The following is a 57,671-nucleotide window of genomic DNA, read 5'->3' as shown; positions in this document are numbered from 1 at the left end:
AACCTCGACGAGGCCCGTCAGCTCCTCTCCGACGCCGGCGTCTCGGGCTTCAAGACGACCCTCTCCTACAAGCAGTCCTCGGCCGTCGAGGCCCGGGCCGCGGTCTACATCCAGTCGGCCCTCAAGGAGCTCGGCATCGACGTGCAGGTCAAGCCGCTGCCGGACGCTGAGTTCACGCAGCGCACCATCGCGCGGGACCTGGAGATGTACCTGAACAACTTCCTCGCCTGGGGTGCCGACCCGTTCTACCAGATGGCGTCCCTGGCCGGCAGCAACGCCGGAACCAACTTCACCAACTACTCCAACGCGGAGCTCGACGGCCTCCTGCAGGAGGGCTTCCGCAGCGTGAAGCAGGAGGACCGCGACGCGATCTCGGCCGAGGCCCAGGCGCTGCTGATCGACGAGATGCCGACCATCCCGCTGTGGAACGCGAAGTGGACCTACGTGGTCCGCGACGGCGTCAGCGGCCTCACGAAGGACAACACCGAGCAGCTGCGGCTGCAGTACCTGTCCAAGAAGTGATCTTGGGGCCGGGGTGGCCACCCCCGACCACCCCGGCCTCAAACCTGCTGTCCCACACCACTAGGAGGTGAACCCGCCATGCTGCGCTATGTCCTTCGCCGTCTGCTGATCTCCGCGGTCACCGTCGTCGGCCTGGTCGTGGTCACCTTCCTCGTCGTCCGGGTGCTGCCCGGAGACGCAGCCGCCGCCCGTCTCGGCCCCGAGGCCAGCCAGGCCGACATCGAGGCGCTCCGCGCCCAGCTCGGCCTCGACGACTCGCTGCCGAAGCAGTTCGTCGACTACTCGGCGGGACTCCTCCACGGCGACATGGGACCGGCCGTCTCCACCGGGCGACCGGTGAGCGACGAGCTCCTCGACCGGCTCCCCGCCACGATCGAGCTCGCGATCGCGGGCCTGGCGATCGCCCTGCTCCTCGGCTTTCCCCTGGGTCTGCTCGCCGCGGCGCGCCCCGGCCGCCTCAGCGATGCGCTGGCCCGGCTCTTCGCGGTCCTGGGATCATCGATGGCGCCGATCTGGCTCGGCCTGCTGCTGATCTTCGGGCTCTACTCCACCTGGCAGCTCTTCCCCGGACCGGTCGGCCGACTGCCGATCGGCACGCCCCCGCCACCGGAGGTCACCGGTCTCTACGTCGTTGACAGCCTCCTGGCCGGCAACCTCACCCTGGCCAGCCAATCGATCCAGTTCCTGGCCCTCCCGGCCCTCACCCTGGGACTGGGCGCCTCGGCCGCCGTCCTCAAGATGGTGCGCTCCGCGGTGCTGCAGACCGCGGACTCCGGCTTCGTCCGCACCGCCCGCGCGTACGGCGTGCCGGCCCGTGAGGTGCTGCTGCGCGACCAGCTGCGCAACGCGATGCTGCAGGTGCTCACCGCGATCGGGCTGGTCTTCGGCTTCCTGCTCGGCGGCAACATCATCGTGGAGCGGCTCTTCAACTGGCCTGGGATGGGCCGAGTCGCCTACGACGCGCTCGGCAGCAACGACCTCGGCCTGCTGCAGGGCTACGCACTGATCATCGGCACCCTCTACATCCTGCTGAACCTCGTGGTCGATCTGGTCTACGGGCTCATCGACCCACGCGTCCGACTGGGAGGGAGCAACTGATGAGCAGCGCCACGTTCCCCGCCCGCCTCGGCGGACTCCGGCACCGCCCGTTCCTCCTCGTCGGCCTGGTGATCATCGCCGCACTGGTCCTGGTCGGCGCGATCGGACCGTTCGTGCTGGCAGATCCCGCCGCGCGGGTCGCCGACCCCTTCCTCGCCCCCTCCGCGAGCCACTGGTTCGGCACCGACAGCTACGGCCGCGACATCTTCGCCAGGTGCGTCAACGCGATCTGGCTGGACCTGGCCATCGGCGTCAGCGTCGCGGTGCTGGCGATGGTGATCGGCTCCGCCATCGGCGTGATAGCCGGCTACCTCGGCGGCTTCGTCGACGACGTGATCATGCGTGCCGTGGACATCTTGATGGCCTTCCCCGGCTTCGTGCTGGCCATGATCATCCTGGTCTCGATGGGCGAGTCGCTGCCGAAGCTGGCCATCGCGCTCGCCATCGCCCAGGTGGCGCCGTTCGTGCGGCTGGTGCGCTCCAAGGTGCTCAGCGAGCGGGAGCTCGAGTACGTCGCCGCCGCCCGGGTCTCCGGCGCCCGGTGGCCCCGCGTCGCCTTCCGGCACCTGCTCCCGAACTCGATCCGGCCCGCCGCGGTCCAGCTGACGCTCGTCTGCGGCTACTCGATCCTGAACGTCTCCGGCCTCGCCTATCTCGGGGTGGGCATCCACCCACCAACCGCGGAGTGGGGCGTGATGGTTGCCGAGGGTGCCGCGAACATGCTCACCGGGCAGTGGTGGACGGCCTTCTTCCCCGGCCTGCTCATCGCGATCACCGTGATGGCCCTGCACTTCATCGGCGACGACCTGGGAGGTGACCGGCAGTGACCCGACTCGCAGTGGAGAACCTCCGCGTCGAGGTGCCCGGACGCGCAACGATCCTCGACGACGTCACCTTCGACATCGCACCCGGCGAGATCGTCGGGCTGGTCGGCGAGTCCGGCTCCGGCAAGTCGATGACGTCGCTCGCCGTGATGGGCATCCTGCCGCGCGGCGTCGAGCAGACCGGTGGCCGGATCCTCGTCGACGGTGTCGACGTGACCGCGGTGCCGCGTCGCTCGGTGGCCCACCGCTTCGCGATGATCTTCCAGAACCCCCGCGACTCCCTCAACCCGCTGATGCGCATCGGCGAGCAGGTCGCCCGCATGGTCGCCCTCCATCAGGGCCTCGACCGGAAGGCTGCGCGCCGTGCGGCGGTCGACCTCCTCGAGCAGGTCCGGATCGTCTCCCCCGCCCAGGCGGCCCGCAAGTACCCGCACCAGCTCTCCGGCGGCATGTGCCAGCGGGTGATGATCGCGATGGCGCTCGCCTGTCGCCCGCGGCTCCTGCTCGCCGACGAGCCCACCACCGCGCTCGACGTGACCGTGCAGGCCCAGATCCTCGACCTGGTGGTCGCGCTCACCGAGGAGATCGAGTGCGGCGTCCTGCTGGTCACCCACGATCTCGGCGTGGTGGCCGAGACCTGCGATCGGGTCAACGTGCTCAACCTCGGCCGACTCGTGGAATCCGGCGAGACCCACGAGGTGCTCGGCAATCCGCAGCACGAGTACACGCGCTACCTGCTCGACTCCGCACGCGAGCTGGAGGTCGGCCCGTGACGATGCTCGAGATCCGTGACCTGCACAAGGAGTACCGAAGCGGCGGGACGACCCTGCACGCGCTGGACGGCGTCTCCACCTCGCTGGACGCCGGACGCACCCTGGCCGTCGTCGGCGAGTCCGGCTCCGGCAAGTCCACCCTCGGCTCGATCGTGGCCGGGTTGGAGACGGCGACCTCCGGGTCCGTCGTGATCGACGGGACCCCCATCGACCGGCGGGCCTTCCGGGGGCCCCTGCGCCGCCGGGTGCAGACCGTCTTCCAGAGCCCGCTGCAGTCGCTCAACGCCAAGTTCCGCGTCGAGACCACCCTGGCCGAGCCACTGCGCCTGCTTCTCGGCATGAGTCGCACCGACGCCTCACGGCGGGTCGACGAGCTGTTGGACGCCGTCCACCTGCCACGCGAGCTGCGCTACCGCCGGCCCGGGGAGCTCTCGGGAGGCCAGCAGCAGCGGGTCGCCATCGCCCGGGCGCTGGCGCCCGAACCCGACCTGGTGGTGCTGGACGAGCCGACGAGCGGACTCGACCAGTCGATCCGCGGCCGCATCGTCAACCTGCTCCGCGAGCTGCAGGCAGAGCGTGGCCTCAGCTACGTCTTCATCACCCACGACATCGACGTCGCCCAGGCCATCGCCCACGACGTGATCGTGATGCAGCACGGCCGGATCGTCGAGGAGGGTGACCGGAGCGTGCTGCGAGCACCCAGCGATCCCTACACCCGGCGCCTTCTCGACGCCGTACCGACGCTGGACCCGGCGCGCCGCCGACGGAACCTGCGCCTCGAATCCCTGCCCCCGGTGATCGTCCCCGACACCCCTGTGGACGACACCCAGAACCCCCACCCCCTTGATGAGGAGACAGCACCGTGATGCGTTTCGGACTCGGCGTTCCCACCGGAACCGAAGGACTGATGTACCCCGTCCCCTACGCGAGCCCCGAGCAGGCCGTGCAACTGGCCGTGGAGGCCGAGCGCCTCGGATTCGACGGGGTCTGGGGCAACGACCACGTGACCACGCAGCACTACGTGCGTGAGGAGTTCCCGGAGCCGCCGCGCTACTACGACCCCTACCTCTACCTGGCGTACGTCGCAGCGGAGACCACGACGCTGCACCTGTGCACCGCGATCACCGTGCTCTCCTTCCGCAACCCGGCGGTACTGGCGAAGCAGGCGGCGACGCTGGACCAGCTCTCCGGAGGCCGCTTCAAGATGGGCGTCGGCATCGGCGCCTACCGCGAAGAGGCGGAGGCGATCTGGCCCGACACCAAGCTGCACCGCGGCCGTCAGGCCGACGAGTACCTCGAGGCGCTCCAGGTGATCTTCCGCGACCGCAGCGCCACCTATGAGGGCGAGTTCGTGAAGTTCCGCGACGTCGAGAGCTTCCCGCGGCCCCGCCAGGAGGTGCTGCCGATCCTCTCGGGCGGCAACTCGGAGGGGTCCCGGATCCGGGCCGCCAAGTTCTGCCAGGGCTGGATCCCCGCCGTGCTGACGCCGGCCGAGATCACCGAGGGCCTGAACGTGATCCGCAACATCGCCGAGGCGAACGGCCGCGAACTGCCCGCCGACTTCGACGTGGCGCCGCAGCTCTCGGTCTCGGCGGGCAAGGACACCAAGGACGCGGTCAACCGCTTCGAGCAGTCCCAGCTCTACGCCCACATGCGCTCGCTCTCCAAGAGCACGCTGAAGGACCAGGACACCTCCGACTTCGTGCGCCGCAACCTGATCGGCAACGCCGAGCAGATGCTGGAGCAGGTGCATGCCTACGCCGAGGCCGGGGTCACCACTCTCTCCGCGCTGCTCTTCGCGTGCAACACCGTCGAGGAGACCCTCGACAACATGGCGTGGTTCTCGGAGAACGTCATTCAGCCGTACCGTCGCGAGGCGGGCGGGGCCGGGGACGACCGATGAGCGCTCGCGCCATCGACCCCGCCCTGGTCCGGGCCCGGCGGGAGAGGCTCCGGGCGGCCCTGCCCGGAGCCGGAGCCGACGTGGTGCTCGCGCTGAGCGCCGCCAACGTCGACTACGCGACCGGCTACCGGAGCGTCGCGGCCATCGTGCACGGCACCTCTCCTCTCGCCGCCGTGCTCTCCGAGGACCGGCTGACGGTCGCCGGCCCGGTCTCTGACAGCGCCCCTGGCTTCGACGCCGGTCTGGAGGAGGAGGACTACTTCGCCTACGGCCGCTTCTACTTCGAGTCGGCCGAGGGCGGCGCCCGGGCCACACAGCTCGTCGAGCAGCATGCCGACTACGCCGCCGCCATCGCCGCGGCTCTGCACGCGATCGGAACTCCCCGACGGGTGGGACTCGACGAGCGCGCTTGCCCCGAGCCGTTGCGGCGGCGCCTGGAGGAGCTGCTGCCCCAGGTGGAGCTCGTCGACGCCAGCGCCTGGTTCGCCGAGGTCCGCGCGGTGAAGCTACCCGGCGAGGTCGACCTGCTGGAGCGTTCCGCCCGGGTCGTCGAGAAGGCGATCCTTGCCGGGATCGACGCCGCAGCCGTCGGGGTCACCGAGGCCGAGATCGCCCGCGTGGTCTCCGGGAGCCTGGTGGCCGAGGACTTCGAGCCTCGGTTCGTCGTCGTCACCTCCGGCCCGCGCTCGGCGCTGGCCGACGCCTCGGCGACGCACCGCGCCCTCGAGGCCGGCGACCTCCTGCGCTTCGACGTCGGCGGAACGCGAGAGGGCTACTGGGCCGACCTCGGCCGCACCGCCGTCCTCGGCGAGCCGACCGCACGGCAGCAGCGCTTCTACGACGCCATCCTCGCTGCCGAGGAGGACCAGTTCGCCCACGCCCGCCCCGGGATGTTGGCCTCGGATCTCTTCGACCTGGCGGTCCGCTCGGTCGAGGAGCACGGCGGCCCCGCGCCGTACCGGCGACAGCACTGCGGGCACGGCATCGGCCTGGAGGTCTACGAGGCCCCGATCATCGCGCCGGGGCACGACCGCGAGCTCGAGCCGGGGATGACCTTCTGCTTCGAGACTCCGTACTACGAGCTCGGTTGGGGCGGGATGATGGTCGAGGACGCCCTGGTGATCACCGACGACGGCATCCGGCTGCTGAGCGACCAGCGTCGCGAGCTCCAGGTGGTGTCGCTGTGAGCGCCTACCTCGGTCACCTCGTGCATCCGGTGACCGGTGAGACCATCAGCGAGGAGGCGGCGTACCTGCCCGCGGAGATCGACGGCGGCCACGTCTATGCCGTGCCGGCCTACGACCTCGGCAAGGCTCGCGGCCTGGAGACTACCGACGACCCCGGTCTCTTCCGCTACCGTCCGCTGCTGCCGGTCGGCGACGGACCCGTGGTCAGCCTCGGCGAGGGCGACACTCCTCTGGTCGCGTGCCAGAACCTCGGCAGCGACCTCGGTCTCGGCCACCTCTACGTCAAGGACGAGTCACGCAACCCGACCTGGTCCTACAAGGACCGGCTGGCCGCCGTCGCGGTCACCAAGGCGGTCCAGCAGGGTCGCGACACGGTCGTGGTCTCCAGCACCGGCAACCACGGTGCCGCGGTGGCGGCGTACGCCGCTCGCGCGGGGCTGCGGTGTGTGGTCCTCACGCTCGCCTCGGTGCCGCTGGCCATGAAGACGATGATGCAGGCGTACGGCGCCCAGACCGTCGCGGTGGAGAAGCCCACCGATCGCTGGGTCATCATGCGGCAGGCGGTCGAGGAGCGGGGCTGGGTGCCGATGTCCGGGTTCGTCGGTCCGCCGTCGGGCTCCAACCCGTTCGGCTGCGAGGGCTACAAGACGATCGCCTACGAGCTGCACGCCCAGCTCGGCGACGTGCCCGACGTGGTCGTCACGCCGGTCGCCTACGGTGATGCGCTCGCGGGTCTGGCCCGCGGCTTCGCCGACCTGATGACGCTGGGCCTCAGCAGCACGATGCCTCGCCTGGTAGCGACCGAGCCGTTCGGGCCCTACGGGCGCGCACTGCGCGAGGGCTATCGGGCCGAGGCGACCGTGCCCACCTCGAGCTCGGTCTCGTTCTCGATCGCCACGCCGATGGCGACCTGGCAGGGCTGGGATGCCCTGGTCCGGACCGGGGGCGCCGCCGTCACCCTCGACGACGCGCAGACCCTCGCGGCCCAGCGTCGACTCGCAGCGTGCGACGGGCTCTTCGTGGAGGCATCGTCGGCGACGACCGTCGCCGCGCTGCCCGAGCTGCTCGAGCGCGGCGTCGTCGCCGCGTCGGACCGGGTGGTGCTGCTGGCCACCTCCACCGGGCTCAAGGACATCCCCACGGCCGCCGCGGCGCTGCCTGAGGTGCCCGTGATCGAGCCGACCCTCGCGGCCCTCGACGCCGCCATCGCCGAGCAGGAGGGCCGATGAGGCTGGGAGTCGCGCCGTCGGGTCGGCGCAGCGCCGCCGACGCCGTCGACCTGGCCCGGCTCGCCGAGCGGGCAGGTCTGCACGACGTGTGGGTGAGTGAGGACTACCTCGAGCGGGGTGCGTTCGCCGTAGCCGGCGCGATCGCCGCGGTCACCGAGCGGGTCCGCGTCGGGCTCGGTGTGGTGAATCCGTGGACCCGGCACGTCGCTCTGATGGCGATGGAGGCACACGCGCTGGCAGAGGTCTCCGGCGGTCGCAGTGTGCTCGGGCTCGGTGCCTCCAATCCACGGTGGATGCAGGAGCAGCTGGGCATTCCGTTCGCACGACCGATCGGCGTCCTGGCCGACTACACCGCGGCTCTTCGGGTCCTGCTGGCCGGCGAGCGGCTGGAGGGCGAGGTGCTCGGCCAGCAGCTGGACTGTGCGCTGGACGCCGCGCCGGCCCAGCAGGTGCCGATCGTCTGGGGCGTCAAGGGGCCGCGTGCGCTGGCCCAGGGCGCGGCGCTGGCGGACGGCCTGATGCTCTCGGTCCTCTCCTCGCCCGGCTACGTCCGCTGGGTCCGGGAGATCTACCGTCCCAGTGAGGTCACCGCCTACGCCTCCTTCGCCGTCGACGACACGACGGCCGGAGCCCGGGAGCGGCTGCGCGCCCACACGGCGCGCTACCTCGGCATGCACGGCGCGTCCGCGATCACCGAGCACGCCGGCATCGACCAAGAGCTCGCCGCCGAGCTGCAGCGCCGGCTCCGCGCCGGCGAACCGGCTGCCGACCTGGTCGACGACGCCTGCGTCGGTGCGGTGACCGTCTCCGGCACGGTCGCGGACGCCGCGGTGGGCCTGCTCGCTCTGCGGGACGCCGGAGTCGACTCGCTGGTCGTCATCGACGACGGCACTGCCGCACCCGAGGAGCTGGTCTCCGCCCTGGTCCGTGCCGCACGGGAGGCCGGTCTCGTCGACTCCTGACCACGGCTCCTCAGCTATGGGGCCGGTCAGGAGACGGTGCCCTCGGTGCCCTCCCATGCCTCCACGGCCAGCACCAGCTTCGCGAGGTCCCGCGGGCGTCGCGTGGTCAGCCCGGTGAGCTCCTCGATCCGCCGCAGCCGGTAGACGACCGTGTTCTTGTGCACGTGCAGCGTCTCCGCGGTCGCACGCACCGACAGCTCCTGCTCCAGATGGGTCCGGAGAGTGACCAGCAGGTCGCCGCTGCCCTGCAGCGGCTGCAGGTAGCGGTGCACCAGGTGGCGGCCCATCGGCGGATCGCGGTGCACCAGCACCTCCAACAGGCAGTCGCGGAAGAGCAGCACCCGTGCCTCCTGGTCGCTCGCCGCTCGCGACTCCAGGACGGTGATCGCCTGCTTGCACGCCGTGCCGAGGCCGGACATGCCGACGCAGGTGTTGCTGATCGCCGCGACCACATCGGTCACGGCGTCATAGCGGAACGAGTCGCCGATGCGCGTGGAGAGCATCTGCAGATCGCCTTCGAGCCACGGCATCGCGAAGAGGGTCACCCAGGAGGCGCTCTCGGACTCGACGGTCCCGGAGAGCACGGGAACGGCGAAGAGCTGCCGGAGCCGAGAGACGAAGCGGTGCCGGTGCATCTCCATGGCGGCGCGATCGGCCTCGTTCTGTGAGCCGAGCGCCACGATCACGAACGTGCCCTGCTCGTGGTCGTCGATGCCCATGGTGACGGCGAGGCGCTGCAGCTCGGCGATCTCGACGGACGCACCGGTGGCCAGCCGACGGAAGAGGCCGGGCTCGCTGAGCCGCAGGTCCTCCTCTACCTGGCGCTGGATCTCCATGTGCGCCTCGAGCATCGCGTGCTCCAAGGCGTCGAGCGAGCGGATCATCGCGGCGCGACCGCTGCCGATGTTGGCACGCTGCACCTGCATGCGGGAGCACCAGTCGACGTACTCGTCGTTGAGGGCACGCTCCGCGGTGCGGAAGGACTGGATCACCGCAGAAGCCGAGACCCCCTGGATCGCCCGTCGCTCGCCGGTCGCGGCTGCCCGCGCCAACTCCTCCGACGTCGGCTCGCGGTCCTCGAGCAGGCAGATGATGACGTTGTGGACGTTCTCCCGGATCCGTTCGCGCAACTCGCTCTGCTGAAGCACCAGCTCGGCGTAGGCAGGCACGGAGGACCACACCTCGGTGACGATCCTGGTCATCAGGTCGTCGAACTCCTTGAGCATCGCCCGGGCGACGCGCTTGACGTCCTCGGTGATCCTCTCGGCCATGCCCCGAATCTATGCGGTCACTCCGAGCGATCGGCCGCTGGGTTGCCTCCCCAGGGCGCCTCCTGGCGGCCCACCGTCGGGAAGTGCAGACGTACGCCGTCGTCCGCGGCCAGCCGGGTCAGCACCTCCATCGTCACACCGAGGTCGTCGCCTGCGTAGGGCAGGGCCCGGAGCGGCAGCTCGAGGGGACGGAAGAAGTCGTCCCAGTGTGTGAGGACGACCCGCTGTGCTCCGACCTCCCGGACCGTGTGAGTCCAGTAGTCGGCGATGTAACCCGGCGAGCACTTCCCCAGCTGGCCGACGCCGAGGTAGGCGACCTCGGCAGACCATCCCTCCAGCGAGCCCGGCACGAAGCCCGCGCTTCCCTGCACCAGCGACGTGCGGCCAGAGTCGTGGGTGAGCAGGACCGACCAGGCCTCACCACACCGATACGCGGCGGTGCGGACCGGCGGCACGACCGGACCGTCGATGGCCCCGGGAAAGCGGTCGGGCGGACAGTGCGTGGAGGCGGCGAAGCGCAACGTGTAGTGCCCCAGCCGCACGGTGTCGCCCGAGGCGACAACCCGGATCCGGTCGTGGCCCAGGCCACCCCCGACACCGACCTGACGGGCCGACGTACCTCCCACCAGGAGCGCCGAGGTCCTCCGCGCGACCACGGCGCTGTCCATGGCGTGGTCGTAGTGCGAGTGCACCGGCACCACGGCCTCCAGGTGGCGCCCGTCGCTGCCGAACCCGATCCGGTGCAACGCGGCGTCGATCCGGGCCTCGTCGGGCGCGAGGCGGCCCAGCCCGACCCGGAGCAGGCCAGGCCGGGAGAAGAAGCCGTCGAAGAGCAGCGCGGACTCGCCGTCGTCGAAGAGCAGCGTCGAGACACCGAGGAAGGTCACCGCCGGTGCCATCGCGGTCGGTGCGGTCGCCACCGGCACGTCGAACAGCTCCGCCCAGCGGCTCAGGTCGGGTCGTCCCAGGGGTAGGCGCACGAGACGACCATAGCCGCGCCCGGGCATCGGAGGTCGGGGCCCGGGCGCGGCCGTCGTCATGCTGGTCAGGCCGCGGCCGGGACCTGCTCCTCACGCCACGCCTTGCCGCCGCGAGGCGCCGTGTAGGCGTCGAGGTCGAGGATCCCCTCGCGCTTGGCGACGATCGTCGGCACCAGTGCCTGGCCCGCCACGTTCACCGCCGTCCGACCCATGTCGAGGATCGGGTCGATCGCCAACAGCAGGCCGACGCCCTCCAGCGGCAGACCGAGTGTGGAGAGGGTGAGGGTGAGCATCACGGTCGCGCCGGTGACGCCGGCAGTCGCCGCCGAGCCGATGACCGAGACGAACGCGATCAGCAGGTAGTCGGTGATCGAGAGGTCGAGCCCGAAGAACTGTGCCACGAAGATCGCAGAGATCGCCGGATAGATCGAGGCGCAGCCGTCCATCTTGGTGGTCGCGCCCAGCGGCACCGCGAAGCTCGCGTAGGCCCGGGGCACCCCCAGGTTGCGCTCGGTGACCGCCTCGGTCACCGGCATGGTGCCGATCGAGGAGCGCGAGACGAACGCGAGGGAGATCGCCGGCCAGGCTCCGGAGAAGAACTGCTTGACGGAGAGGTCGTTGGCACGCAGCAGCACCGGGTAGACGACCAACAGCACCAGCGCCAGCCCGGCATAGATCGCCACCGAGAACGTGGCGAGCGAGCCGAGTGCGTCCCATCCGTAGGACGCGACGGCGTTGCCGAGCAGGCCGACCGTGGCGATCGGCGCCAGCAGGATGATCCACCACAGGACCTTCTGCACCACGGCGAGCGCCGAGCGGACGAAGCCCAGGAACGGCTCCGCTGCGTCACCCACCTTGAGCGTGGCGATTCCGACCGCGATCGCCATGACCAGGATCTGCAGGACGTTGAAGGAGAGCCCGATCGAGCCGTCGGGCTTGGCGCCCGCTTCGAGGCCGAGCATGTTGGCCGGCACGAGCCCGGTGAGGAAGTCCAGCCAGGAGCCCTGCGTGCCCGGGGCGGTCGCCGCCTCCTCGGTCACGCTGGTGTGGTTTCCGGGCTGCAGCACCAGGCCGAGGACGATGCCGATCGAGACCGCGACCAAGGCAGTGATCGCGAACCACATCAGCGTCTTCCACGCCAGTCGGGCGGCGCCGGTGACCTCACGCAGGTTCGCGATGGAGGCGACGATCGCCAAGAACACCAGGGGCGGCACGACGGTGCGCAGCAGGGTGACGAAGGTGCTGCCGACCTTGGTGAGGGTCTCGGTCAGCCAGTTCGGGTCGACCACGCCGTCGTGGACGCCATCGGGGCCCATCTGACGGGCCACCAGGCCAAGGACGACGCCGAGCGCCAGGCCGATCAGGACCTGGACGCCGAAGGAGGGAAGCCAGGCGCGGCGCTTCGTGGGCGCGGCGCTCTCAGCGGGGGATGTCACGGGGAGGTTGCCTCTCGGAGATTCGAATCGGTGGAGCCGAGGCGCGCGGCAGAGGGCGCCGTACGGCGGAGCAGGGTTCGACCGTCACCCGGCGCCGGGGTCGACACGGCGCGGGCAGGGTGAGGTCAGCGACAGCGGGTGCTCTGCATACGTTGGAGGTCGACGACGAGACGCCGCGTCAGCAGCTCACCCTCGGTCGTCGGGACACCTCGCATGCTGGGGGAACCCGCGAGGCTTCCCGGGCATTCCGGGCCGCGGGGGTGACTCGGCTCTCACCCGCTGTGCCCTACTCCGGCGCGAAGGAGACCAGCGACGGCTCGGCCGAGACGACGACACCCATCACCTGGTCGAGCGAGGAGAGCCAGGTGACGCCGCGACCGTGACGCACCGCCGGCCTACCCAGCTCGCGGTCGAGCTTGCCGACCAGTCGGCGGTTGCGGTCGAGGACGAGGACCATGTCACCGCGCCCGGCCCGGCGGTCGGGGTCGATGAGCAGCAAGGTGCCTGCAGCCCAGCCGCTCCCGGCCAGGACGTCGTCGGCGAGCCGGTGCCGGATCAGGTGCCGGGGCGCCGAGCGTCTCGTCGAGGAGGGCGCCGGAGCCGGCGCCACGGCAGGCTCAGCATCGAAGAGGGCCGGCTGCTCCTCGTCACGCAGATGCGAACGCATGTTCGAATCGTAGCGGCAGCGGCGTCACTCCTCTACGGCTGCGCCCGCCGCATCCCGGATCGGCGTGATCCACGACTGGTGGGTGCGAGCGTTCTTCGTGATCGCCAGCAGCTCGTCCATGTGCGGCTCCAGACCGGTCACCTTGTCGAGCGGGACGCCGATGATCAGCTGGAAGCCCAAGCCCTTCCACGCCTGCACGGCACGGCCGGCGAACTCCGAGTCGGCCTTCACGAATCCCTCGTCGAGGAAGACCGGTGCGAAGCGCGGTCGCGACCGCAGCTCGTCGCCGAGCCGGAAACGCAGGGCGGAGCCGACGATGAAGGCGACCAGCTCCTGGCTCTCGCCGCCGGACTTCTCCCCCAGCGTCCGGTAGGTCGCCCGCAGCTCGCCGGTGAGGTGGTCGAACCGCTCGGCGCTGATCTCCACGTGGCGGCGTACGTCGAGCAGCCGATCGCGGTCGGAGCCCGACACCTGCCCGTCGGGGCCGGCGGTGGGCTTGCGGAGCTGGCGCATGAAGCGACTCAGCTCGGTGAACCGGCGTTCGAGGTCTGCCTCCGCGGCGTCGCCGGGCTGCCCACCCGAGAGCGTCCGGAGGTCCCGCAGGAATGCCTGCACGTGCGCGGGGCTGAGCCGTCGGAGCCGGATCCTGAGCCGGTCGCCTGCCGAGCCGAACTCGAGGCGCCGCAGGATCGCGTTGATGGGCTCGAGCCTGTCCTCGATCTCCTCGACCGAGGAGGCCATCGCGCCCAGCAGCGGCACCAGGTCCTGCCCGCTCCACTCCGTGAGCCGGCGGCGCCACTCCGCACGCCGCCCGGCCAGGCCCGTGCTCTGGATCTCCTCGAGCACCCGGGCGTAGTCGGGGTAGGAGTCGGCTCCGGACCCCAGGTTGGGAGACTCCCAGCGCACTTTGTAGAGCCGGAAGATCCCCGCCAGCTCCTCCTCGGTACGCCGCACCTCGGCCTCGGCGTCGCCCACCGCGTCGCGCAGTCGCTCGGCAAGTCGCTGCGAGTTCACCTGGAAGCGGTCGAGGTCGTCGGGATCGTCGGGAGCCGAGGCGGCAGCGAACTCGACGGAGAGCGCCTCCTCCTGCTCGCGCGTGAGGCTGGTCCGGCCGGCCCGCTCCATCGCCTCGATCCGGTCCTTGACGAGGTCTTCGGAGTCGACGAGCTCGGCATGCTCCGCATCGAGCCGCTGCTGCTCCTGCTTGAGCCCGTAGCGTCGCTGCTTCGCCTCCTCGAGCCGCCCCCCGAGGTCGTCGATCTGGCCTTGCCACACCTGGAGCTTGTCGTCGGCGCCGAGGATCTCCTCGCGGCGGGCCTCGAGCTCGGCGATCCGTGCGTCACTGCCGGCGACGTCCAGGTCGTCGAAGCGAGCCGCGACGATCGCCTCGTGCGCGGTGCGCTGGTGCTCCAGCACCCGCACCCGGTGGTCGAGCTCGCCGATCTCTGCGTCGATCGCCTGCAAGGCACTCTCGATCTCGGCGAGCTCCCGATCGAGATCGCCGAGGGCGTCGGCGTTCGAGAAGCCGATGATGTTGCGGCTCTCGCCACGACCGTGCGCGCCGCGACGGCCGCTCCGGGTCTGCCCGGCCAGCGTGACCCGCAACCCCTCCCCCGCCAGTTCGGCTGCCTCCTCGACGCACAGGGCGTTGCGGACCGGCTCGGCAACGTGCGCCTGGACCCATCCGGAGAACGGTGACTCCTGGAAGACCAGCTTGCCCGCGACCCGCTCCGGCGCGGCGGCCGGCAGATCGGGAAGATCGAGCTCGACCCCCTCGAAGGTCAGCCGGCCCCGCATCCGGAGCCCGTCAATGGCCGCCGAGAACTCCTCCAGCCGGTGGACGGGCACCAGCAGGAGCCGGGCCGAGCCGCCGAGCACGGTCTCGACCGCGGTACGCCAGCGGGTGTGCTCGGGTGCGACGTCGACCAGCTCGGCAACGAACGGCAGCTCCTCGACCGGCAGGCCGGACGCGGCGGCGACCTGCTCGCGCAGCTCGTGCATCCGCGAGGGCACCCGGCCGGGTCGCGCCTCCAGCGAGACCCGCTCCTGCTTGAGCTCGGCCTGGCGCTGCTGCAGCGGATAGCGCCGGTCACGCGCGCCGTCGCGCGCCGCCCGCAACTGCTCCCGCTCCGCCTGCCAGTCGGCCAGCCAGACGCGTGCCCGCTCCTGCAGCGCCGAGAAGGTGTCGGCTGCGCGCAGAGCGGCCTTCGTCTCGTGGCCGGTGGTGGTGCCGAGGTCGAGCAGCGGCAGCATGCGCTCGGTCAGCGTCTCTCGCCGGCCGAGCCGGTCTTCGCGGACCACCCGCTCCTGCTCGAGCGAGAGCGCCAGCGACTGCAGGGTCGAGCCGCCGGCCGCCCGGTGTCCCTCCTTGGCGAGCTCCAGGTCTCCGGCCAGCGCGCCCTCCGCGGTCAGCGTGGCTGCCAGCTCCTCGCTGACGCGCTTGCGCCGCGCCCGGTTGCTGCTGACCCCTGCCTCGATCAGCCGCAGATGGGTGCGCAGCAGCCAGAGCCGCAGCGGAGTGTCGCCGCCATCAGTGACGCCGTACGAGTCGAGGGCGGTGCGCCGTCGCGCGGCAGCCACCCGACGGGCGTGCAGCTCGGTGATCGGGGCAAGCAGCTCGAGCTTGGCCTCCTCGGTGCGCATCGCGCTATGAGCGGCGTCGAGGTCGTCGAAGTGGTCGATGGCCCGATCTGCGGCGGCGTAGGTGGCCGGGCGCTCCAGCACCATCTCCTTGTAGAGCTCGTCGACCGAGCGCACCTGATTGCCCGCCTGGATCCGGGCAAGCAGGCGCAACGCCTTCGCGCCGTCTCCCCCGGCCCCGATCCCGAGTCGGGCGTGCAGCACCGCGGCGAACTCGGCATAGGTGCGGTGCACCCGGATGCCCGGGTAGAGCTTCTTGAGGGTGAGCGCATGGAACCGCTCCGCGACCGCAACCTCCAGCTGGTCGAGCGCCAGCGGACCGTCGTGGGTCACCAGCTGCATCTGGACGTCGCCCGAGCGGGTCGCTCGACGGGGCACGTAGTAGGTGCGCAGCACGGTGAAGCGCCCGCCCTGGTCGTTGACGAAGGTCATCGCCACGGCGCCCCAGGTGTCGACACCCTTGCCGCGGAGCAGCTTCTCCTCCGGGCGTCCGGTCCGCGGGTTGTCGACCACGTCGACGGCGCCCCGCAGATAGGAGAGCAGGTTGCGTTGGCCTACGCCCCGGGCGCGACCGACGACGGCGTCGTTGGAGGCGCCGTTGAACTTGGTGTCGGAGGGCATCATCAGTGCCGTGTAGGCGTCGAGGATGGTGCTCTTGCCCACCCCGGAGGCGCCGGAGATCATCGTGGTGTCACCGCGCAGTGGGACGGCAGTGAGACCGCTGAAGCCTCCCCAGTTGACCAGTTGGAGCAGTGCCGCCCGCCACTGCATGGTGTCGTCGGCCGGCGTCACCACGCTGCCGCGGTCGAAGAGGCCGTCGTTGAACTCGCTCTCGTCGAGTTGCTCGATCTCGTCGATGCTCACGCGTCGTCCTCCTCGAAGAGCTCGGTGTCACCCTCGGCCGGCGTCGTCTCGTTTGCGGCGCGCAGGGCCTCCAGCAGGTCGCGCAGCAGCTCCAGGGGAAGCAGCGGCTCGATCGCCTCGCTGATCTCGAAGCGGTCCTCGGCGGCGGTGCCGATCAGCAGGCCGGCCTTCTGGATGCCGAGGACCGCGTTGCGGGCCCGCTTCTCGTCACCCGCCTCGTCGGTGGCATGTGCGGGACGGAAGCTCTCGATGTGGTCGAGGATGTCGTCGCGGTCGATGTAGACCCGGGCGTCTCCGCTGGCCAGCCCGGAGCGCAGGCGGTCGCGCAGATGGACCAGCACGATCGTCTCCTCCCGGGACCAGGCGGTGTCGTGCAGCAGGGTCGGGAACCGCCCGCCGGTCTCGGAGGAGGCCTGCCGCTTCCATGCGACCTCACGGGTGCGGTCGATCGCGAGGTCGAGGAAGAGGTCGTTAAGTCGCGAGCGGAGTACCCGTTCGTGCTCGACGAGCGTCTGCCAGTCGCGCGGGTGGGTGCGGGCGCTGATGAAGCGCTGCTTCAGCAAGGTGACGAGCGCCTGCCGCTGGGCGAACTCCAGCCCGCCTTCGTCGCCTTCGAAGAGTGAGACCGAGGTCTCCGAGGCGTAGTCGCCCACGGCGCTCTCCCCGGCCTCCGTCCAGCCCGCCTCCGGCCAGCCCGGCTCGGACCAGTCCTCCGGCGACTCGGCGGCCCTGTCGGCGGCCGGGTCGGTGCTCAGGTCAGTGCTCATGGGCGAGCCTCACTCTCGTCAGCATCGGTCAGTGGCTCCGCGGGCCGCAGCGGGAGCCGCGGCACGCGGAACTCGCGGTCGCTCCCGTCGGGACGCAGCGCGCGGTAGCTCTCCCAGGCCGGCTCGGCCTGCCCCTCCAGGTCGGCAGCCAGGTGGAGCAGGCCGAAGATCTCGACCGGTCGACGGAGCGCCGGCTCGAGTTCGTCGAAGAGCTCGCCGAGGCTGCCTTCCGGTCGGGCTGCGGTCATCTCGTCGAGACGCTCGCGCAGGACGCCCAGGTGGGGGCCGCCTTGAGCCATCAGGTCGGCCAGCGACACATCGGGGGCCCCAGCCGGGTCGACGATCGCGATCGGTTCAGGCAACACGTCGTCGGCCGGATCGTGGAACCGCTCCCGCAGGTGGTCGACCCCGACCCGTGCCGGGAGCAGGGGCACCTCGTGACTGGCGCGTGGGCCGGTGCCGGCCAGCCAGGTCATCAGCTCGGCCTCGACCTGGCGCAGGGTCTGCTCCAGCTCGCGGTCGCGCAGTCCGTCATGGGCGACGATGTACTCCTTCAGGGTGGCGGTCACCTTGGAGCGCTGCGCCAGCGCCCGATCGAGCCCCTCCCGGATCAGCTTCACCGTGCCGCGCAGCTCGGCGCGATCGGCGTCGGCCAGGATCCGGTCGGAGAGCGGATGCTCGAGGAGGGCGTTCAGGTCGCCACGCAGCTGGCCGACCAGCGCATCGTCGCGCAGCAGGGCGAAGGCACCCTCGAACGCACGGCCCTCGTGCGTGGAGGTCATCAGCGCGTCGGCGCGGGCCAGGTAGTCGTCGATCACCGCACCCGGCGGCCGGTCCTCGGCACGGAACGCGGCCAGGATCTCGGAGCGGATGGCGGCGAATCGCTCCTCGACGCGCGCGAAGTCACTCGGCAGGGCCGAGACCAGCGAGAGCAGTTCGGCGTACCCCTCCTGCATGTAGTCCTCGGTGGCGCTGACCAGCTCGGCTCCGTCGACCAGACGGTCGCGCTCGGCGGAGAGTCGGGCGATCTCGGTGTTGAGGATCGTGACCCGAGTGGAGCGATCGGGGTTGGCGTCGGCGTTGAACCGGCGCACCGTGCCGAGGATCGTGGCGATCCGGTGCTCACTCAACGTGGCCCGGTCACGTGCCAGGGTCTTCACCAGCTCCAGGGCCTGCTGCGCGTGCGAGGTGAGCGCATAGACCTCCTGCCCCGCCTCGTCCAGCGCACGCACCAGCCACTGGCCCCGCATCCATCGCTGGCACAGCTCCCGGCCGCTGCCCTGCGGGAGGTCGGACTCCCCCACCTGGTCCAGGGACTGCTGCCGCAGCGCCTCCAGATGCGCGTCGACCTGGGTATGCAGGCGCGCGGTCGGGATCGGCTTGTTGTGCCGCCCGAAGACCGTGCGGAAGATCGCGATGACCACGGGGGCCTGCCGCTGGTGCAGCAGCGTGAGCGTGGGCTGCGCGAAGGCGCCCTTGACGCGCGCCAACTCGGCTGCGATCTCGCTCATGCCCTCGGGTCCTCCGTGCTCCTGCGTCCTACGTGTACGGGCCGGGACGGCAGTCTCTCAGAGGGGTACGACGGCCCGCGCCACCGCACGGCGTCTTGGGCAGGAGCACAGCAGGGCCCCCTTCGCCTGAGACGCCGAGCCAATGGCGCGTGACCTGGGCCGCTGACATACTGCGCGAGGAATCACGCCACGGGGAGGGACCGGAGCGAGAGGGACCTGATCGTGCGGGACTGGTCAGCCATAGTCGAGGACCTTCAGGTCAACTGGATCGTCTACGTGTCCATGCCGTTCATCGCTGGGGCGATCGGCTACCTGACCAAGCTCGCCGCCATCAAGATGATGTTCCGCCCCCAGAAGTTCCGCGGTATCGGCAAGCTGGGCTGGCAGGGCATCATCCCCCGCCGCGCGCCGCAGATGGTCGAGGTGCTCTGCCAGACCCTCACCGGCCGGCTCATCTCCGCGGGCGACATCGTCGACCGTGTCGACTCTCGCGAGCTGGCGCGGCGGATCGAGCGGCCGCTACGCAAAGAGGTCGCCCGGATCGTGCCGATCGTCGCCGAGGAGTACCAGCCCGCCCTGTGGCACGTGCTGCCCGGGCCGGCCCGCGACATGGTGGTGCAGCGCGCGCAGGAGATCGCGGTCGAGCTGATCCCCAAGTTCGTCAAACAGTTGCGCAAGAACATCGACGACGTCTTCGACCTCCAGGAGATGGTCACCGCCGAGTTCCTGGCGGACCCCGACATCCTCGAGCGGATGTTCCTCGACGTCGGTCGGCGCGAGTTCGCCTTCATCCGCCAGAGCGGCCTGCTCTTCGGCTTCTTCATCGGTTTCATCCAGGCCGCCATCTGGGCGCTCTTCCACGAGCCGCTGGTGATGCCGATCTTCGGCCTCTTCATCGGCTGGTTCACCGACTGGGCGGCACTGCGGCTGATCTTCAACCCGAAGGAGCCGAAGAAGTACCTCGGCATCGTCACGTGGCACGGCCTGTTCCTCAAGCACCGCATTCCGGTGTCGGAGGAGTACGGCATCCTCATCGGGACCCGGGTGCTCACCTCGGAGAAGATCATCGCCTCGATGTTCACCGGGCCGCGCGCGCCCGAGGTCGCAGACCTCTTCTCCGGCGTGATCCGCAAGGCGTTGCGCGAGGAGCTGGCCGACGTCGAGACGCTGGTACGTCGCGAGCTGGGTCGGCTCGGGTTCGACGAGCTGGAGGAGGCTGGCCTCGTCGGCCAGGGTGCGGTCAGTTCCGTCCTCGGCGCCCTGACCGGCGCCGTCACCCGGCCGCTGCGCAACGTCACCGGCAGCGGGCTCGACCTCGCACAGGTCGACCCGATGGCCCGGACCGCCGCCAAGGAGTTCGTAGCGGTCCTGCCCGACGTGCTCGCCGACTCGCTCGGCCATCTGGACGCGCAGCTCCAGATCAAGGAGACGATGGCGGAGAAGATGAAGGCCATGACGCCCGACGAGTTCGAGGGCGTGCTCCGGCCTGCGTTCCAGGCCGACGAGCGGACGTTGATCATGGTCGGCGCCCTGCTCGGCTTCCTCGTCGGCGAGCTGCACGTGCAGCTGGTCGAGCACTTCTCGAGATAGGAACCGCCACCCGTAGCCCGGGCAGCGGTTCGCGCCCGGGGGTCATCCGACCTCCGGTTCCCCTGCGCACGGCCCTTCTTTGCGCATCGCGTAATATGTCGGCCGACAGGAGGCACATCATGGAACCCCGCGTCATCAAGCGCTACGCCAACCGCAAGCTCTACGACACCGACCTCGGTAGGTTCACCACCCTCGACGAGCTCTCCACGATGCTGGAGTCCGGCATCCGGTTCGTGGTGCGCGACCACTCCTCCGGCGACGACCGCACCGACGAGGTCCTCGCCCAGGTCCTCGGACGCCGGGTCAAGAGCGGCGGCAGCAGCGACCTGCTCAGCGGCCTGCTCAAGGCACCCGCTCAGATCGCCCAGTCCCTGGTCGGCGAGACCGTGACCGGCAGCAGCACCAGCTCCTCCGCCACGAAGTCGAGCAAGAAGTCCGAGGCGAAGAAGTCCGGCCCGAAGAAGTCTGAGGCGAAGAAGTCCGGCTCCAAGGGGGCGAAGAGCGCCAAGAAGACCGGTGCCGGGCCGGGGTCCGACACGTTGGCCTCGAGCGCCACGAAGGCCACGAAGGCCACGAAGGCCACAAAGAAGCCGGACGCCGCAGAGGACGAGGTCGAGCGTCAACAGCGCGAGATCGAAGAGCTACGCAGTCAGGTCTCCGAGCTCACCCAGGCGGTCACCATGCTGGTCCAAGAGCGCCTCGACGAGCGCAGCCGCAGCTCCGACTGACCCACCGAGCCAGCACCAGAGGCACGTTGAGTTCGCGCATATGCCCCCTCCAGTTCGCGCGGATGACCGCATCACTTCGAGAAAGCAGCCACTTGCGCGAACTCGACGCTCCACTTGCGCGAACTCGACGGGTAGGGGTCACGCCTGGGGCAGCACCGCGACCTTGATGTGCTCGGTGGGATTGCGCAGGGCGGCGAAGGCGTCCGCGACGCTCTCCAGCCCGATGGTCGTCACCAGGTCGGAGACGTCCGGCCGGCCAGCGACCAGCTCGTCGGCCATCCGGGCATAGATCTCGGTCGAGCCGCCCATCGCGAAGTGCAGGGTGAGGTCCTTCTTGACCGCGATCGAGGGCCGCAGCGGCTCGTCGCGGGTGCCGGAGGCGACCGTGGTGATGACCGAGCGCATCGGGACCTCCTCCACCAGCCGCGGGACCATGCCGGGCGCACCGCTGGTGTCGAAGACGTAGGCAGGTCCGGTGAAGCCGAGCTCTGCCCAGACCTCCACCCAGCCACGCTCGTTCGGGTCGACCGTGACATCCGCTCCGACCTGGGAGGCGGCCTCGCGTCGCAGCGCGCTCGGCTCCACGGCGACGATCGTGGACGCACCCGCTCGACGCAGCGCGGCGATCACCCCGAGACCGACCGGACCGGTGCCCACCACCAGCGCGGGCTCGCCCTCCGGGATCCGGGCACGGTGAGCGACGGCGTACTCCCCGACGCCCATCGGGTCGAGGAACGTCGCGTGCTCCGGGCTCAGCCCGTCGGGCAGCGGGACGACCATCGAGGCGTCCACAGTCGCGCGCCGACCGAGCCCACCGGGGTAGTCGTTGCTGAAGCCGAGGCAGTGCAGGCGGCCGTCGGGAGCCACCGCGAGCGGCATGCAGTAGACCAGGTCTCCGGCGGCCAGTCCCGTCACCTCCGCCCCGAGGGCGCGGACCCGGCCGGCGAACTCGTGGCCGATCACGACGTCGCGACCACGGTCGAAGAGCTTCATCGCGTCCCCGGCCCGCTCGGTCGCCTCCCACCATCCGTCAAGGTCGGCGACCATGTGCAGGTCGGTGCCGCAGATGCCGTTGGCCAGAACGTCGATGGTGACCTGAGCGGGTCCGGGCTCCGGCGGCTCCGGCTGCTCGTCGACCACCAACGCCCCTGCCCGCAGTACCGCTGCCCGCATGCATCCTCCTCCGCCGCTGCTCCGGGGAGTGAGTCTGCGCAGGTACGACGGAGCATGGGCACCCGCTCCCACCCAGCTGCACGGCTCACGCCATCAGGCTCCGGCGGGAACCTCCCGGGCCTGCATGGCCCCGATGTGCTGCTCGGACTCGACAAGACCCTCGTCGCTCGGACGGATGCCCTCGTCGAAGACCCGCGCGCGCTGCTTGGCACGCAGCTCGGGGTGAGCTTCGGCCGGCAGGTCGAAGCCGAACTTCGCCTGCGCCTCGCGGGGCGTCATCGTGGTGGCGTTGCGGGCCGGGATGCCCAGGATCACCGGTGCGGCGACCTCCACCGCCGCGGGTGCGAGCAGTTGCATGAAGAGGAAGGACACCTCGGGGAACGCTCGGGCGGCGCCGTGCAGGAGCTTGTTGGGCCAGAGCACCAAGGCGTCGGTGACCGGCCCCTGCGTGATGCCGAACATCTTGCGGAAGTGCCGCGGGTAGGTCGAGATGATGCCGCGGCGCATGATGCTCATCGCCGGGGCGAAGACCCGCTTCTGCCACGCCGGGAGGTCCGGCGGCAGCGCCACGTGAAGCTGGAGGATGAAGTCGACCATGTCCTGGCCGGCCTCCGAGATCGCCAGGTGCGGGCGCCACTGCTCGAAGTACTCGCGCACCTCTGCACGTGAGCGCGGGACGGTGTCGGGGTCGATCGTCTGCAGCTCCGCCGCCCGGGCGCACTCGGCCCAGAACTGGTTCTCCTCGGCCTCGCTCAGCCGACCAGGCCCGAACTTCTCGTAGCAGGTCAGGATCGAGTGCCACGCGGTCATGTGGATCCACAGCTGCGAGTCGGGCCGGTTGGCGTCGTACTCCCCGCCGGTGACCGGGTCGTGGCCGATCGCCTTCGAATGCACCTTGACCAGCACGTCGGCTGCCTTCGCCGTCGGCTCCGCGGCGCCGAAGGCCACCAGCGCGAAGTAGCGCATGGTGCGGGCGTAGCGGGTGTGCGGCCGGTACTTCACCCCACCCGACTGGACGACGGCGGCGGCCAGATTGGGATCGAGGTGCTCGATGGTCACCGAGCGAGTGAAGCCGAGCACGTAGGAGGTGGGGTGGCTCCAGACCTTCCAGGTCACCGAGTCGGGGCCGAAGAAGCCGTAGTCGGCGGCGGGTTCGAACTGCTTGCGGAGCTGGTACCGGGTCTTGAGCATCGGAGCCTCCTTGCGGAACGGGCAGACCATTGAATTTTACTCCCATGTCATATTCGCTGTCACCCCCCTATCCTGGGACGCGTGACCACCTCGACCCGGAAGTACGCGCGGCGGATGCCGGTCGACGAGCGACGGCAGCACCTGATGGACGCCGCTCTCCGCGTGCTCGTCCGCGACGGGCACAGCGCACTCACCGTGGAGGCGATCGCCCGGGAGGCGGACGTCTCCCGCCCGGTCGTCTACTCGGCGTACGACGGGTTGGCACCGTTGCTCGAGGCGCTCCTGGACCGCAGTCAGCAACGGGGGCTCACCTCGGCGCTACAGCTCTTCGACGAGGTCCCCTTCTCGGACCATCCGAGTGCATGGGCACACGCCGCGGTCCGGCGATTCCTCGAGATCGTGCTCGCCGAACCCGACGTCTGGCGCCCGATCCTCGGCCTCACCCTCGACGCCCCGGCCTTCGTGCGTGAACGCATCGAGGAGACCAGGCGGGTCATCCATGCCCACATCGCCGCGCTGCTTGCCGACCGGTTCGGGGCCGCGCTCGACGTCGAGGTGGCCGCGCACCTGCTGATGGTGTCGGCCGAGCAACTGGCTCGCCTCGCCCTCGACCAACCGGAGGCCTATCCGGTCGACCGTCTCGTGGAGGCTCTCGGCCCGCTGCTGCCGAGACGCCACTGAGGTCGACTGGGCTGGCGCTGCTGCCGACCTCGACCACCAGCCTCACCACCGCACAGCCCTTCTGAAGCGACCACGACCTCGCATTGCAGCAGGCTTACGTAGCATGGCGCCTGACCATGAGCCCGGCTGAGCGATCTTCCTCCGACGCGCCACGCAGACTGCTGCTGGCGGTCGATGCGCCGTCGCTGTTGCACCGCAACCATCACGCTCGGGCCCACAGCGACCTGCGGGACCGCACCAACCGTCCGGCGTGGGCGCTGCACGGGATGCTGCGCCAGATCCTGGAGTCGATCGACTCGTTCGCACCCGACGCCGTGCTCTTCGGGCTCGACGACCGGCGCGACTCGGTACGTGAGCGCCGCTATCCCGACTACAAGGCCGGACGAGCGGAGAAGGACGCCGCGCTCGTCGATCAGCTGGAGCGGGCCGGCGCGCTCCTGGACGCTCTCGGGCTGGCCACCCTGACCCCGCCAGGCCTCGAGGCGGACGACGTCAACGCCTCGGCCGCTGCCTGGGCCGAGGAGCACGGCTGGAACTGCGTGATCATCACCTCCGACCGTGACTCCTTCGCCCACATCAGCGAGCACACCTCGGTGCTGCGGCTGATCAACGGGGGCATCAACGCCTCGCCGCTCCTCAACCCGGCGCGCCTGCACGCCATGTACGGCGTCCGTTCGGAGAACTACCTGGCGTTCGCCGCGCTCCGGGGAGACAGCAGCGACAATCTCCCCGGGGTGCCGGGAATCGGCGAGAAGACCGCGCCGATCCTGCTCGAGGCGATGGGGTCGATGGAGGCGGTCTGGGCCGACCTCGACCACAACGACGGGCAGGCCCTGGTAGCCGCACTGAACTCGTGGGCCGAGGAGACCGGGGGACGCCGGATCGGGGCCACGATGCGCTCCCGCCTGCTGGCCGAGGGTGCTCGCGCACGCTACGACTTCAACGTGGAGCTGATGGCCGGGCGCTCCGACCTCGACCTGGGCTTCACTCCCGACGTTCCCGGCTCCCCCGGCCTGCTCCCACTCGACATCGACCGGGTGTCGCGGGTCGTCGGCCACCTCAACGTGCAGGCCACCACCGACCTCGCGGTCCGGGTGCTGACCTCCACCCCGGCTTCCCAAGGCTGATTCCTCAGGTCGCGACGGTACGTGCCGATCCGCATCGGCATCACCGGCGCTCCAGGGGAAGGGGGTCCACGTGCTCCGCACCCTCGTCCGCCGACTGCTCCCCTGGGCGTTCCCGCTCGGCTACGCCTTCGCCCTGGATCTCGGCCGCTCGCTGCGGATGGCGGACTCCGAGATCGCACTGGCGTGGCCGGCCGCTGCGGTCTCCAGCCTGTGGTACCTCTCCATCTACGACCGCTCGCTGATCGTCCGCGGCGCCCATCTGATGCTGATCGGCGCGATCACCTTCGCGATCACCATGGCGACGGACTCCTCGGTCTCGCTCGCCCTGTGGTTCACGCTGGTGAACCTCGCCCTGCCGACGGTGACGATCGGCCTCCTGCGCAGGCGGCGCAGCGGGGCCCACCTGGACGACCCGGCCGACCTGACCCGCCTGCTTCTGGCTGTGCTCGCCGGGAGCCTGACCGCGGCCGTCATGGCAACGGGCTACTTCGCAGTGCGTGGAGACGAGGGCCTGGTGGGCATGTTCACCCTCTTCGCCGTTCGCAACGGCGTGACCGCCTTCGCCGGTATCGCACTCGGGCTCCGGCTGGAGGCCGGCAGCTGGCAGTGGTCGTTGCCCTCCGTCAGCCGCGCCATCGAGGCGGCCGCCACGACGCTGGCCGTCGTCGCCGTCCTGCTGGTGCTCTTCTGGGTCAACCCGGGGCTCCCTGTCGCCTTCGTCGCCTTCCTGCCGGCAATGTGGGTGGCACTGCGGTGGAGCACCACCGCCAGCACGGTGGCGCTCGTGATCGCCGGCGCCTGGATCGTGACCGCCACCCTCGCCGGGCACGGCCCGTTCATGGTGGGCACGCTGATGGAGCGTGCTCTCAGCGCCCAGGCGATGGTCGGCAGCCTGACGCTCACCATGCTGGCGCTCTCCCTGTTCCGCGACTCGCGCAACACGCTAGTCGCCACACTGCGCCACCGCGCCCTCACCGACGACCTGACCGGCCTCGCCAACCGGGCCCGCCTACTCCGGCTGACCGAGGAGGCCCTCCATACCGGGCCGGCCGGAATGCTCTTCATCGACCTCGACGGCTTCAAGGCCGTCAACGACCGCTACGGACATGCCTGGGGCGACCAGGTGCTGCGCACCATCGCGGACCGGCTCACCGCGACCACCGGCCCCGGCCCGCTCGTCGCGCGCCTCGGCGGCGACGAGTTCGCGGTGCTCTGCCCCGGGGTCAGCGATCCGACGACCCTTGCGCCGCTGGCGATGCGACTGCTCGCGGCCGTCGAGGCGCCGTACCCGGCACTGCCCGCGGAGGGCGGCGACCCGGTTGGCATCACCGCCAGCATCGGCGTGGCGACCGCACCACCGCTCTCCGGCTCCGACGTGCTGCTGAGCACAGCCGACGAGCTGATGTACGTCGCCAAGCGGCACGGCAAGAACCAGTACCGCGCCGCGGCACCCACGCAGGCGCTGCCGGCCGGCTAGACCTGTCATAGTCCGACCATGTCGCTGACCTCCTGGCCCGTGCTCACTGCCCTGCTGGTGGCCATCCCGATCGTGCTGCGCGTGATCGCGCTGGGGATCGTGCCCGGCAACCGGAAGCCCTCGTCGGGGATGGCCTGGCTGCTGCTGATCATGATCCAGCCCTACGTCGGGCTCTTCGCCTTCTCCCTGTTCGGACGCACGGCGCTGGGGCGGCGCCGGCACGGCCGGCAGCAGCGCGCGGACGCCGCGATCCGGCAGGCGATGAGCGTCCCGGAGGCGGTGCCGGAGCCGGAGCCCGCCAGCAGCGTGGCGAGCACCTGGGTCGACGGAGTGGTGCGGCTCAACCAGCACCTGGGCGCGCTGCCGATGCTCGCCGGCAACCAGCTGGAGTTCCTCCCCGGCTACCGCGCCACGATCGCGGCGATGGCTCACGAGGTGGAGGCGGCCGAGTCGTGGGTGCATGTCGAGTTCTACATCACCGCATGGGACGAGGTGACCGACCCGCTCCTGGGCGCGATGGCCCGGGCCGCGGAGCGTGGCGTCGAGGTCCGCCTGCTCTTCGACCACCTCGGCTCGCGAGGACTACCCAGCTACCGCGAACTGCTCCGACGGCTCGGAGACACCCGGATCCAATGGCGGGCGATGCTGCCGATTCGCCCGCTGCAGCGGCGCTGGCGCCGGCCCGACCTGCGCAACCATCGCAAGCTCGTCGTGGTCGACGGCTTGGTCGGGTTCGCCGGCTCGCTCAATCTCACCGAGCCCGGCTACAACAAGCCGAAGAACCACCGCCTCGGCCGGGAGTGGGTGGAGCTGATGGTGCGCGTCGAGGGTCCGGCGGTCGCTGCGCTCAACGCGGTCTTCGCCGGGGACTGGTACGCCGAGACCGGCGAGATCGCCGACCTGGCTCTCCCGGGGCCGGCGCAGTCGGTCACTCCGGCGGCGACCGGATCAGCACCGGCGGGACAGGTGGTCGCCCCCGTCCAGGTGGTGCCTAGTGGCCCCGGCTACCCCGCCGAGAACAACCTGCGGATGTTCAACTCCTTGTTGTACGGCGCCCGGCGCCGGATCTCCATCACCAGCCCCTACTTCGTCCCCGACGAATCGCTGCTGAGCGCGGTCACGACCGCCGCGCAACGCGGCGTCGCCGTGGAGCTCTTCGTCAGCGAGGTCTCGGACCAGTTCATGGTCGGGCATGCCCAGGCGTCCTACTACCGGGCGCTGCTGGAGGCGGGCGTGGTCATCTACCGCTACCCCGCGCCGTACGTCCTGCATGCGAAGCACCTGACCATCGACGACGACGTCGCGGTGATCGGATCGAGCAACATGGACATGCGCTCGTTCTCCCTGAACTACGAGCTGTCGCTGATGCTGCGCGGCGTGGAGCCGGTAACCGCCCTGCGGCAGATCGAGGACGAGTACCGCCGGCTGAGCACGCCGCTCGGACCGGAGGAGTGGGCGCGGCGGCCGGCACGCCTGCGCTATGTCGACAACGTGATGCGGCTGACCGCTGCGCTGCAGTAGACGACAACGTCCCCGCCTCCCTCGCGGGAGACGGGGACGTGCCGATCAGGCGATCCGCGATGCTGCTCAGGCGTGCAGGTCGAAGCGGTCGAGCTCCATGACCTTGACCCAGGCGGCCACGAAGTCGTTGACGAACTTCTCCTTGGCGTCGTCGCTGGCGTAGACCTCGGCGAGGGCACGCAGCTCGGAGTTGGCACCGAACACCAGGTCGACACGCGAGCCCGTGAGGGTGCGGCCGTCGGCCATCTGACCCGTGTAGACCTGCTCGTCCTCGTCAGGCGTCCAGACCGTGCCGAGCTCGAGCTGGTTGACGAAGAAGTCGTTGCTGAGCACACCGACGTTGTCGGTGTGGACGCCCAGCTGCGAGCCTCCGACGTTGTTGCCCAGCACGCGCAGACCACCGATGAGGACGGTCATCTCCGGAGCGCTGAGGTTGAGGAGATTGGCCTTGTCGATCAACAGGAACTCGGCCGGCAGGCGGTGTCCCTTGGCGACATGGTTCCGGAATCCGTCGTGGGTCGGCTCCAAGGGCGCGAACGACTCGACGTCGGTCTGCTCCTGGGAGGCGTCGGTGCGCCCCGGCGTGAACGGCACGGTGACGCTGTGGCCGCCGGCCGCAGCCGCCTGCTCCACACCCACGCCACCGGCGAGCACGATCAGGTCGGCGAGCGACACCTGCCGACCGCCGGTCGCGTTGAAGTCTGCCTGGATGCCCTCGAGCACACCGAGCACCCGCGCGAGCTGGTCCGGCTGGTTGACCTCCCAGCTGCGCTGCGGCTCCAGGCGGATGCGGGCACCGTTGGCGCCGCCCCGCTTGTCGCTGCCCCGGAAGGTCGAGGCCGAGGCCCAGGCCGTCTGGACCAGCTCGGTGACGGTCAGACCGGAGGTCGCCACCCGAGCCTTGAGGTCGGCGATCTCGGCGGCGCCGATCGGCTCACCCTCCGCCTCCGGCACCGGGTCCTGCCAGATGAGCACCTCGGCCGGAACCTCGGGGCCGAGGTAGCGGGTGCGCGGGCCCATGTCGCGGTGGGTCAGCTTGAACCAGGCACGCGCGAACGCGTCGGCGAACGCCTCCGGGTCGTCCTTGAAGCGCTGGGAGATCGGCCCGTAGATCGGGTCGAAACGCAGTGCCAGGTCGGAGGTGAGCATCCGCGGCTCGCGACGGCCGTCGCCCTGGGCCTCCGGCACCATGTCCGCCCCGCCGCCGTTGATCGGTCGCCACTGCTTGGCGCCGGCCGGGGACTCCATGAGCTCCCACTCGTAGGCGTAGAGGATGTGGAAGAACTCGTTGTCCCACCGGGTCGGGTGGTAGGTCCAGGTGACCTCGAGGCCGGAGCCGACGGCGTCCAGGCCGCTGCCGGTGCCCTGCGGGTTCTTCCAACCCAGGCCCTGCTCCTCCAGCGGCGCGTTCTCCGGGTCGGGCCCGAGCAGCTCGGCGCGGCCGTTGCCGTGGGTCTTGCCGAAGGTGTGGCCGCCGGCGATGAGCGCGACGGTCTCCTCGTCGTCCATCGCCATCCGCGCGAACGTCTCGCGGATGTCGCGGGCGGAGTCGAGCGGGTCGGAGTTGCCGGCCGGGCCCTCCGGGTTGACGTAGATCAACCCCATCTGGACGGCGGCCAGCGGGTTCTCCAGGTCGCGCTCGCCCGAGTAGCGGCGGTCGTCGCCGAGCCACTCGGTCTCGGAGCCCCAGTAGATGTCCTCGTCGGGCTCCCAGACGTCCGGGCGGCCACCGGCGAAGCCGAAGGTCTCGAAGCCCATCTGCTCCAGCGCCACGTTGCCGGCGAGGATGAAGAGGTCTGCCCACGAGATCGACTGACCGTACTTCTTCTTGACCGGCCACAGCAGCCGGCGCGGACGGTCGAGGATCACGTTGTCCGGCCAGCTGTTGAGCGGCGCGAAGCGCTGCTGGCCACCACCGCCGCCGCCCCGGCCGTCGCCGATGCGGTAGGTGCCGGCGCTGTGCCAGGCCATCCGGACCATGGCCGGGCCGTAGGTGCCGAAGTCGGCGGGCCACCAGTCCTTGGAGTCGGTGAGCACGGTAGCGATGTCGGCCTTGACCGCAGCCAGGTCGAGGCTGCTGAAGGCTTCGCGATAGTCGAAGTCCTTGCCGTTGGGGTTGCCCACGTCAGGGTTCTTCGCCAGCATCCGCAGGTTGAGCCGGTTCGGCCACCACTGGGCGTTGGTGCTGCCCTGGGTCGGGTGCGAGGAGCCGTGCATGACCGGGCACTTGCCGGCGGTCTCGTCGTTCACCTCGGCCAGTACGGCGTCATCGTTCTTGTCGGGCATGGGTTCCTTCCACACAGGGTTGAGTTTGGTGAGTTCAGGAAAGTTCGTGGACCGGCTCAGCGGCGCAGTCCGGGCAGGTACCCCAGTAGATGACCTCGGCCTCGTCGATGCTGAAGCCGTGGTCGTCGTGAGCGGTCAGGCACGGAGCCTCACCGACGGCGCAGTCCACGTCGGCGATCCGGCCGCAACCGCGACAGACCACGTGGTGATGGTTGTCTCCCACCCGGGCCTCGTAGCGCGCCACCGATCCCGACGGCTGGATGCGGCGGATCAGGCCCGCCGTGGTCAGTGCGTGGAGGGAGTCGTAGACGGCCTGGTGAGAGACGCCCGGATGCCCTTCGCGCACCGCGCCGATGACCGACTCCGTGTCTGCATGCGGATGTGCGTGCACAGCGGCGAGCACCGCGACGCGAGGTCGGGTGACCCGCAGCGAGGCGGTGCGCAGCATCTGCTCGTGAACGGTGTCGGCCACGGATCCAGCATGGCAAGTTTTCTTGAATAAATCAAGAAAGGCCAGGCGGGTCGAGGATGGGCCCTCCGTCCCTGGGTACCGCGAGGCGTTGCCGCACGCCGTCGACCGACTCAGGAGGTCGTGATGTCCACCCCCACCGCACCCGCCGTACGCCGGGCGATCGCCGCCTCGGCGATCGGCAACATGACCGAGTGGCTCGACTACGGCCTCTATGCGTACGGCGTCACCTACATCTCCGCTGCGCTCTTCCCGGGCGACACCGAGCAGGCCACGCTGTTCGCCCTGGCGACCTTCGCCATCTCGTTCCTGGTGCGGCCACTGGGCGGCATGTTCTGGGGCCCGCTCGGCGACCGCGTCGGGCGCAAGGCGGTGCTCGCCGTCACCATCCTGCTGATGGCCGGCGCCACCTTGGGCGTGGGTCTCGTGCCGACCTACGACCGGATCGGGTTCTGGGCGCCGACGCTGCTGGTGGCACTCCGGCTGGTGCAGGGCTTCTCGACCGGCGGGGAGTACGGCGGTGCGGCCACCTTCATGGCCGAGTACGCACCCGACCGCCGACGCGGCTTCCTCGGCAGTTTCCTGGAGTTCGGCACCCTGACGGGCTTCTCCCTCGGCGCGCTGCTGATGCTGGGCTTCTCCCTGGCCCTCGACGACACGGCGATGCAGGCCTGGGGCTGGCGCGTGCCGTTCCTGCTGGCCGCGCCACTCGGCGTCATCGGCCTGTGGCTGCGCTCGCGGGCCGAGGACAGCCCGGTCTTCGAAGAGGCGGCCGAGGAGCGCGCGGTCGACGAGGAGCCAGCCGTCGTACGTCTGCGCGAGCTCGTCGCGGACCATGGGCGGCCGCTGCTCCTGCTCGGCGCGCTGGTGATGACGCTCAACGTCGTCAACTACACGCTGCTGAGCTACATGCCGACCTATCTGGAGGCCGAGATCGGGCTCAGCACCGACCAGTCGCTGATGGTGCCGGTGATCGGGATGCTGACGATGATGCTCTTCCTCCCGTTCGCCGGGCACCTCTCGGACCGGGTCGGGCGCAAGCCCCTGTGGTGGGTGTCGGTGACCGGGCTCTTCATCGCCGCGGTGCCGATGTTCCTGCTCATGGCGACCGGGCTGCTCGGTGCGGTGATCGGCTTCGCAGTGCTCGGACTGCTCTACGTGCCCCAGCTGGCAACCATCTCCTCGACGTTCCCGGCAATGTTCCCTACCCAGGTGCGCTTCGCCGGGTTCGCGATCGCCTACAACGTCTCGACCTCCCTCTTCGGCGGCACTGCACCAGCGCTGAACGACTGGCTGGTGGGCCTCACCGGCTCGGCCCTCGTACCGGCGTTCTACATGATGCTGGCCTGCGCGGTCGGCGCCCTCGCACTGCCGGCGGTGGTCGAGACCGCGGGCGTCTCGCTGCGCGGCACGGAGGTGCCGGGCACCCCGGAGTCGGAGCGGGAGTTGGAGAGCCTCGAGACCACATGAGACGACCCACGCGCGACCGGCTCGTAGGCTGACAGGGTGCAGCCGACCCTCGATCACGCCTTCGCCCGCGACCTTCCGGAGCTCACCGTGCCCTGGCAGGCCGAGGAGGCGCCCGAGCCGCGCCTGCTCGCACTCAACGACGCGCTGGCCCTCGACCTCGGTCTTGATACCGACTGGCTGCGCTCCCCCGCCGGAGTGCGGTTCCTGATCGGCAACGAGCTGCCCGAGGGTGCGCGACCGGTGGCCCAGGCCTACGCCGGTCATCAGTTCGGCGGCTTCTCGCCCCAGCTCGGCGACGGCCGGGCACTGCTGCTCGGCGAGCTGGAAACTCCCAGCGGCCCGGTCGACCTTCACCTCAAGGGCTCCGGCCGCACCCCTTTCGCTCGTGGTGGCGACGGGCGCGCTGTGGTCGGGCCGATGCTGCGCGAGTTTCTGATCAGTGAGGCCATGCACGCGCTCGGGGTCCGCACGACGCGCTCCCTGGCCGTGGTCGCGACCGGGCGCCTCGTCGCGCGGGAGGCCCCGGCGCCGGGCGCCGTACTCACCCGGGTGGCGAGCAGCCACCTTCGGGTCGGCAGCTTCCAGTTCGCCCGCGCCACCGCCGACACCGCGTTGCTGCGCCGACTCGCCGACCTCGCGATCACGCGCCACTACCCCGTGCTCACCGGCTCGGACCGATACCTCGACCTCTATCGCAGCGTCGTCGCGACGCAGGCCGACCTGGTGGCCCGGTGGATGGGGGTGGGTTTCGTGCACGGCGTGATGAACACCGACAACATGACGATCTCCGGCGAGACCATCGACTACGGCCCCTGCGCCTTCCTCGACGGCTACCACCCCAGCGCGGTCTTCTCCTCCATCGACCATCAGGGTCGCTACGCGTTCGGCAACCAGCCAGCCATCGCACAATGGAACCTCGCCCGTTTCGCGGAGGCGCTGCTGCCCCTCCTCGCCTCCGACGAGGAGAGCGCCATCGCGGTCGCGACCGAGGCTTTGCAGGAGTTCGCGCCGCTGCACCGTGCTGCCTGGGGCCGGGTGCTGGCAGCGAAGCTAGGGCTGGCCGATCCCGGCACGGCGCTGGAGGTCGGCGAGGGGTTGCTCGACTTGATGGCCGAGGCACGCGCAGACTTCACCCTGACCTTCAGCAATCTGATCGAGGCCGCACGCGGCAACCCCGAGCCAGTCCGTGCACTGATGCTCGACCTTCCCCGCATCGACGGATGGTTGGCCCGCTGGCGTGACCTGATGCCGGACGTCGACACGATGGCCGCCGCCAACCCGGCGCAGGTGCCGCGCAACCACCTCACCGATCACGCGCTTCGCGCTGCGGAGGCCGGCGACCTCACCGACTTCGAGGCGATCCTGGCCGCCGTCCGCTCTCCGTGGACGCCGGCCGATCCCCGATTCGCTGAGCCTCCGCCGGCGAGTTTCGCCGAGTCGTTCCAGACCTTCTGCGGCACCTGAACTTCCGGCGGAACGCCAGCCGGGCTCACCGAGCGATTCGGTCTCGCCGCTGAGGGCCACAGCGACCAGCTGAGCGGCCAGGTCAATCGGTGACTACAACCTGGTGGGGTCGTTCCAATCCTCGCCACCAAGATCAACGGCGACGAGAACGGCAGGATCACGACCGGCATCGACAGCCACCGCAAACATGAGCGCGCAGACGTATCCGAGAACCCGAGCACGACACCCTCCCCTACCCGAGCACGAGATGTGCAGGGCCGCACCATAACCGCGGCGCTGCAGGATCCTGCAGCGATTCGACAACATCTCTCGCCGGCGCATGCAAGAGAGGGCAGAAGTTGTCACGTAGGTGACAACTTCTCCCAACGCGGCCTCGTGACTACCCCAGGCCGAAACCCGTGGTCACACTTGAGTGGCGAGATTCACCCACGCCACCGCTGTCAGCACGCAGCCTGCGCCGGTCACGCCGACCGCCGCGACGAAGGGGCCGACCAGCGAGAGCCGCCGCAGCCAGGAGCGTGGCGTAGCCCAACGGAGTACGACGTCGCGTCCGGCCACCGCGAGCAGCCCGACTCCGAAGAGCACCACCGCCATCCCGACCCCGAAGACGGCGACGAGCAGGAGCGCGAACTCGCTGCGCCCACTGAAGATCCCTGTCACGAGCAGCAGGAACGCCGCCGGCGAGGGCACCAGGCCCCCGGAGATCGCCAGCAACCAGAGCCCGGGCCGCTCCGCGCCTTCGTGTCCGTGCCCATGTCCGTGCCCATGTCCGTGCCCATGCCCGTGCCCATGCCCGTGGCCGTGGCCGTGCCCGGTCCTGCGCCTGTTCCAGGCCCGCAGCATCCAGAGGCCCAGTACCACGACGACCAGCCCGGCAACCACGCTGAGCGCGCCGGTCAGCGTGGCCAGGGGCATCCAGTCCGAGACGTCGAGGAAGGTCCAGGCCATGGCGATCACGAGCGCCGAGGCGGTGTGCATGACCGCGACGCTGACGCCGAGGTAGGCGGCGTCGCGCGGCCTGCCCTGTGTGCCCACCAGGAACGCCGCGGTCAGTGTCTTGCCGTGCCCCGGTTGCACAGCGTGCGCGGCGCCCGCGAGGAATGCCACCAGGAGAGCCACCGGCGGGAAGCCGGGTGCTTCGACGAAGGCGGTCATCCGATCCGCCAAGGCACCAGGATCGAACAGCCACGGGGTCACGAGCCGGGATGCTGGCCGCCCTGTCCCAACGATTCCGTTCCCCACGGCAACTGGCAGCCGACACGCGGGTGAACACCGGCTCAGGCGATCAGCACCAGGCCTCCCAGCGCCCACAGCCAGCTGACGAAGGAACCCAGCAGGAAGTACTCGGTCAGCTCGTCGACGCCCGGGCCTTCCCTCTCACTCCGCCGCGACTGGATCTCCGGCCAGCGCAGCAGGCCCTTGGCAGCGATCACCAGTCCCGCTGCGGCGACCTCCCCTGCCAGGCCGAGGCCGACGATCAGCAGTCGCTCCATCGGGCCGAGCAGGCGACCGCCCTTCAAGGTGCGGCCCGCGTCGAGCCCCTTGGCCGGATTGACCGTGCCGGTGCCGGTCAGCACGAGTCGGACCACGACGTTGCCGGTGGACAGCTGTGCCGACAGCACCGCCAGCATCAGCAGCAGCCGGTCGGAGTCACTCCCAGCGGCGGCGAAAGGCGTCGCCTCTCGCCAGGAGTCCACGACCCCACCCACCGGCGAGGCGGCGCCCGCCGCCAGGAGCAGCCCGACGAAGACACCGCCCCACAGCAGCAGTGGCCACGCCACCCGCCCGGTGCCGAAGCCGTAGCGCACCGCGGCGTCCCACAGCACGACAAGCACAGCCAAGCCGAGCAGGACCGCCACGTCGACACCGCCGGTCAGTCCGGCCAACAGTCCGGTGGCCAGCGTGGCCGCGGCCCCGACGAACCCCGGCAGCAGCCGGACCGGCCGCACCGAATGGGCGAGATCGGCACACGCCGTGCCGATCAGCCAGACCGCCAGCCAGCTCACGCCATCTCCTCGCTCACGCGCTCTCCTCCTGCCAGGCCCGGTCGGCTGCCACGATCGCCGTCAGCCCGTCCGAGCGGATGCGTTGCGAGACCGCCGATGCCGTGATCTGCAGCGCTTCGGCGATCTCCCGCTGCGTCCTACCTGCGAGCATGCCCGACAGCACCGACACCGACCTCTCGTCGAGGCTCTGCACCGCGTGGTCGCGCAGCACCAGGGCAGCCTCGAGGGCGGGGGTGAGCATGGCCGCCCCCGGCTCCTGCGTGCGGAACGCGGTACGCCGCCAGCGGGTCGCCGGCTTCTCGGCATCGGCGTGGACCGCCTCGATGGCGGCCCGGGCGGCCCACCAGCCCGGACCGTCCTCCACCCGGGGAGCGTCCTGCAAGGTGGCGACCTCGCCCCACCCCAGCCCGTGCCGAACGTCGACGGTGGCCAGCCGGACCCGGAGAGCCAGGCTCGCTCGTACGGCATCGCCGATGCGGACGAAAGCCCCCTGGTACTCGTCGCCCACCGTGATCCGGAGCGGGTGAGCCGGGGCGAACTTCTCGTTGACCTCGCCAAGCGCGTCGACCAGGGCGCGATGGAGCGCCCGGCGATCCCCCACCTCACGAGAGGCGACCACGTCGCCGATCAACGTCGCCAGAAGCATGTCGCTCACCTCCGTTCAAAATGAAGGATATATCTTCACTTCTAAAAAAGTGAAGCCAAATGCTTCATCCCCAGAAGACCCGCTCCACAACTCCCCGGGCCAGCCGGGTCACCCGCAGGTAGTCGTTGACCATCTCGTCACTCTCCCCCGGCGCATAGCCGAGCACCGCCGCCACGCCCGCTCGCTCCCGGGCGGTGTGCGGCAGGTTGTCGGAGGGCTTGCCGCGGACCAGCGTGATCGCGTTACGGGTAGCGCTGACCGTCCTCCAGGCCAGCGTGAGAGCCTCGCGGTCCTCGTCCGCGAGCAGCCCCGCCTCGCCCGCAGCAGCCAGCGCCTTGAGCGTCCGAGGCGTCCGCAGGCCCGGCACCTGCCCGGCATGCCGCATCTGCAGCAGCTGCACCGTCCACTCGATGTCGGCCAACCCGCCCCGTCCCAGCTTCAGATGGGTGTGCGGATCGGCGCCCCGCGGCAGCCTCTCGTCGTCGACCCGGGCCTTGATCCGGCGCACCTCGCGGATGTCGTCCTCGGAGATCCCGCCCGCCGGGAACCGCAGCGGGTCGACCATCGCCATGAAGCGAGTCAACAACTCCGGGTCGCCGACGGCCGGGTAGGCACGCAGCAGTGCCTGGAACTCCCAGACCGCCGACCAGCGCGCGTAGTAGGCGGCGTACGAGTCGAGGGTGCGCACCAGCGGCCCCTGCTTGCCCTCCGGGCGCAGGTCGGCGTCCACCTCGAGCGGCGGATCGGTCGCCGGCATCGCCAGCATCCGGCGCAGCTCGTTGGCCACGGCCTGGGCGTACTGGGCAGCGGCCTGCGGGTCGGCTCCAGGCACGGGGTCGTGCACGAACATCACGTCGGCGTCGCTGCCGTAGGAGAGCTCGAGGCCCCCGTACCGACCCATCGCGATGATCGCCAGCCGGGTCGGCGCCTCGTCGAGGCCGCGGATCTCCCGGATCGCCCGCTCCGCGAGCTCCAGCGTCGCCCCCAAGGTGGCGTCGGTGAGCGCGGTCAGGCCCCGACCCACGCGGAGCACGTCGGTGGCGCCGACCAGTTCGCCGGTGGCGATGCGCAACAGCTCCCGGCGGCGTACGGCGCGGATCGCCCGGGCGGCGTCGTCGATGCACGGCTGGCGCCCGGCGGAGGCTCGCATCTCAGCGGCCAACGTCGTGCCGCCCCATGGGGTCAGGTCGTCGGCCAGCAGCCGGACGCCGTTCGGCTCACGCTCGAGAAGGTCGGTCGCGTAGCGGGAGGTGGCCAGTACCCGGGCCAGCCGCTCCGCCACCTCACCCTCGTCGCGCAGCAGCCTCAGGTACCAGTGCGTGCGGCCCAGGCTCTCGCTGATCCGGCGGAAGCCCCAGAGACCGGCGTCGGGATCGGGCGCATCGGCGAACCATTCCAGCATCACCGGCAGCAGCGAACGCTGGATCGCCGCCGTCCGGGAGACACCCGCGGTCATCGCCTCCAGGTGACGCAGCGCTGCTGCCGGGTCGGCGTACCCGAGGGCGGCCAGCCAGTCGGTCGCGCGCTCCGGAGAGAGCCGCGCCTCCGGGCCGGGGATCCGGGCCACGGCCGAGAGCAGCGGCCGGTAGAAGAGCTTCTCGTGCAGCCGGCGGACCTCCCGGCGATGGTGCCGCCACTGCTTCTCCAGGCCGGCGATCGGGTCCTTCAGGTGACCCAGCGACCGACCCAGGCGGCGCAGCGACGCGTCGTCGTCGGGGACGACGTGGGTCCGGCGCAGATCGAAGAGCTGGATCCGATGCTCCAGCGAGCGCAGGAAGCAATAGGCGTCGTGCAGGGTGCGACCGTCGTCGCGACCGACGTATCCGGCCTGCGTCAGGTCGTGCAGCGCACTGAGTGTGGTCGGCGCCCGGACCTCCGCGTCGGTGCGGCCGTGCACGAGCTGCAGCAGCTGCACCGCGAACTCGACGTCGCGCAGCCCGCCGGAGCCGAGCTTCAGCTGCCGGGACGCCTCCGCTGCCGGCAGGTGCTCCAGCACCCGGCGACGCATCGCCTGCACATCCGCGACGAAGCCGTCGCGCGACGCAGCCGCCCAGACGAAGGGGGCCACCATCGCCACATACTCGGCGCCGAGCGCTCGATCGCCGGCCACGGGACGCGCCTTCAGCAACGCCTGGAACTCCCAGGTCTTGGCCCACCGCTCGTAGTAGCCCTCGTGGGAGGCGAGGGTACGCACCAGCGGTCCCGCCTTGCCCTCGGGACGGAGCGCCGCGTCGACGGGCCAGATCGTGCCTGCCGCGGTGTGCTCCGAGCAGACCTGCATCAGGTTGGCCGCCAGCTGGGTGGCGGCGCGCAGGGCTCGCGTCTCGTCGGTGCCCTCTGCTGGCTCGAAGACGAAGACCACATCGACGTCGCTGACGTAGTTGAGCTCGTGGCCGCCGCACTTGCCCATCGCGATCACCGCCAGACGGGCGGAGCCGGCGGTCTCCTCACCCACCCGCGCCCGCGCCACCGCCAGCGCTGCCTCAAGGGTGCCGGCCGCGAGATCGGAGAGCTCCGCCGCGACGTCGTCCACACCGACGGCGTGCGCCAGATCGCGAGCGACCAGGCGCAGGAGCAGCCTGCGGTACTCGACGCGCAGGGCGTCCACGGCCGCCGTATCCGGGATGCTTGCGATGGGCTCCCTGGCCTGTGGATCCGCGCCGACCGCGCGGACCAGGCACTCACGCATGAAGTACGCCGGCGCACGCGTGCTCGCCAACGTGTCGTCGTCGAGCTCGCGCCACTGCTCGGGATGCCGCAGCAGATGCTCGCTCAGGGCCCGGCTGCCGCCGAGCACCTGCAGCAGCCGACGTGCGGTCTGCCGGTCCTCCACGATCCTGGTGCGCAGCGTCTCGGGGTCGTCGACCGCCTCGAGCAGGTCGACCAGCCCCCGTAGCGCGAGATCGGGATCCGGCGTCTCCGCCAACGGCTCCTGCAGCTCGACGGCTGCCTCGCCGAGGAGGGCGAGCCGGTCCCGGGCGTCGTCCAGCTCCTGGAAGCCCAGCCGTAGCAGGGTCGCCCGTCCAGCGGGCCGCGGCACCGGGCTCACAACACCGGCAGCATCCGGGACCGTTCGAACGCCGAGACCTGGACCCGGTACTCGTCCCACTCGGCTCGCTTGTTGCGCAGGAAGTACTCGTAGACGTGCTCACCGAGCACCTCGGGAAGCAGCTCGGAGCTCTCCGCGACCCGGATCGCCTCGTAGAGCGTCTTCGGCAGCGGCTCGATACCGAGGCTCTGCCGCTCTCGCTCGTTGAGCGACCACACGTCGTCCTCGGCCTCGCGGGGCAGCTCATAGCCCTCCTCGATGCCCTTCATGCCGGCACCGAGGATCGCCGCGAACGCCAGATAGGGGTTGCAGGCAGGGTCGATGGTGCGCAGCTCGATCCGGGTCGACTGGCCCTTGTTGGGCTTGTACATCGGCACCCGCACCATGGCGGAGCGGTTGTTGTGACCCCAGCAGATGTACGACGGTGCCTCGCCGCCGCCCAGCAGACGCTTGTAGGAGTTCACCCACTGGTTGGTGAGAGCGGTGATCTCGCTGGCGTGGGTGAGGACCCCGGCGATGAACTGCCGCCCGGTCTGGGAGAGCTGGTACTCGGCCCCCGCCTCGAAGAAGGCGTTCCGATCGCCTTCGAAGAGGGAGACGTGGGTGTGCATACCCGAGCCTGGGTGCTCGGTGAACGGCTTGGGCATGAAGGTCGCCCAGATGCCCTGGCTCAGGGCCACCTCCCGCACCACGGTCCGGAAGGTCATGATGTTGTCGGCGGTGCTCAGCGCGTCGGCGTAGCGCAGGTCGATCTCCTGCTGGCCGGGGCCGCCCTCGTGGTGGCTGAACTCGACCGAGATCCCCATCGCCTCGAGCATGGTGATCGCTTCACGGCGGAAGTCGGAGCCGTAGGACTGGGCGGTGTGGTCGAAGTATCCGCTGCGGTCGACCGGCACCGGCTCGGCCGTGGAGTTCGGCGTGTCCTTGAAGAGGTAGAACTCGATCTCGGGATGGGTGTAGAAGGTGAAGCCCTTCTCCGCCGCTGCGCTCAGGGTGCGCTTGAGGACGTAGCGAGGGTCGGCGTACGAAGGGCTGCCGTCGGGCATCACGATGTCGCAGAACATGCGGGCGGTCGACGGCCCCTCACCCCGCCACGGAAGGATCTGGAACGTCGTCGGGTCGGGCATCGCCAACATGTCGGACTCGTAGACCCGGGCGAAGCCCTCGATGGCGGAGCCGTCGAAGCCGATCCCCTCCGAGAACGCTCCCTCCAGCTCGGCCGGCGCCACCGCCACCGACTTCAAGAAGCCCTGGACGTCGGTGAACCACAGCCGCACGAACCGGACGTCGCGCTCCTCGAGCGCACGCAGTACGAAGTCCTCCTGCTTACCCATGCCCCCACTATGCCGCATCCATGTTTCGACGAGGTGAACCCTGCGGCCACGCCGAACGCGCGCAGCCCTCGGGGCTGCGGCGACTTCTTGAGGAATTCGCGCGCTCTGTCGGGTTTCCCAGCCTCCTTCGGTCTCCGCCGCTAGGCTGGCCCGCGAACTTGTTCAGGCGCGAAGCGGAGGACTCGATGGGACTCATTCAGGCGGCGATCGGAGCCCTGGGCGGCACCCTGGCCGACCAGTGGAAGGACTTCTACACGGTCCCGGAGGGCCTCGCCCCCACGGCCGCGCTGTTCTCGGCGGTGCCGCGCGGGACCAACGCAGGCCGCGGCTCCAACACCAAGGCCTCCGACGGTGTGATCACCAACGGCAGCAAGATCCTGGTGCCGGAGGGCTACGGGCTGGTGCTGATGCAGGACGGCGCCATCACCGGCTTCGCCGCCGAGGCGGGTGCCTATGAGTGGAACTCCGACGCACAGGACTCCCAGTCGATCTTCGCCGGCAACGGCATCGTGAGCCCGCTGATCAAGACCTCGTGGGAGCGCTACAAGTTCGGCGGCCGTCCCAGCACGCAGCAGCGCGGCTACTTCGTCAGCCTGAAGGAGCTGCCCAACAACCGCTTCGGCACTCAGTCGGAGATCTACTGGGACGACGCCTACATGAACGCCCAGGTCGGCGCCGTCACCCGCGGCACCTACACGCTGAGCATCATCGACCCGATCCTCTTCATCAAGGCGTTCGTGCCGGCGACCTACCTGGAGCCGGGCAAGGTCTTCGACTTCACCGATGTCGAGAACGACGCCGCCACCCAGCTCTTCAACGAGGTGGTCGGGTCGCTCGCCCCCGCCTTCTCGATGTACACCAACGACCCCTCCAAGGGGAACCGGATCACCAAGATCCAGCAGGACTCGGTCGGATTCGCGCAGAGCCTCTCGGCCGCCGTCGAGCAGAACTACAAGTGGAGCTCCGGGCGCGGCCTGGAGATCCGCTCCACCGCGATCATCTCCATCGAGTACGACGAGGCGACCCGCGAGCTGCTGCGCAACGTCCAGCGCGCAGACGCCCTCTCCGGGGCGCGCGGCAACTCCAACCTTCAGGCCTCCGTCGCCGCCGGCTTCGAAGCAGCCGGCCAGAACGCAGGCCCCGGCGGAATCATGGGCATGGGCATGGCCGCCAGCACCACCGGCATCGGCGGTCTCCAGCAGCCGGTGCCCGGCGTTGGTGCCCAGTCGACCCCCGCCCAGCAGCCACCCGCCGCTGCTCCGGCCGAGGCAGCCGCTCCCGCGGCGCCAGCCGCCGACGATCCGATGGCCGTGCTGACCAAGGCGAAGCAGATGCTCGACGCCGGGTTGATCACGCAGGAGGACTACGACGCGGCGAAGGCCAAGGCGCTGGGCCTCTAGCCCCGACACGACGATGAGCGAGACCTCACCTCCCCCGCCCGAGGCCACCCCGCAGGCGGGCCCGCCCCCGGTCGATCCTGCCGTCGACGTCGTCGCCGATCCGGTGATCGCGACCGGGAACGAGCGGCTCTCCGACGGCGTCAACCGCTGTCCGAAGTGTGGCTCGACCGAGATCCAGCTCCGGGTCTCGACCGGCATGCTGATCTGCCTCTTCTGCCGTCACGAGTGGTCCGAAGCACAGATCGATCCCATCGTGACCGGTGAGGTCGCCATCGGCGACCTGCAGGGCACCACCATCGCCTCCGGTGCCGGCGACATCGACGCCGACGCCGGGATGCTGACGATGAAGTGCTCGGGATGCGGGGCCGAGGTCGTGGTCAACACCGCGGAGGCGACCTCCTCCCGATGCCACTGGTGCCGCCACGTGCTCGCCGTCAACCAGCAGGTGCCGAACGGGGCCGTCCCCGACGCCGTACTGCCCTTCAAGATCACCCGCGACCAGGCCGTGGAGCACGTGCGTGCCTTCGCCGGGAAGCGGAGGATGTTCGCGCACCGGGGCTTCCTCAAGGAGTTCACGCCCGAGAACGTGGTCGGCGTCTACCTGCCCTACATGGTGGTCGACGGCAACGTGAGCGCCGACGTGCACGGACACGGCGAGGTCCAGACGCGCCGCTACACGCGCGGCACCGGTGACAACAAGGAGACCGTCTACGACGCGGACATCTACCGGGTCGACCGTCACGTCGACTTCACGGTCGACGATCTGACCCTGGAGTCCTCCTCGGAGCGCGCCAACATGAACGCGTTCGTCAACACCAACAACGTGATCAACACGATCCTGCCGTTCGACACCGAGAACGCGGTGCAGTGGAACGCCAACTACCTGGTCGGCTACACCTCCGAGCGCCGCGACCAGGACGTCTCCGCGATGCAGCCGGTGCTGGAGCACCAACTGCTCTCCATCGGCCGCTCCGAGGTCAGGGCGTCGATCAAGGGCTACGACCGCGGCGTCCGCTGGGAGGCCGAGCGACTCGCCGTGCACGGCACCCGGTGGGTCTCCATGTATCTCCCGGTGTGGCTCTACTCCTACTACGAGCAAGGCGACAAGCCGATGGTCCACTACATCGCCGTCAACGGCCGGACCGGCGAGACGATGGGCAGCGTGGCGGTCTCGCACGCGCGCCTGCTCGCTGCCGCGCTGACGGCCGGCACGGCCCTCGAGGCGGTCGCGATCGCCATCCTGGCGGCGACCTCATGAGCATCCTCGTGCAGGCGATCACCATCGCCGCGGAATCCTCCTCGGAGTCCGACTCGTCGTGGGCTCTGCTGCTGCTCGGCCCGGCCGGTGCGGCCGGCGTCTACTGGGGGCTGTTCCGCTACTACCGCAACACCGACAAGTCGCACAGCTTCGAGAAGGAGACCCGGATCGAGTCGCGGCCGGTGACAGGTCAGGACGTCAAGGTGGACGAGGTCCGAGGCACCAAGCGCACCCGGATCAAGGGCGACAACTCCGGCAACCATCGGCAGCGGGTGCAACGCCTAAACTAGGCGCGTGCCGACCTCACCCGACCCCGCCCCGGGCGCCGGCGCGTTCGAGCAACGGCTGGAGCGCTGGACCCGGGAGTCCGAGGCACTGCGCGCCGGCTCCGATGCGGCGCTCGACCCCGAGGAGGCAGCCCTCCTGCGTTATCGGCGCTCGACCACCGGCGCGACACCGCTGCCCCACCCGCTGATCTCCCCCGAGCGGTACGACGACCTCACCCGGCAGCAGCGCCGCGCCGCACTGCTGATGGCGGTACTGCTGCTGCTCGCGCCGGTACTCGTCGTCCTCGGCCTGGTGGTCGATCCGACGGCGCTGCAGGCCGCGATCCTCGTCCTGCTGGCGCCCACGCTGGTCGGCGCCGCAGGGGCGGGCCGGCGGATCGTCGTGCTCGGGAGGCGACGCCAGGTGACCCTGCGCGGTGGACTGGCGGACGCCTGGCGTGACTGGATGGCTGCGCGCGCGGAGGTGGAGGCGATCGACCACGCTGCGCAGGCGCGAGCGGCGCTCGGTGCCAACGAGCCGCGTATGGAGTCGCTGATCCTGGCCCTGGCCGAGGTCGGAACCCGTCCGGGCCAGGAGACCGACGTGCACACCGCCTCCCGCGAGTGGATCTACCGCAGTGCGGCCAAGGCGGTAGCGCTGGCGGCTGCCGAGCGGCAGGTGGAGGCAGCGAGCGTTCGCGAACTCGAGAGCACCACCTTGCAGCTGGCCCCCTCCGGCGACGCGGACGCGCTCGACCACGCGCTCCGCGCGGCCCGTGAGCTCAGCCTCGACGAGCACGACGAGAAGTAGCCGGCCGACGCGGCTACCTGGCGCTCACGGGCGCAGCGCACGACGAGCCAGCAGCCGATGAGCGTCCGCGATCCGCTGACGCTGCAGCACGGCCTGGTCCCGATAGCGCTCCAGCACGGCCCGGTCGAGCTCCTCGTGGTCGTCGGCAACGGCAAGCAACGCGTCCCATCCAGCGAGCTTGCCGGAGAGCGCGATCCGCATCGTCTCCAGGTCGGTCAGATCCGTGACCACGGTCCGCCCGCCGAGGCTCCCGTGTGGCTTGAGTCGACTCGCCTTCTCTCCCAGCGAGGCGACGGTGGAGAGCACCACGTTCTCCCCCGGACCCAACCGATCAGCGAGGTGCTGCAGATAGTCCCGCTCCTCGACCAGCTGTTCCCCGATCTCTCGCACGACGTCACCGATCTCCGGATCCTGCTGACGGCGGCCACTGTGTGCAAAGAGCCGGACGCCGGCGTTCGAGCCGGCCAGATGGGTCCGCACATAGCGCGCCAGCGCATCGCGGTCACGACCGAAGAGCGACGAGAGGAGAGGCATGGCCCTCGGTACCCAGCCGGTGACGTACCAGCGCCTATTCGCAGCCGATCCCGTCCCCGTCCCGGTCCAGGTGGGAGCCGTAGCCGGGATCTCCCCGCCGCACCGGGGCCGCACCCGCCGCGCGAGCCGCGGTGCAGTTCTCGAAGTAGACGTGGAGCGCAGCCTGGCGTTCTTCCTGCAGGCGCGCCTCCCGCTCGCGCTCCAGCCGTGCCTGCTCGCGTGCGCGTGCGCGCTCTTCACGCAGGCGCGGCTTCCGTGCCCGCTCCTGGGCCTGGCGGATCGCCACCCGTCGCGCCTCCACCTGCTCCGCGTGCAGTTCCGTCGTCTCCGGGCAGAGTCCGGTCAGCACGACCTCGACCGCGGCGATGGTCTGGTCCTGCGTCGCACCCGCCGCCGCGCCGCCCAGCGCCCGCGCGAAGCGCGCTGTGCGTACCTTGAGCGGCTTGCCTTGTGCAGCGAGACCGCACGCACCCACCACGTCGGCGACGTGCTCACGAACAACGGAGCGGCGGGCACCCAACGTGGTCGCGAGCGACCCGATGATCGCCTTCTCGTCGGACTCCAGGGCCGCTCGCCAGACCTCCTCCGGGGTCGGCTCCGGCTCCGGCGTCTCGGCGGGAGCCGGCGCGGGCGCTTCAGCCGGCGCCCGTGTCTCCGGGGCGACCACGCCGCGTGCCGGCGCGTCCTCCGCCGAGTCGAGCAGCGCCCCGCAGGAGCCGACCGTCAATACCGCGACGAGGCCCGTCACCACCTTGTGTCGCCGGATCCATGCCATGACGGGCGAGTGCGACCGGGGCCGTTGGGCTGCGGGCAGGGGCGCAGCGAAGCCCGGCATGGGAGCTGCGGCACGACGGTCCGGCGTCCAGACATGACCGTCCCAGTAGCCCTCTTCGTTCGTTCCGGGGATCCGGTACCACCCGGGAGGCGGCGTACTCATGCCCGGACCCTACGAAAGATCCGCTCCGGCGTTCCGTCGAACGGGTGAACCGGTCAGGACCAGTGACGGCGCAGCACCAGGGTGGCCCGGAAAGGATCGGAGCCGCGGACCGCGGCGAGGATGCCAGCACCGTCGGGCGAACGCGTGTAGAGCGCGCGCCCCTCCCCCACCCAGCGGTTCCAGGCCCATCGGAAGGTGTCGGCGTACTGAGCCTTGCGGCCCAGGGCTGCGGGCACGGGGTACCAGACCTCCTCGGTGGCGAGCACCCGCCGCCGGTGTGGGCCGACGCGAGGACGGGGCTGGACAGCTGCCACCCTCCAGCGACTGATCAGGTAGCGCGGATCGGCGACGGACTCGAGCAGCTCCTCGAGCGACGTCGCGAAGAGCGCTGACTCCGCCTCCGTGACGCCGTCGAGGTGGCACCGGTAACGGCCGTCATGGTCGATGTCGACCCGAACCCCGTCCGCGCCGGCCGGAAGCAGGCCCGAGTGCCGGAGCCCGTCGGCCACGGCGCGCGCGAGCTGTCCGATGCCCGGCGGCTGAGCGGCCAGCTCCAGCAGGAGCCGGCGGTGCTTCTCGGCCGTCCGTCGAGCACCCCACGCCCCGAGCCCGGCAAGCGCGACGCCGACGACGAGCGCCCAAGGTGCCGCGGCGACGACGCCGACGACCAACACGAGTGCCGCCACCGCTCCCACCGCCATCGCAGCGCCTGGGCGGGGCCGACTCGGCGTTCCCGGACGCAGTTCGAGTGTCTCTGGGCCCGCCACCACCGGCGACGGGGCGTCGGCCGGTCCCAACGCCGTCCGCGAAGCTCGGATCCGGAGCGTCCGGCCATGCGTGTCCGCGTACTCCTCACCCACCTTCCAGCGCTCCCGGATCGCCCTCCTGTCCTGGGCACGGACCAGCATCCGGGCGTTGATCCCGCCGAACTCCGCGGCCGCGGGCGGAGCGAACGGCGAGAGAGCCGCATCGATGTGCGCGACGCCGTCGACGATGTCGCCCTCGCCGTCGACAGCCAGGAAGCCGTGGTGCTTGCGCACCAGCCGCTCCCAATCGTTGCGCCCTTTCGGGTGCTCTTCGGCCACACACACGACCGACCAGTTGAGCGCCACCTTCTCCGGCCAGTCGGCGTCGACCCGCAGCGCTCGCCCACGGGTCTGCACCACCGCCGTCGTGGTGGTGACCGCTGTCAGGTCGATCAGCCCGGTGATCCGGTGCGCGTCCCAGCCCTCTCCGAGCAGCGCTCGGGTGCCGACCAACACCTGGCAGTGCCCGGCCTGGAAGAAGCTGGTCACGTGCCGCACCCAGGAGCGGCTCGACCATGGCCCGACCAGTGTCGCCAAGCCGTCTGGTTGCTCCTGCACGACCAGCTCCGCCGCACGGCTCAGCCCGGCGTGGGCCACATGATCACGTAACGCGACCAGCGTTGCCGGCGCGCCCGCCACCGTCCTGCCGGTGACCATCAGCGGTCCCAGCGGCGCCGTCGTCGGATCGGCGACCAGACCCGCCAGCACGGCGTATGCCGAGCCGGACTGCTGGTCGAGGACCCCTTGGAGGTCGACCGGCAGCACCGCGCTCGCCCGCTCGTGGTCGCAGAGCACCAAGGTGCGCATCCGCTCCCCCAGCGCCGCGTACTCGTGGCCGGCGATCTCGACCGCCGCGCTGGTCTTCGCTGCCGATCGCGCAAGCACCCGGTCCACCGGCGTCCGTCCGCGACGGATGCCTCGCCGGGTCAGCTGATAGCCGACTGAGGGAAGTGCTCGGCGTACGGCGTCGCGCACCTTGTCGTCCTGCTCCTGCGACAGGGCACGCTCCACCCAGTCCTCGATGAGGAGCACCCAGTCGTCCGGCGTGGGCGGCTGCTGGTGCTGCTCGCCCAGGCGCGCGCCCTCCGGTAGCGCGAGGAGGCCGTGGTGGTGCATCCGTAGCGCGGCGTCGCACAGCTCCGGGTGCCGCCGCCGCAACTGCGCGAACGGCATCTCCGCAGAGAGGAACCTCAGGTCCAGCCAGCTCAGGAACGCGGTGCTGCCGAAGGTCGGGTCCGTCAGCTGCGTGACCAGCTCGGTGAAGCGCGCTCCCTCGGCCCGCAACCACTCCCGCTCGGTCTCGGTGGGCTCGGTGAGCCAGACCATCTCCGCGAACGGCGCCAGATCTCCCTCCCGGACGACCGCGGGGATCGAGGTCGCGTAGACGCTCTCACCGAAGAGTGTGTGCACGAGCAGCGCCTGCTCCGCGCTCAGCGCGTCCGGCGGCGTCGCCGTGAGTCCCAACACCGATGCCTGCGGGAGCTCGTCGAGAAGCTCCTGCAGCAGTCGACCCCACACCTCGAGCAGGTGGTGGCACTCGTCGAGCACCACCAGGATGGGCCCGGCATCGCGAAGCGTCGCCACCAGCTCGCGCCCGTTGTCGTGCAGTCGGGCGAGCAGCGAGGTCTCCTCCCCCTCGTCGTCGACCTCCGCATCGGCGTCGAAGACGGCCAGGCTCTGATAGGTGAGCGCCGTCAGACGGTTGCTGAGGTCGCGCTCGCTGCCCGCCCAGATGCCCAGCCGCATCGCCTGCAGCTCCCACTGTGCCTGGATCGCGGTGTTGGGACCGAAGACGACGGCGCGCTCGGCTCCGGGGACACGCAACACCGCCTCCAGCCCGACCCGGGTCTTGCCCGCGCCGGGCGGCAGCACCACCCAGCTTCGGGTCCGCCCCTCCGCCCAGGCCTCCTCCAGTGCGGCCACGGCCTCCGCCTGGTGACGCCGCAGCGGCGGGGGCTGAGCGCGGTTCATGGCGACAGACAACCACAACAGCGCCGGTCACCAACCCGCCGGATGTGGTGCCTGCTCCTACCGTGGAGTGCATGAACCTCACCCATGCCCCCCTGCGCGTCGCGACCGGCGCCTTCATCCTGAACTCCGGACTCACCAAGCTGGGTGCCGACGCCGAGACGTCGACGCACCTGCACGGCTTCGCGACGACCGCCTACCCGGCGCTCTCCGCCGTACCTCCGACGAAGTTCGCCCAGCTGCTCGGCGGCGCCGAGGTCGCCCTCGGAGCAGCACTGCTCATGCCCAAGGTGCCTTCGGCACTCGCCGGTACGGCGCTCGCCGGCTTCGGCGTGGGCCTGCTGGGCCTCTACGCCCGGGTTCCGGGCCTGCGACAGCCGGGCAGCATCCGCCCCACCCAGGACGGCACGGCCATCGCGAAAGACGTGTGGCTGGTGGGCGCCGGCACCACGTTGGCCTGGCAGGGCTTCGCCAACGGCGCCAAGCGCGCCAGCCGCAAGGCCGCCAAGGCGGTGAGCAACGCCGCCGGATCCGCCCAGGACATGTTCTCCCGGGAGTAGGCGGACGGGTACCGGGCCGTCTGGACCCTCGCGGCCCGACTGGGGCGTGTCCTAGTCCTCCAGCAGCTCGTTGAACTCGAGGTCGGAGATCGTCGGCTTGCCGCGGTTGCAGAACACCTCGATCTCGATCGAGCGTGCGCCGTTGCTGAAGACGGCGTCCACATCGTCGTCCGGGCCGGGCTCGAAGCTGACCACCCGCCACCCCGCGGCGGTGTCCGGCCGTGCCTCCACTCCGAAGGCATAGACCCCTTCGCAGGCGACGACGAAGGTGCCGAACTCCTCGGCGATCTCCTTCTGCACCCGCGCCACGCCCGTGGGGAGGTCGGAGGGGCGGAGGGAGCCGTCAGCGAGCTCCGCGTTGCGGATCACCTCATTGCCCAGCGGACCACGTCCACGGATGGAGGCGCCGACGTTGGAGACGGTGACGACACCCACCGTGACCAGCACCAGCACACCGGCCAGCCAGGCCAGCGCCCACGCCCACTTCTTCCGCACCACGCCATTGTCGGTGCTCCGACATGGCGCTCGCACTATGGCCACGCTAAGAGTCGGATAACTCCGTCCCTGGATCGCGGGGCGTAGCGCGTCGACCGGCTAGCGTTCAGCCGTGGCACACCTGTTGGTGATCGAGGACGACGAACGCATCCGGACACTGCTGATCCGCTCTCTGCGGGAGGCAGGGCATGCGGTGGACTCCGCAGGAGCCGGGTTGGCTGGTCTGCAGAACGCGATCGACACGCGACCGGACTTGGTCATCCTCGATCTGGGCCTGCCCGACATCGACGGGACACAGGTGCTGGCGATGCTCCGCGCGGTCATCGACACCCCGGTCATCATCACCACCGCGCGCGACGACGATCCCTCGCTGGTCGCCGCCCTCGACGCCGGGGCGGACGACTACGTGGTCAAGCCCTACACCGCAGCCCAGCTCGACGCCCGGATCCGCGCCGTACTGCGCCGGACACGGAGCGAGCGCGGGGAGCGGGAGCCGCTCCGCATCGGCGGTCTCTCGGTCGACGGCCGGGCACGGCAGGCCCGGCTCGACGGCGCGGATCTGGATCTCAGCCCCCGCGAGTTCGATCTGCTCCTGCATCTCGCCGAGCACGCAGGCGAGGTGGTCACGAAGAAGGAGCTGCTCACCCATGTCTGGCAGCAGCCATGGGGTGGCAGCGACAAGACCGTCGACGTGCACCTCTCCTGGCTGCGGCGCAAGCTCGGCGAGACCGCCCAGGCTCCACGCTACCTGACCACCGTGCGCGGGGTCGGCGTCCGGCTCGCCCCACCGGCTGAGGAGACCTGACTGTGCGCCGCAGTCTGATGCTCACCACCGGTGCCACGGTAGCGATGGTGCTGCTCGCCCTCCTGGTGCCGATGGCCGTGCTGCTCCGCAGCTACGCGCTCGAGGACCGGCTCTCCCGGGCCGCGCTCGAGGTCCAGGCGACGGAGACGGTGGTCTCCAGCCAGTCCGAGGACCTCGGTGCGGTCGCTCGCTATCTCGACAGCATCAACCGCGCCGACCAGGGCATCGTCACCACGGTCTACTACCCACCGTCGACGCAGCACCCCGACGGCCTGGTCGTCGGCCCCAACGACACCCCCGAGGACGCGCGCGTCCGGCAGGCGCGGCGTACCGGACAGGCCCGGATCGACGACCTCGACGGCGGTGCCCAGTTCCTGGTGCCCGTCTCCCTCGGTGGAGTCGGCGCACGCGCCGAGGAGACTCCGGTGATCCGGGTCGAGGTACGCGAAGCGGCGTTCCCCAGCCCGGTGCACCGGGCTTGGCTCGTGCTCGCCCTGCTCGGCCTGATCGTCTTCGCCGCTGCACTCTTCCTGGCCGATCGGCTGGGACGCTCCTTCGTCGAACCGATCCGCTCCCTGGCCGCCCGCGCCCAGCACATCGGTACGACGGCCCCCAGCGTCCCACTGCCCGCAGAGGGCCCTCCCGAGGTGCAGGACCTCGCCGCGGCACTCGACCGCCTGGTGGTCCGGATCGAGGCGCTGCTGGAGCGCGAGCGCGAGAGCGTGGCCGACCTCTCGCATCGACTGCGCACGCCGGTCACCGCGCTGCGCCTGGGGATCGACCATCTCGACGACCCGGAGGCGAAGGCGCGCCTGCACGACGACGTCGACCGTCTGCAGGCGATGGTCGACGACGTGGTGCGCGAGGCACGGCGCGGGCAACGAGAGGGCCTGGTCGCCCACGCCGATGGCGTCGCCACGCTGGTCGAGCGCAGCCGCTTCTGGGAGCCGCTCGCGCAGGACCAGGAACGCCCCTTCACGATCACCGCTCCCGACCATCCGATCCCGGTTCGCGCGGCGTCCGAGGATCTGTGCGCGATGCTCGACGTGCTCTTGGACAACGCGTTCACGCACACGCCGGAGGGGACCGCGCTGCGGGTGCTCATCACCCCGCGGGCCGGCGGCGGACTCGAGCTGGTCGTCGAGGACGACGGCCCCGGCATGCCCCCGGGACTCGACGTCGCGGCCCGGGGCAGCAGCGGCGCCGGTTCCACCGGGCTCGGCCTGTCGATCGCCCGACGGACCGCCCTCGCCTCCGGCGGCGGGTTGGAGATCGAGCGGTCCGGCACCGGCGGCGCACGCGTCAGGGTGGGGCTCGGGTCACCGGAGTGACCCCAGCCCCACCCTGGTGGAGTGCTCGCCGTCAGCGGAGCGTGATGGTGCTCTTCGCCGCGCCGCGGGTGCCGACCTTCTTGATCTTCACCTTGAAGGTGTCCGAGCCGGTGGTGTTGCGGCGCCAGGTCTCGACCTCGACGTCGCCCTCGTAGTCAGCGGTCCGCGTGGTGCGCAGCACCCGCTGACCGTCGTGCCAGAGGGTGATCTTCCATCGGCTGCCGGAGCTGGCGCGGTCGACGTCGACCGAGACCTCGAAGCCGTTGCCCTCGCGGTCGACGCTGAACTCGTAGACGGAGCCCGCCCAGGTGCCGTGCCGGTCGACGTCGGCGTGTGCGGCGGGGGCAGTGGCCAGCGCGACCACGGGCGCAGCGAGCAGGGCGGCAGTGGCCGTGGCGATGCGGGGCTTGATGTTCATCGGTTTCTCCTCGGGTGTGGGGTGTAGGCGGCCATCTGGTGGCCGGGTCTCAGGGGAGGTGCGGGTGCAGCCTCAGTGCGTGAGCTCGGCGCGGCACGGCTCGCGGTCACTTCCGACCGGCGCGAACTCGGCGACGAACCGGGTGTCGCCGTCGCGGGCCGCGGCCTGGACGTCGAGGTCGATCTCCGCCTCGGCGTCGGAGGTGCGCACGCCGTCGAAGAGCACGGTGCCGTCCTGCGAGAGGGAGACGTTCCACTCCTCACCGGCGGATGCCGTCAACAGCTCGAAGGTGACCTCGAGCCGGTCGCCGTCCTCTTCGTCGGTCTCGAACTCGTAGCTGGCGGTGGCACAGTTGCCGTGCGTCGTCACCTCCCGGTCGCCGTTGGCCAGGGCCCACCAGGTCCCACCGCCGACCACGGCGACGGCCACCACGGCCGCGGCGCCGATGGTCAGGGTCCGCTTCTTCACGCTCGTCTCCTCTGCATCCTCGTCTGCTGTCGATGAGGAGACTGCCGCGCGGGGCGCTAACCGCGAACCAGAGAAGTGCTAAGGAGAGGCAAAGAGAGCCGGGTCACTCCACGACGGGCACGCGCTCCAGGTCAGCCAGCCAGGCCGCCGGTGAGGCGTCCGAGGGCATCCTCCAGTCGCCGCGTGGCGACATCGTCCCGCCGGGGCTGACCTTCGGGCCGTTGGGCAGCGCCGAACGCTTGAACTGGCTGGCGAAGAAGCGCCGGATGAACACCTCGAGCCAGCGCCGCACCGTCGGCAGGTCGTAGGCGACCTGCTTGTCAGCGGGCAGCCCGACCGGCCACTCGCCGACGGCCGCATCGCGCCAGGCGTGCCAGGCGAGGAAGGCGATCCGCGAGGGGCGCTCGCCGTGTCGCAGCACGTGCCACAGCGTGAAGTCCTGCAACGCGTAGGGCCCGACCGAGTCCTCGGTGGCCTGAGGCTTCTCCCCCTCGGTGTCGGGGATCAGCTCCGGGGTGATCTCCTGGGCCAGGATCTCGCCGAGCACCGCGTCGATCTCGGCACCGTGCTCCTCCGCGCCGAACTGTCCGGAGTCGATCACCCAGCGGATCAAGTGCTGGATGAGGGTCTTCGGCACACCGCCGTTGACGTTGTAGTGCGACATCTGGTCGCCCACGCCGTAGGTGCACCAGCCCAGCGCCAGCTCCGAGAGGTCCCCGGTGCCGAGCACGATGCCACCCCGGTGGTTGGCCAGGCGGAAGAGGTAGTCGGTACGCAGCCCGGCCTGCACGTTCTCGAAGGTGACGTCGTACACGGGCTCGCCGGAGGCGTAGGGGTGCTCCAGGCCGGCGAGCATCTGCTCGGCGGCCGGCCGGATGTCGAGCTCCTCGAAGGTGACGCCGAGGGAGGTCGCGAGGCGGGTGGCGTACGACTTGGTGCGGTCGCCGGTCGCGAAGCCGGGCAGCGTGAAGGCGTGGATGTCGGTCCGGGGGCGGCCGAGCCGGTCCATCGCCTTCGCGGCGACGATCAGCGCGTGGGTGGAGTCGAGGCCGCCCGAGACACCGAGCACGACCTTGGGGTGCCCGATCGCGTGCAGCCGCTGCTCGAGGCCGGAGACCTGGATGTTGTAGGCCTCGTAGCAGTCCTGGGCCAGGCGAGCCGGGTCGTCGGGGACGAACGGGAACCGGTCGACCTTGCGGCGCAGGCCGATGTCGCCGGCTGGTGGACGCAGGGCGAACGTGATCGTGCGGAAGTCCTCCGTCCGCGCGGCGTGCGTGCGCCGGTTGTCATCGAACGTGCCCTGCCGCATCCGCTCCTGCCGGATCCGGTCGAGGTCGACGTCGACGACGGTCCGGCGGGCACCGTCGGGGAACCGCTCGGACTCCCCCAGCAGGTCGCCGAGCTCGTAGACCATCGTCTGGCCGTCCCACGACAGGTCGGTGGTCGACTCTCCCTGGCCGGCCGCGGCATACACGTACGCGGCGTTGCAGCGGGCGCTCGCGGAGCGCACCAGCAGCCGCCGGTCCTCGGCCCGGGCGACCGTGATCGGCGAGCCGGAGAGGTTGATCAGCACCTGGGCCCCGGCCAGCGCCGCCTCAGCACTCGGCGGCACCGGGACCCACATGTCCTCGCAGACCTCGACGTGGAACGTCAGGCCGCGCAGGTCATCCGCGGCGAAGATCAGCTCGGGTCCGAAGGGGACGTCCTCACCGCCGAGTCGGATCGTCGCGCCACGGCGGTCGTCGCCGGGCGCGAAGAGCCGGCGCTCGTAGAACTCCCGGTACGTCGGCAGGTAGGACTTGGGCGCGACCCCCAGCACCCGCCCGCGGTGGATCACGACGGCGGCGTTGACCACGCGGCTGCCGTGCCGCAGCGGGGCTCCCACGACCAGCACCGGAAGCAGGTCCGCGCTCGCTTCGGCCAGGGTCGCGACCGCCTCCTCCACGGCCTCCAGCAGCGTGTCCTGCAGGTGCAGGTCGTCGACGGAGTAGCCAGACAGGCCGAGCTCGGGGAAGACGGCGATCGCCACGCCGTCGGCGTCGCACTGCCGGGCCACGGTGAGCATCGTTGCGGCGTTCGTGGCCGGGTCGGCCAACGCCACCGGCACCGTGCAGGCTGCGATGCGGGCGAATCCGTGGGCGTAGGAGGAGAGGAAGTCCACGGCCCGAGTCTACGAGGGGTCTACGACCAGTCCCGGTGCGATCGATGCGTCCTGGAGCTCCAGGCCGCCGGCGCTGATCCGAGTGAACCGTCCGGTGGCGAACTCCCAGGTCACCAGGTAGGTGGTCTCGCCGTACCAGCCCTGGGGGTCCTTCGGCGTCACGCAGAGCAGCACGGTCCGCTCGTCGAGGAAGCCGCGCGCGCTCAGCATGCCGTTGTCGCTGTAGTAGGCCGGGTTGTCCTTGATCGGTGCGTAGCCGAGCAGCTCCCCGGTGGCGGCGTCGGCCACCACCGGCCCCGAGAGCGCGGGCCCCTTCCACCGCGGTGTGAGGGAGCCGGAGGTGAAGGCGACCAGGCCGTGCCCGGCGGCGTACCGCTCGCCCTGATGGGGGAAGTCGATCTCGGCAGTCCGCTCACCGGCACGCCACCGGGTCAGCGTCCGGTCCCGCCAGCTGACGCTGAGCACCTCGCCGGCCGGATCCACGCTCAGCCCCGTGCCGTAGGGACCACCACCGGGCAGCTTCTCCGCGCTGCCGTCGAGTCGGACGACCCACGTGGTCCTCCAGTGCCCGACCAGCCACCCGTCCTGCTCGGGCGTCCACCACAGCCGAGGGGCCGTGTCCGACGGCTTGGCGAGGGGTCCGGGCCAGACGACGAGTCGCCGGTCGCCGGTGCGCACATCGACGACCGTGATCCCGTCGTTGCCGGCCATCGCCAGCATCGTGCCGTCGTAGGCGAGGGCGGGCCGGACGAGATCGTGCAGAGTGCCGTGCACCAGCCCGGCTGTCTCCGGGACGGTTCGCCAGTCGCCGGTGTCGTCGAGCAGGCGAATGTCCTGTCCCTGCTCGGTCCAGGCCAGCACGGCCCGGGTCAGCGGGGCCTCGGAGAGTGACGGCATCGTGCGCGGTGGGGCGAGTCGTGCGGGGAGCACACTCTCGCGCCGCGGCCGGTCAGCCAGGTCTCGGGGCTCCCAGAGCGGCTGCGCCTCGGGGTCGAACGTCTCGACCGGTGCAGTGGTGGGCGGTCCGACCGGGTCGCTCGCGCCGTCGCCGCTCCGCTCCTGCAGCGCGGTCACGGCACCTACGACCAGGAGCACGGCAGCGACGGTGCCGCCGACCGCACGACGCCGGCTACGCATCCGGGCAGCGGAGCGCCAGGCGGCGCCAGCACCGCGTGTCGGCCCGGCGGCCGGCTCCACCTGCCGACTAGCGCGTTCGAGGAGCTCAGCGAGGTCCTGGGTCATGACGTCCTGCCGATCAGGTCGAGGAGTTCGGGAGCTCCGGTACGCAGACGAGCCAGGGCAGCCGCGTTCTGGCTCTTCACGGTGCCGACGGAGACGCCCAGCACCGCGGCGGTCTCGCGCTCCGAGAGGTCGTTGAAGTGCCGGAGCACCAGGACTGCCCGCTGCGCCGTCGTCAGCCGCTGCAATGCCCGCATCACCACGAGCGAGGTCTCGAGATCGTTCGAGACCGAGCCCGGCTGGGGCGGCTCCGCGACCGGGTGCTCGCGCCGCCTTCGCCACCAGGTCGCGGCGTCGCGGAAGACGATGGTGCGGGCGTACGCCGTCGGGTTGCCCTCACGAAGCCGGCGCCACCGCAGCGCGACCTTCACCAGCGCCTCCTGCACCAGGTCCTGGCTACGGTGCAGGTCGCCGGTGAGCAGCCAGGCCGAGCGCAGCAGACCGCGTTCGGCCCCGCTCGCCCACTCGGTGAACTCCGCCTCGTCCATCAGCCCCGCCTCTCGTCGCCTATTGAACGCCCTGGAGAGCCGTCGAGGTTGGGGCGACTTCGGCGGGGCCGAGGCGTGCGCAGACGTGACGGTTCCCACACGCCCCAACCCGTCGCGGCGCACTAGCGTTGGCGGTGGTCCGGGGACTCCCACAACGGGAGCCGCGAGAACACCAGGAGGGATCGCCATGAGCGAGACGAAGAACCCCGAGGTCGCCGCGCCGTACGGCGGCGGCGCAGGCACGGCGGCACCCGTCAGGCGGGTCCGCACACACCATCTGCGGGAGATGAAGGAGCGTGGTGAGCGGATCACCATGCTCACCAGCTACGACATGTACACGGCGGCCACCTTCGACGAGGCCGGCATCGACATGCTGCTCGTCGGCGACAGCGCGTCCAACAACGTGCTGGGCAACGAGACGTCGTTGCCGATCACGGTCGACGAGCTGATCCCGCTGACCCGTGCGGTCGCCCGGGCGGCCAAGCGCGCGATGGTCGTCGCGGACATGCCGTTCGGTTCCTACCAGGCTTCGCCCGAGCAGGGCTATCTGACGGCTGTGCGCTTCATGAAGGAGGCCGGCGCCCATTGCGTGAAGCTCGAGGGCGGTGCCGAGATGGCTCCTGTCATCGAGAAGCTCACCCAGGGCGGTATCCCCGTCGTTGCCCACATCGGCTTCACGCCCCAGAGCGAGCACGCCCTGGGTGGCTACCGGGTCCAGGGTCGGGGCGAGACCTCCGAACGGGTCAAGCGGGACGCCCTCGCCGTCCAGGCTGCCGGTGCCTTCGCGGTCGTGATGGAGATGGTGCCCGCCGACGTCGCGGGTGAGATCACCCGCGAGCTGGTGATCCCCACCATCGGCATCGGTGCGGGCAACCAGTGC

Annotated in this window: 50 protein-coding genes (2 of these 50 cut by a window edge); 25 read left to right on the top strand and 25 right to left on the bottom strand. The window is 70.6% G+C overall.

The features are described 5' to 3' along the window. The 9 genes from DNK54_RS02165 to DNK54_RS02125 form a co-directional block, all read left to right on the top strand. Positions 1-522: the 3' portion of an ABC transporter substrate-binding protein gene (locus tag DNK54_RS02165; protein ID WP_110205289.1), read on the top strand. Its footprint begins 1,092 nt before the window's first position; only the last 522 of its 1,614 coding nucleotides appear in the window; the start codon falls outside the window, past its left edge; its stop codon occupies positions 520-522. Between the two features lie 78 nt (positions 523-600). Continuing rightward, positions 601-1,620, top strand: a complete 1,020-nt coding sequence (locus DNK54_RS02160; protein WP_110205288.1) for an ABC transporter permease — start codon at positions 601-603, stop codon at positions 1,618-1,620. Beyond that, complete coding sequence (locus DNK54_RS02155) at positions 1,620-2,447, top strand: ABC transporter permease (RefSeq protein WP_110205287.1); 828 nt, start codon at positions 1,620-1,622, stop codon at positions 2,445-2,447. The genes DNK54_RS02160 and DNK54_RS02155 overlap by 1 nt, the downstream gene beginning before the upstream one ends. Continuing rightward, a complete protein-coding gene (locus DNK54_RS02150) occupies positions 2,444-3,217 on the top strand; it encodes an ABC transporter ATP-binding protein (protein WP_110205286.1) in 774 nt (257 codons plus the stop codon). Before DNK54_RS02155 ends, DNK54_RS02150 begins: the two co-directional genes overlap by 4 nt. A 2-nt stretch (positions 3,218-3,219) precedes the next feature. Continuing rightward, positions 3,220-4,083: an ABC transporter ATP-binding protein gene (locus DNK54_RS02145; RefSeq protein ID WP_239459919.1), complete on the top strand. Its 864-nt coding sequence runs from the start codon at positions 3,220-3,222 to the stop codon at positions 4,081-4,083. After that, positions 4,083-5,120 carry an LLM class flavin-dependent oxidoreductase gene (locus DNK54_RS02140; protein WP_110205284.1) on the top strand — a complete coding sequence of 346 codons (1,038 nt, stop codon included), beginning with the start codon at positions 4,083-4,085 and terminating at the stop codon, positions 5,118-5,120. The genes DNK54_RS02145 and DNK54_RS02140 overlap by 1 nt, the downstream gene beginning before the upstream one ends. Further along, positions 5,117-6,307 (top strand): M24 family metallopeptidase, encoded by a 1,191-nt coding sequence (locus DNK54_RS02135; RefSeq protein WP_110205283.1) that lies wholly within the window; start codon positions 5,117-5,119, stop codon positions 6,305-6,307. The genes DNK54_RS02140 and DNK54_RS02135 overlap by 4 nt, the downstream gene beginning before the upstream one ends. Beyond that, positions 6,304-7,536, top strand: a complete 1,233-nt coding sequence (locus DNK54_RS02130; RefSeq protein WP_204164384.1) for a threonine synthase — start codon at positions 6,304-6,306, stop codon at positions 7,534-7,536. Before DNK54_RS02135 ends, DNK54_RS02130 begins: the two co-directional genes overlap by 4 nt. Beyond that, a complete protein-coding gene (locus DNK54_RS02125; protein WP_110205282.1) occupies positions 7,533-8,498 on the top strand; it encodes an LLM class flavin-dependent oxidoreductase in 966 nt (321 codons plus the stop codon). Before DNK54_RS02130 ends, DNK54_RS02125 begins: the two co-directional genes overlap by 4 nt. A gap of 26 nt (positions 8,499-8,524) precedes the next feature. Here the strand turns inward: DNK54_RS02125 and DNK54_RS02120 are convergent, their stop codons facing one another. The 7 genes from DNK54_RS02120 to DNK54_RS02090 all read right to left on the bottom strand — a co-directional run bounded on the left by DNK54_RS02120 (position 8,525) and on the right by DNK54_RS02090 (position 18,634). Continuing rightward, complete coding sequence (locus tag DNK54_RS02120; protein ID WP_110205281.1) at positions 8,525-9,769, bottom strand: PucR family transcriptional regulator; 1,245 nt, start codon at positions 9,767-9,769, stop codon at positions 8,525-8,527. 17 nt (positions 9,770-9,786) lie between these two features. After that, positions 9,787-10,749, bottom strand: coding sequence for an MBL fold metallo-hydrolase (locus DNK54_RS02115; protein ID WP_110205778.1), 963 nt, complete (start codon positions 10,747-10,749; stop codon positions 9,787-9,789). Between the two features lie 65 nt (positions 10,750-10,814). Continuing rightward, complete coding sequence (locus DNK54_RS02110) at positions 10,815-12,185, bottom strand: dicarboxylate/amino acid:cation symporter (RefSeq protein WP_110205280.1); 1,371 nt, start codon at positions 12,183-12,185, stop codon at positions 10,815-10,817. Positions 12,186-12,471: 286 nt separating this feature from the next. After that, entirely contained in the window at positions 12,472-12,852 is a 381-nt protein-coding gene (locus tag DNK54_RS02105; protein WP_110205279.1) for a hypothetical protein, read from the bottom strand. Between the two features lie 24 nt (positions 12,853-12,876). Then, the gene (locus DNK54_RS02100; RefSeq protein WP_239459867.1) at positions 12,877-16,356 is read right to left on the bottom strand and encodes an ATP-binding protein; all 3,480 of its coding nucleotides are present in this window, start codon (positions 16,354-16,356) and stop codon (positions 12,877-12,879) included. Beyond that, positions 16,353-17,123 carry a DUF4194 domain-containing protein gene (locus DNK54_RS02095; protein ID WP_204164383.1) on the bottom strand — a complete coding sequence of 257 codons (771 nt, stop codon included), beginning with the start codon at positions 17,121-17,123 and terminating at the stop codon, positions 16,353-16,355. The genes DNK54_RS02100 and DNK54_RS02095 overlap by 4 nt, the downstream gene beginning before the upstream one ends. Next, complete coding sequence (locus DNK54_RS02090; RefSeq protein WP_110205278.1) at positions 17,120-18,634, bottom strand: DUF3375 domain-containing protein; 1,515 nt, start codon at positions 18,632-18,634, stop codon at positions 17,120-17,122. Before DNK54_RS02090 ends, DNK54_RS02095 begins: the two co-directional genes overlap by 4 nt. Before the next feature lie 282 nt (positions 18,635-18,916). Between DNK54_RS02090 and DNK54_RS02085 the strand changes: the two genes are divergently transcribed. Continuing rightward, positions 18,917-20,224, top strand: a complete 1,308-nt coding sequence (locus DNK54_RS02085) for a DUF445 domain-containing protein (RefSeq protein WP_239459918.1) — start codon at positions 18,917-18,919, stop codon at positions 20,222-20,224. Positions 20,225-20,343: 119 nt separating this feature from the next. Continuing rightward, positions 20,344-20,952, top strand: coding sequence for a polyhydroxyalkanoate synthesis regulator DNA-binding domain-containing protein (locus DNK54_RS02080; RefSeq protein WP_162602277.1), 609 nt, complete (start codon positions 20,344-20,346; stop codon positions 20,950-20,952). A gap of 138 nt (positions 20,953-21,090) precedes the next feature. On the opposite strand, the gene DNK54_RS02075 is transcribed toward DNK54_RS02080, so the two are convergent. Beyond that, complete coding sequence (locus tag DNK54_RS02075) at positions 21,091-22,125, bottom strand: zinc-binding dehydrogenase (RefSeq protein ID WP_110205275.1); 1,035 nt, start codon at positions 22,123-22,125, stop codon at positions 21,091-21,093. Between the two features lie 93 nt (positions 22,126-22,218). Beyond that, a complete protein-coding gene (locus DNK54_RS02070; RefSeq protein WP_110205274.1) occupies positions 22,219-23,316 on the bottom strand; it encodes an oxygenase MpaB family protein in 1,098 nt (365 codons plus the stop codon). Positions 23,317-23,397: 81 nt separating this feature from the next. On the opposite strand from DNK54_RS02070, the gene DNK54_RS02065 reads away from it, so the two are divergent. The 4 genes from DNK54_RS02065 (at position 23,398) to cls (ending at position 28,122) form a co-directional block, all read left to right on the top strand. Then, positions 23,398-23,997: a TetR/AcrR family transcriptional regulator gene (locus tag DNK54_RS02065; protein WP_239459866.1), complete on the top strand. Its 600-nt coding sequence runs from the start codon at positions 23,398-23,400 to the stop codon at positions 23,995-23,997. 116 nt (positions 23,998-24,113) lie between these two features. Continuing rightward, complete coding sequence (locus DNK54_RS02060; RefSeq protein ID WP_110205273.1) at positions 24,114-25,124, top strand: 5'-3' exonuclease H3TH domain-containing protein; 1,011 nt, start codon at positions 24,114-24,116, stop codon at positions 25,122-25,124. Positions 25,125-25,194: 70 nt separating this feature from the next. Then, positions 25,195-26,601: a diguanylate cyclase domain-containing protein gene (locus DNK54_RS02055; protein ID WP_110205272.1), complete on the top strand. Its 1,407-nt coding sequence runs from the start codon at positions 25,195-25,197 to the stop codon at positions 26,599-26,601. A gap of 18 nt (positions 26,602-26,619) precedes the next feature. Next, entirely contained in the window at positions 26,620-28,122 is a 1,503-nt protein-coding gene (cls, locus tag DNK54_RS02050; protein WP_110205271.1) for a cardiolipin synthase, read from the top strand. 66 nt (positions 28,123-28,188) lie between these two features. Here cls and katG read toward each other — a convergent pair whose 3' ends face one another. Together katG and DNK54_RS02040 are read right to left on the bottom strand one after the other, a co-directional pair. After that, entirely contained in the window at positions 28,189-30,408 is a 2,220-nt protein-coding gene (gene katG, locus DNK54_RS02045) for a catalase/peroxidase HPI (RefSeq protein WP_110205270.1), read from the bottom strand. Between the two features lie 34 nt (positions 30,409-30,442). Next, complete coding sequence (locus tag DNK54_RS02040; protein WP_110205774.1) at positions 30,443-30,856, bottom strand: Fur family transcriptional regulator; 414 nt, start codon at positions 30,854-30,856, stop codon at positions 30,443-30,445. 147 nt (positions 30,857-31,003) lie between these two features. Between DNK54_RS02040 and DNK54_RS02035 the strand changes: the two genes are divergently transcribed. Beyond that, complete coding sequence (locus tag DNK54_RS02035; protein ID WP_110205269.1) at positions 31,004-32,347, top strand: MFS transporter; 1,344 nt, start codon at positions 31,004-31,006, stop codon at positions 32,345-32,347. A gap of 36 nt (positions 32,348-32,383) precedes the next feature. Continuing rightward, entirely contained in the window at positions 32,384-33,811 is a 1,428-nt protein-coding gene (locus DNK54_RS02030) for a protein adenylyltransferase SelO (RefSeq protein ID WP_110205268.1), read from the top strand. 402 nt (positions 33,812-34,213) lie between these two features. On the opposite strand, the gene DNK54_RS02025 is transcribed toward DNK54_RS02030, so the two are convergent. From DNK54_RS02025 to glnA, 5 genes are all read right to left on the bottom strand, one after another. Then, positions 34,214-35,008: a HoxN/HupN/NixA family nickel/cobalt transporter gene (locus tag DNK54_RS02025; protein WP_239459865.1), complete on the bottom strand. Its 795-nt coding sequence runs from the start codon at positions 35,006-35,008 to the stop codon at positions 34,214-34,216. A gap of 80 nt (positions 35,009-35,088) precedes the next feature. Then, a complete protein-coding gene (locus DNK54_RS02020; RefSeq protein ID WP_110205267.1) occupies positions 35,089-35,817 on the bottom strand; it encodes a hypothetical protein in 729 nt (242 codons plus the stop codon). Positions 35,818-35,830: 13 nt separating this feature from the next. Continuing rightward, positions 35,831-36,463, bottom strand: coding sequence for a SatD family protein (locus DNK54_RS02015; protein WP_110205266.1), 633 nt, complete (start codon positions 36,461-36,463; stop codon positions 35,831-35,833). A 64-nt stretch (positions 36,464-36,527) separates the two neighbouring features. Beyond that, positions 36,528-39,503, bottom strand: coding sequence for a bifunctional [glutamine synthetase] adenylyltransferase/[glutamine synthetase]-adenylyl-L-tyrosine phosphorylase (locus tag DNK54_RS02010; RefSeq protein ID WP_110205772.1), 2,976 nt, complete (start codon positions 39,501-39,503; stop codon positions 36,528-36,530). A gap of 5 nt (positions 39,504-39,508) precedes the next feature. Further along, positions 39,509-40,846, bottom strand: coding sequence for a type I glutamate--ammonia ligase (gene glnA / locus DNK54_RS02005; RefSeq protein WP_110205265.1), 1,338 nt, complete (start codon positions 40,844-40,846; stop codon positions 39,509-39,511). A 185-nt stretch (positions 40,847-41,031) separates the two neighbouring features. Here glnA and DNK54_RS02000 point away from each other — a divergent pair, with 185 nt between their 5' ends. Genes DNK54_RS02000 through DNK54_RS01985 form a run of 4 tightly spaced genes read left to right on the top strand, consistent with a single transcriptional unit; the run spans position 41,032 to position 44,581 of the window. Further along, positions 41,032-42,246 (top strand): SPFH domain-containing protein, encoded by a 1,215-nt coding sequence (locus tag DNK54_RS02000; RefSeq protein WP_110205264.1) that lies wholly within the window; start codon positions 41,032-41,034, stop codon positions 42,244-42,246. A gap of 13 nt (positions 42,247-42,259) precedes the next feature. Beyond that, the gene (locus DNK54_RS21010) at positions 42,260-43,504 is read left to right on the top strand and encodes a TFIIB-type zinc ribbon-containing protein (RefSeq protein ID WP_162602276.1); all 1,245 of its coding nucleotides are present in this window, start codon (positions 42,260-42,262) and stop codon (positions 43,502-43,504) included. After that, positions 43,501-43,794: a hypothetical protein gene (locus DNK54_RS01990; protein ID WP_204164382.1), complete on the top strand. Its 294-nt coding sequence runs from the start codon at positions 43,501-43,503 to the stop codon at positions 43,792-43,794. The genes DNK54_RS21010 and DNK54_RS01990 overlap by 4 nt, the downstream gene beginning before the upstream one ends. Positions 43,795-43,798: 4 nt before the next feature. Continuing rightward, positions 43,799-44,581, top strand: a complete 783-nt coding sequence (locus tag DNK54_RS01985) for a hypothetical protein (protein ID WP_110205263.1) — start codon at positions 43,799-43,801, stop codon at positions 44,579-44,581. A 24-nt stretch (positions 44,582-44,605) separates the two neighbouring features. Here DNK54_RS01985 and DNK54_RS01980 read toward each other — a convergent pair whose 3' ends face one another. The 3 genes from DNK54_RS01980 to DNK54_RS01970 are packed head-to-tail and all read right to left on the bottom strand — an operon-like array spanning position 44,606 to position 48,829. Then, positions 44,606-45,115 (bottom strand): hypothetical protein, encoded by a 510-nt coding sequence (locus DNK54_RS01980; RefSeq protein ID WP_110205262.1) that lies wholly within the window; start codon positions 45,113-45,115, stop codon positions 44,606-44,608. 34 nt (positions 45,116-45,149) lie between these two features. After that, positions 45,150-46,052: an excalibur calcium-binding domain-containing protein gene (locus tag DNK54_RS21220; RefSeq protein ID WP_239459864.1), complete on the bottom strand. Its 903-nt coding sequence runs from the start codon at positions 46,050-46,052 to the stop codon at positions 45,150-45,152. A gap of 53 nt (positions 46,053-46,105) precedes the next feature. Continuing rightward, entirely contained in the window at positions 46,106-48,829 is a 2,724-nt protein-coding gene (locus tag DNK54_RS01970) for a DEAD/DEAH box helicase (protein ID WP_110205261.1), read from the bottom strand. 71 nt (positions 48,830-48,900) lie between these two features. Between DNK54_RS01970 and DNK54_RS01965 the strand changes: the two genes are divergently transcribed. After that, a complete protein-coding gene (locus tag DNK54_RS01965; RefSeq protein ID WP_110205260.1) occupies positions 48,901-49,386 on the top strand; it encodes a hypothetical protein in 486 nt (161 codons plus the stop codon). A gap of 51 nt (positions 49,387-49,437) precedes the next feature. Here DNK54_RS01965 and DNK54_RS01960 read toward each other — a convergent pair whose 3' ends face one another. Continuing rightward, positions 49,438-49,881 (bottom strand): hypothetical protein, encoded by a 444-nt coding sequence (locus DNK54_RS01960; protein WP_162602275.1) that lies wholly within the window; start codon positions 49,879-49,881, stop codon positions 49,438-49,440. Positions 49,882-49,993: 112 nt separating this feature from the next. On the opposite strand from DNK54_RS01960, the gene DNK54_RS01955 reads away from it, so the two are divergent. Together DNK54_RS01955 and DNK54_RS01950 are read left to right on the top strand one after the other, a co-directional pair. Beyond that, positions 49,994-50,686: a response regulator transcription factor gene (locus tag DNK54_RS01955; RefSeq protein ID WP_110205258.1), complete on the top strand. Its 693-nt coding sequence runs from the start codon at positions 49,994-49,996 to the stop codon at positions 50,684-50,686. Positions 50,687-50,688: 2 nt separating this feature from the next. Further along, positions 50,689-52,017 (top strand): sensor histidine kinase, encoded by a 1,329-nt coding sequence (locus DNK54_RS01950; RefSeq protein WP_110205257.1) that lies wholly within the window; start codon positions 50,689-50,691, stop codon positions 52,015-52,017. Between the two features lie 31 nt (positions 52,018-52,048). On the opposite strand, the gene DNK54_RS01945 is transcribed toward DNK54_RS01950, so the two are convergent. From DNK54_RS01945 to DNK54_RS01925, 5 genes are all read right to left on the bottom strand, one after another. After that, positions 52,049-52,435: a hypothetical protein gene (locus DNK54_RS01945; protein WP_110205256.1), complete on the bottom strand. Its 387-nt coding sequence runs from the start codon at positions 52,433-52,435 to the stop codon at positions 52,049-52,051. A gap of 72 nt (positions 52,436-52,507) precedes the next feature. Then, a complete protein-coding gene (locus DNK54_RS21005; RefSeq protein ID WP_162602274.1) occupies positions 52,508-52,903 on the bottom strand; it encodes a hypothetical protein in 396 nt (131 codons plus the stop codon). Positions 52,904-53,006: 103 nt separating this feature from the next. Further along, a complete protein-coding gene (locus tag DNK54_RS01935) occupies positions 53,007-55,064 on the bottom strand; it encodes an NAD(+) synthase (RefSeq protein ID WP_110205254.1) in 2,058 nt (685 codons plus the stop codon). Between the two features lie 9 nt (positions 55,065-55,073). Continuing rightward, a complete protein-coding gene (locus DNK54_RS01930) occupies positions 55,074-56,306 on the bottom strand; it encodes an NHL repeat-containing protein (protein ID WP_110205253.1) in 1,233 nt (410 codons plus the stop codon). After that, positions 56,303-56,791: a SigE family RNA polymerase sigma factor gene (locus DNK54_RS01925; protein WP_110205252.1), complete on the bottom strand. Its 489-nt coding sequence runs from the start codon at positions 56,789-56,791 to the stop codon at positions 56,303-56,305. The genes DNK54_RS01930 and DNK54_RS01925 overlap by 4 nt, the downstream gene beginning before the upstream one ends. 187 nt (positions 56,792-56,978) lie before the next feature. Between DNK54_RS01925 and panB the strand changes: the two genes are divergently transcribed. Then, on the top strand, positions 56,979-57,671 hold the 5' portion of the coding sequence (gene panB / locus DNK54_RS01920) for a 3-methyl-2-oxobutanoate hydroxymethyltransferase (protein WP_110205251.1). It continues 168 nt past the right edge of the window; only the first 693 of its 861 coding nucleotides appear in the window; the start codon lies at positions 56,979-56,981; its stop codon lies beyond the right edge, outside the window.

The sequence above is a fragment of the Nocardioides daejeonensis genome, from assembly GCF_003194585.1.
GTDB classification, from domain to species: Bacteria; Actinomycetota; Actinomycetes; order Propionibacteriales; family Nocardioidaceae; genus Nocardioides; species Nocardioides daejeonensis.
The sequence above is the reverse complement of the archived record's forward strand: the minus strand, read 5'-3'. Positions and strand labels throughout refer to the sequence as shown.

Bases quoted from the DNA above. Each gene is read 5' to 3' on its own strand.
- DNK54_RS02160 (WP_110205288.1), top strand. From the start codon at position 601: ATGCTGCGCTATGTCCTTCGCCGTCTGCTGATCTCCGCGGTCACCGTC.
- DNK54_RS02155 (WP_110205287.1), top strand. From the start codon at position 1,620: ATGAGCAGCGCCACGTTCCCCGCCCGCCTCGGCGGACTCCGGCACCGC.
- DNK54_RS02145 (WP_239459919.1), top strand. From the start codon at position 3,220: ATGCTCGAGATCCGTGACCTGCACAAGGAGTACCGAAGCGGCGGGACG.
- DNK54_RS02140 (WP_110205284.1), top strand. From the start codon at position 4,083: ATGCGTTTCGGACTCGGCGTTCCCACCGGAACCGAAGGACTGATGTAC.
- DNK54_RS02135 (WP_110205283.1), top strand. From the start codon at position 5,117: ATGAGCGCTCGCGCCATCGACCCCGCCCTGGTCCGGGCCCGGCGGGAG.
- DNK54_RS02125 (WP_110205282.1), top strand. From the start codon at position 7,533: ATGAGGCTGGGAGTCGCGCCGTCGGGTCGGCGCAGCGCCGCCGACGCC.
- DNK54_RS02120 (WP_110205281.1), bottom strand. From the start codon at position 9,769: ATGGCCGAGAGGATCACCGAGGACGTCAAGCGCGTCGCCCGGGCGATG.
- DNK54_RS02105 (WP_110205279.1), bottom strand. From the start codon at position 12,852: ATGCGTTCGCATCTGCGTGACGAGGAGCAGCCGGCCCTCTTCGATGCT.
- DNK54_RS02095 (WP_204164383.1), bottom strand. From the start codon at position 17,123: ATGAGCACTGACCTGAGCACCGACCCGGCCGCCGACAGGGCCGCCGAG.
- DNK54_RS02090 (WP_110205278.1), bottom strand. From the start codon at position 18,634: ATGAGCGAGATCGCAGCCGAGTTGGCGCGCGTCAAGGGCGCCTTCGCG.
- DNK54_RS02085 (WP_239459918.1), top strand. From the start codon at position 18,917: ATGCCGTTCATCGCTGGGGCGATCGGCTACCTGACCAAGCTCGCCGCC.
- DNK54_RS02080 (WP_162602277.1), top strand. From the start codon at position 20,344: ATGGAACCCCGCGTCATCAAGCGCTACGCCAACCGCAAGCTCTACGAC.
- DNK54_RS02075 (WP_110205275.1), bottom strand. From the start codon at position 22,125: ATGCGGGCAGCGGTACTGCGGGCAGGGGCGTTGGTGGTCGACGAGCAG.
- DNK54_RS02070 (WP_110205274.1), bottom strand. From the start codon at position 23,316: ATGCTCAAGACCCGGTACCAGCTCCGCAAGCAGTTCGAACCCGCCGCC.
- DNK54_RS02060 (WP_110205273.1), top strand. From the start codon at position 24,114: ATGAGCCCGGCTGAGCGATCTTCCTCCGACGCGCCACGCAGACTGCTG.
- cls (WP_110205271.1), top strand. From the start codon at position 26,620: ATGTCGCTGACCTCCTGGCCCGTGCTCACTGCCCTGCTGGTGGCCATC.
- katG (WP_110205270.1), bottom strand. From the start codon at position 30,408: ATGCCCGACAAGAACGATGACGCCGTACTGGCCGAGGTGAACGACGAG.
- DNK54_RS02040 (WP_110205774.1), bottom strand. From the start codon at position 30,856: ATGCTGCGCACCGCCTCGCTGCGGGTCACCCGACCTCGCGTCGCGGTG.
- DNK54_RS02035 (WP_110205269.1), top strand. From the start codon at position 31,004: ATGTCCACCCCCACCGCACCCGCCGTACGCCGGGCGATCGCCGCCTCG.
- DNK54_RS02015 (WP_110205266.1), bottom strand. From the start codon at position 36,463: ATGCTTCTGGCGACGTTGATCGGCGACGTGGTCGCCTCTCGTGAGGTG.
- glnA (WP_110205265.1), bottom strand. From the start codon at position 40,846: ATGGGTAAGCAGGAGGACTTCGTACTGCGTGCGCTCGAGGAGCGCGAC.
- DNK54_RS02000 (WP_110205264.1), top strand. From the start codon at position 41,032: ATGGGACTCATTCAGGCGGCGATCGGAGCCCTGGGCGGCACCCTGGCC.
- DNK54_RS21010 (WP_162602276.1), top strand. From the start codon at position 42,260: ATGAGCGAGACCTCACCTCCCCCGCCCGAGGCCACCCCGCAGGCGGGC.
- DNK54_RS01990 (WP_204164382.1), top strand. From the start codon at position 43,501: ATGAGCATCCTCGTGCAGGCGATCACCATCGCCGCGGAATCCTCCTCG.
- DNK54_RS01980 (WP_110205262.1), bottom strand. From the start codon at position 45,115: ATGCCTCTCCTCTCGTCGCTCTTCGGTCGTGACCGCGATGCGCTGGCG.
- DNK54_RS21220 (WP_239459864.1), bottom strand. From the start codon at position 46,052: ATGAGTACGCCGCCTCCCGGGTGGTACCGGATCCCCGGAACGAACGAA.
- DNK54_RS01970 (WP_110205261.1), bottom strand. From the start codon at position 48,829: ATGAACCGCGCTCAGCCCCCGCCGCTGCGGCGTCACCAGGCGGAGGCC.
- DNK54_RS01965 (WP_110205260.1), top strand. From the start codon at position 48,901: ATGAACCTCACCCATGCCCCCCTGCGCGTCGCGACCGGCGCCTTCATC.
- DNK54_RS01945 (WP_110205256.1), bottom strand. From the start codon at position 52,435: ATGAACATCAAGCCCCGCATCGCCACGGCCACTGCCGCCCTGCTCGCT.
- DNK54_RS01930 (WP_110205253.1), bottom strand. From the start codon at position 56,306: ATGACCCAGGACCTCGCTGAGCTCCTCGAACGCGCTAGTCGGCAGGTG.
- DNK54_RS01925 (WP_110205252.1), bottom strand. From the start codon at position 56,791: ATGGACGAGGCGGAGTTCACCGAGTGGGCGAGCGGGGCCGAACGCGGT.